This window comes from Tropicibacter naphthalenivorans, from assembly GCF_900176475.1.
GTDB lineage: Bacteria > Pseudomonadota > Alphaproteobacteria > Rhodobacterales > Rhodobacteraceae > Tropicibacter > Tropicibacter naphthalenivorans.
On sequence record NZ_FWXX01000014.1, the window covers coordinates 1 to 56,146 of the forward strand.

Consider the following 56,146-nt stretch of genomic DNA (forward strand, 5'->3'; position numbering starts at 1 on the left):
CGCCTGAGCAAAATAAGCAGAAGCTTTCTTCAGGATTTCGTTGGCCTGTCGAAGCTCCCGCACCTCGCGTTCCAGCTCGTTCGCCATTGGGCTCGAACCAATGGCGCCATCAATGGCTCACTCCTGGACCGCTCCCCCGACGTCACACCATCCCTCTGGCCCGTGTCGGCCTCTTCGTGCTGAACCCAACGCCGCAACGTGCCCCGGCCACAGCCAATCTTAGGCGCAATCGCTTTGATCGCCGCCGCCTGACTCGCGTAGTTGCCCTGATTTTCGAACACCATCCGCACGGCCCTTGCTCGTGTCTCAGGTGAATAGCGGTTCGCTCTGTCGTCTCTTTCCATGGCTCCAATCCTTCCTTGATTTGGAACCTCCGGAAAACCAGGAGCGGTTCAGAGCGGTTCACCAGATCATCCGGACCGCAGTCCCTGCGATATCGTCGCCGAAGCTGCGCTCGACGACAACATTCTCGGCGGATCCGTCGAACTCCTCGTCTTTCGGCTGCAGGCGCGCCGCATCGAACTGCTGAAGGATCGCAGTGCCGGTCATCCTGCCTTCGATCAGGGAAACGCCTGGTGTAAGGATTGGCTGTGCAGCAGGCGGTGCCTTCGGCGACGCAATGCTCGCCGCCTGAGGGGCGACCGAAACCGTGGTCGTTACCGGATCGACATGAGCTGTCGCAATCGCCGCGCCGCCTACGGCTTCCTGCATCAGCCCGCGAAGCATGGAAACGGCGGCATCACGGGCGCCTTCGGCGTTGTGGAGCGGGACGGTTTCCGCAGCTTCATGTGCCGCCATACGCGCCTCGATCGCCGCCCAGCGCAACTGGAGAACATCCAGCTGGGTAAGGGTGCGTCCGACCTGTGCTCGCGCCTGAATCTCGGCGTTGAAGCCGGGAGAGATGAACTCTCGGAACATCCCGGCCTGGATCTCTTGCGCCAGCGCCCCTTCCCCCTCTTCCAGCAGATTGAGCCGCTCTGGGGCCATCTCCTCCCGGAGACCGTCCTCGACCAACCCGCGCAGTACAAAGGTCTCAAGACGATTCCGCTGTGCCTTCTCCGACGTCATACTGCCATCCATGCGCTCGACCATGCGCGCACGACGCACCGACGACACGCAACGCGCAAGCTCGGCCTTGAAAAAGGCAGCCACATCCGCTGCGGGCAGGTCGATATGAAGTTCGTCGTCGAGCATTCGGTCCATGTGTGCAATGAGTTGCACGCATAACCTAATCGCTACTGCGCGATCCGTCGTCCCCAAGGAGACCATCACGAGCATCTGAGGTGTGGATAACCTGGGGATGCGACGCCGGAAATAGTATCGTCCGCGTCTGGCGCAGAGGTACGGGGTGGTGACCATGACGACCGCCTTTCAAGTCGGTCATCGCCTCGGAAGTCTCCGCGCACACATTTAAGGTCTGTGTGACCTCATGTGTAAACGCGTGTGTAACCTGCGCCTCAGCCCTACCGAGCCGGCGGGGCCAATCGACTGAAACCACTGTGATTTTCGGAAGTATTGGCTGGGGTGGTAGGATTCGAACCTACGGTGCGCGGTACCAAAAACCGGTGCCTTACCACTTGGCTACACCCCAACCGTGCGGCGGTATTTACGGCTTCGGTTTTCGATCCGCAACCCCCAAATGCGATTTTTTTTACTCATTTCCCACAGCGACTTTACCGAGGGTTTCATCTGGCCCGTCCGACCCATCGTAAAAGCGAAATTGGGCACGCCCAGCGCGTTTGGACGCGTAAAGAGCCTGGTCCGCGCGCTCGATCAATTCGAACGGATCTTGACCGTGCACCTGAGAAATCGCGATTCCAACGCTGGCCGAGACGCGGCATTCTCGGCCTTCGTACATCACTGGCTTTTCGATGCGTTCAATGATCCGCCCGGCCAGCTCTGCCAGCCTGCGGCGGCTGGTCAAATTGCCGAAAATGATCACGAATTCATCACCACCAACCCGGGCAACCGTGTCTTCGGCGCGGGTCTCGTCGTTCATCACACGCGCGACATGCTTCAACACGTGGTCCCCGGCGGCGTGGCCCATGGTGTCGTTGACCTGTTTAAAGAAATCGAGGTCGATGTGCATGATCGAGAAGGCGTGCCCGCTGCGCACCAGACGCTCCATCACCGAATCCATGGCGCGGCGGTTGCGCAGGCCGGTCAGCGTATCAGTAAAGGCACGCTCTTCGGCGGCGACCATTGCGCCCTGAAGGCGGGTGTTGAGGCTGCGTGACGCATCCATGGCGGCGGACTTTGCCTCGACGAGATAGAGCATCTCTATCGCCAGATCGGTCGGCGCGAAATCGGTGCTGGTCAGGGCATAGTCCCGCACCGCATCCATCACCGCGATGCCAAAGGACAGGTTCACCACGGCCCCGCCCTGCCCGTCCGAGACCAAGACGCCCTTGAGCGGCGTGCGCACCCCGCCGCGCAGCCTGATGTGCAGCTTGCGGCCCTCGGTCTGCAACAGCTGGGGCATACTGTCCACGGCGCGGGGGCGATACACCTCGAACACTTCGAGAAAGCGCGCCCCTTCGAGACGGTCCAACGACAGCTTGTGCAGGGTCGGCCCAGCCTGCCGGATATGACCGGTCTCATCCAGCACCGCGTGCATCGGACACAGATTGTGCAACATCTCTTCGGGCAGGCGCGTCATGCGGCGCCCCCCGGGGTCGCGTTGGCCGCCAGTTCAAAATCGCGCCCCGCCGCATAGGCGGTTTCGACCACCGAAATCTCGATCAGGTTCATGCTGCGCAATGTGCCATCGTAGTCCAGCAGGACCAACGCCCCGTAGTCATCGGCCATCGCCCGGAGCAATCCCACCATGACGTAGCCGAACCCCGGCAGCCCCTTGGAAATCTTGAGCTGAAACTGCGCAGAGGCATGATCGCGCAGTTCAAGGTCCGGCAAGGCCAGATCGGCGACCGCCAACCGCGCGCGGTCGGGCAGATCGTCGAGCGAGTGCAGAAACTCGATGAAATCGACACCGCCAAATCGCAAGAGCCGCCTCAGCCCTTCTGAATTGGGGTGCGAGACCAGATAGGTGCCGCAATCCTCCAGCAATGCCTCTGGCGGCTTGGCCAAAACATGCTGCGCCGCGGACAGCAGCTCAAAGTAGATCTGCTCATCATAGTTGAGCATCGCTTCGAAGTCAGGCTCCATCAAGTCGGCCTGATCCGCGATTTTGCCCCAAATTTCCGACCCGTAGGTGTCCTGAACGAAGACCTGAAGGGTCCTCAAAATCAGTCCGTGCATATCGACTCACCATTATTGCTGCTCTCAAGATGGCGTAGGTGAGTTTAAATTTGAGGTAATAGCTTTAATTGTGCGCAAATATAGATCGCCCGCCCACGTCCAGCGCCTGAATTTCGCGGCTGACCAGTTTGGCCTCGCCCCGGTGCAGGGCGTCCAGCGTGCGATCATCCAGACGCATCGGCCCGTCCAAGCTAAATGTCGCGCCAGCGGTGCCCAGCTTGCCCGCGCGCCGTTCCAGATGGATGGCCTCGACGATGTTGGTGCCGCTGCGGGTGAATAGGATGGCACGGCGCGGGCCGGTCGCGCCGTCTTGGGTGACAAACAGGGCACAGCCCGGCCCCGCGGCGATTGTCCGCTCGCAGGCGGCCAGCCACTTGGTGATCAGATACGGCCTGATCTCGGACAAATCCGCAGGATCAAGGCGGCCAGAGGGGTAGATCGGCAAAACCTCTACAAAGCGTTGCGCGCGGGTGGCCGGGTCTACCGCCGGTTTGCTGCGGCCTTGGCGGGCAAGGTCAATGGCCTCGGCCAGATCGGGGCGGGCGGCTTGGATGTCGCTCAAGGCCTGCGCGCCGGGGTTGCCCCAGGACTTGGTCAATTCGCGCAGGTCAATCTGGTCCGCCGCCCCGCCGTTCTGCGCGATGCTCAGCTGCCCCTGCGCGGAAATCCGTTCGGGTTGGAACAGCGGCGTGAACCACGCCAGCGAAACCGCCAAGACTAGCAGCGCCATCCAGATGTTGGCCTGCCGGATACGCGCCATCCACGCGCGCTGGATCATCACAGAGGCCAGATAGGACAGCCCATAGACCAGCAGCACGCAGGCCATTGTCACCGCCAGCAGGCGCTGCGGCGTCCAGCTGTATTGCCACACCCGCAGCATCACCGCCCACAGCGCCAACGCCGACAGCCCCGGGATCGTCAGGGCAAGCGCTTGGGTCACGCTGCGCATCCACGGGGTTTTGACCTCGTCGAACTCGGATCGCTCGACCGCAACGGTGACCAGCGTCACCCCAGCCGCGGCAAAGGCCATCAGGGTCGCCGCCGGGGAAAAGCCCTGCATCAGGCCATCCCAGCCGCGCACCGGCAGCATCACCAGAAAGACCGCGATCACCGCCAGCACGATGGGCGACAGCATCCGCAGCAGGCGCAGCACCAGATACGGAGAGATATACTCGGCCGAGGCATGGACCCGCGCCATGGCCAGCCCCAGAACCGTGCCGCTGAGCACCCAAGGGAGCACCTCGAAATACGTCAGCAAGCGCATCAGGTCCAAGCCGACGATGTCCAGCAACAGGTGCGACAGGCCCAGCAGCCCCCAGAACAGGCCCACGAACACCAGCGAGACAACGAAATTCACCACCACGCGCCAGCTTTGTGAGAACAGCGCGGGGTAATCGCGCCAACCGCCCTGCCCGGTCAGATGCGCGGCGGCAAAGCCCGTGGCGATCAACCACGCCAGCGCGCCGAACAGCAGCGGGTAGACCATGGCCATATAGGCCTCTGCGTTTTGGAACCTCAGCGCGCCCCACAGCTCTGCCCCACCCAGCACCAGCCCAGCCCCCACGGCCAAAGGCATTACGCGGCCCGCAGGCGCCGGTCCCGTCAGCGCAAGGAACATGGCCATCCCGGCCAGACAGGCCGTCGAGGCAAACACCAACAGGTGATCGGGCAGCCAGGCGTTCTGCCACGCCTCGATCAGCACATAGCAGGCCAGCCCCGCGACCCATCCAGCCAAGCCCAAAACCAGCGACAGGCGGGTGTGTTCGTCAGACTGCATGGCGACTCTCCTGTTGCGGGCAAATCCACGCACACAAGACCGCGAAGCGCGCCAAGGCGCAACCCTCTGTCTGCCTTGGGAAAAGCCGCCTAGAAGTCCGTCGGCGCGCCGCCCTCTCTTTTGCGGCGGGCGACGAAATCGCTAAGCTCCTCGCGGATGGCGACGTCCATGGGGGGCGGTTCAAAATCGGCGAGGATCGCCTTGAACCGGGCATGGGCGCGCTCTGCGGTCCACACGCCGCCTGCGGCCTCCCACCCTTCGTAGTTTTTCCAGTCCGACAGGAAGGGCTGGTAAAAGGCCGTCTCATAACGGTCCTGCGTGTGCTGACAGCCAAAGAAATGCCCGTTGGGGCCGACCTCTGCGATGATGTCCAGCGCCAGCGCATCGTCCGAGGTGTCCCAGATCTCGGGCTCCATGTAGCGTTGCAGCTGTTGCAGCACCTCGCAATCCATCACGAACTTTTCCGGCGAGGCGATCAGCCCCCCTTCGAGCCAGCCCGCCGCGTGATAGACCACGTTGCTGCCCGACTGGATCGCGGCCCAAAGGCTGTGCTCTGTCTCCCACATGGCTTGACCATCGGGGACATTCGCGGCGCAGACCCCGCTGGCGCGCATGGGCAGCCCGTAAAACCGCGCCATCTGCCCGGTCATCTGGGTGGCGCGCATGTATTCGGGCGTGCCAAAGGCGGGCGCGCCGGTTTTCATATCCACGTTGCTGGTAAAGGTGCCGATCACGCAAGGTACGCCGGGCTTGATGATCTGCGCCAGCACCACCGCCGCCAAGGCTTCGGCCAGCGATTGGGCCACTGCGCCCGCCATGGTCACCGGCGCCATCGCCCCGGCCAGCGTAAACGGCGAGACGATCAAGCCCTGCCCCCGCCGCGCCAGCCGCATCCAGCCGTCCAGCATGGGCCAGTCGTGTTTCAGCGGCGAGGTGGAGTTGATGTTGGTGTACATGCGCGGGGTGGCGTCGAACTCTTCGTGGGTCAGACCGCCCGCAATGCGCACCATCTCGATCACGTCTTCGACCCGCTCGGGGCCCAGCGAATAGGCATGGGCCACCTTGTCACACAGCGTCAGCTTGTCGAACAGCACGTCAAGGTGGCGGACACTGGCGTGCACGTCGACTGGTTCGACCGGATAACCCCCGGCAAAGTGGATACAGTTAAAGTATTGCGTCAGCCGCAGCAGGTCCTGGCACTGGGCGCGGGTGCCGCTGACCTTGCGGCCGATTTCCATGTCCCAGTAGTTGGGCGGCGAAGAGACATTCCCGAACAAGATCGCATTGCCGCCGATGGTGATCTGCCGATCGGGGTTGCGCGGGGTGATGGTGAACTGGCTTGGCGCTTTGGCGATGTGCTCCAGCACCATGTCCCGCCCCATGCGCACGTTTTCCCCATCGACGGTACAGCCCGCCTTGCGCAGGATCCGGGCCGCCTCGGGGTGCAGGAATTCGATCCCGATCTCTTCGAGGATGCGCATGGCCGCGTCGTGCATCCGGGCGACGCCTTCGGGGGGCATCGGCTCTGTCGGGCGATCCATGTTGATGGGAATGCGCCACGGCATCTGCTCAATCGCCGGTCCCGTGCGGCGGGTGTTGCCTGCGCGGCCCCCGTGACGGCGGCGGCGGGCCGGGGGGGGGCTTGCGTCCTCGGGCATGGGGCGTCTCCTGATGGCCTGACCCCGATGACACAGCCTGTTTGACCGACTCTCCTGTCGGTTTGCGACGCAAATGGTCGTTTTTGATGCCTGCCGCGCCCTAGCGGTCGATCCACCCCGGCAAATGGCCAATGTCGGGCAAGACCGCATCGGCAAAGGGGGCCAGTTCGGATTCGGGGGCCAGCCCGGTCAGAACACCGACGCACTGCATCCCCGCCGCACGGCCCGCCCGCAGATCATGCGTGCTGTCCCCCACCATGACGATCCGCGCAGGGTCATGCCCGGTGATATCGGCAAAGGCCAGCAGCGGCGCTGGATCGGGTTTCGCCCCATAACCGCTGTCCGCCCCGGCGACAAAGTCGAACATCCCCAAAACGCCCACCGCGGCAAGATGCTCACGCGCAACTGTTTCCGAGTCGTTCGTCATCACCCCTAGCGCATAGTCCCGCGCCGCCAACCCCGCCAAAAAGGGCACAAGCGCGACAGTTTCGGCCAAGGGCGCGCTGGCCGCCTCGGCCAGAAGGAACAATTCCAGCTCCGACGCCGTGCGCCCCGGCAACACAGCCGCCAGACACTCTGCCGCCTCGCGGTTGGTGCCGGCGATCACCGGGCTATCGGGCTGAAAGCGGCTTTCGAGCAGGTCGTAGCGGATCGAGCCCGCCAGGCGCAGCGCAAGCACCCCGTCGCCGCCGGACAGCTTTTGGATCACGCGCTCGGCCCAGGCGTCCCAGGTGGCGGAAAAGGAAAACAGGGTGCCATCCTTATCGAACAGGACCGCTTCGACCGGGGTGGGGGTGGGGGCGCTCATGTCCAGTGCACCTGTCCGCCACCGGGCAAAGCTGCGCGCGCCTGCATCAAGATGTCGTACTTTAAATTCATCGCATCGCAGAAAGAGACCACCCAAGCGTCGTCCATCATCAGGAAATCCAACACGGATCCTTGAAAATCGGGATCTTCCAGATTTGCGCGAAAATCCGCCTCGGAGGCGCCCGTAGACCCCATAAACACCGGAAATAACTCATCATTCCCCGCGAGCCAAGCCACCGCTTGGAGCCCGATCATTTCCGCTTGATCACGTGAAATTGCCATCCTGCCCACTTCCCGAAAGGGTTTTTTAACCAATGTTCACCAAAGCTAAGTGCAGGACGAAGTGCAAGCACCCTTATGGGCAGCTTGCCAACTGGGTGAATGAACATGACAGGTCGGATTCTTGTGGTGGATGCGGTGCCCACGAACCGCATCATCCTGCGCGTAAAGTTGTCAGCCGCTTTCTACGAGGTGGTGCAGGCTGCTTCGGGACACGCCGCGATTGCGATGATGCGCAAGACACGACCGGATCTGGTGATCACCTCTTCTGAATTGCCCGACATGACAGGGCGCGCCCTGTGCAAGGCGCTGAAACGCGATCAGGCCCATGCCCGCACCCCCATCGTGATTGTCCACGGCGAAGAGGACGCGGACGAACGGCTCGCATCGCTGTCCACCGGGGCGGATGACGTGTTGGTGCGGCCCATCGACGATCTGGTGATGCTGGCGCGGCTGAGGTCCCTGCTGCGCGCCCGCGACGCCGAGGCAGAGCTGCAACTGCGTGATGACACCCGCCGCGCCCTTGGGCTGGGCGAGGAAGCGGCGCAGTTCAGCAACCCCGCGCTGGTGCGGCTGATCCCCACCGGGAACCTACCCGATGCGCAGGTATTGGCCATGGGGCTGCGGGAGCGGCTGGATGACCAGATCGAGGTGGTGGACGCCGACGATGCCCTGCGCGAACGCGGCACCGCGCCTGACGTTATTGTCATCGCCGAAGGGCCGGACAGCCGCGGCGAAGGCTTGGTGCTGTTGCCGCAGCTGCGCGCCTCGACCCATACGCGGCACTCGGCGTTGATTTACATCGCACAGCCCGACCAACGGCGAGAGGCCGCAAGCGCCTTGGATATGGGGGCGAACGATCTGCTTGGTTCTGGGCCTGACCTGACAGAGTTGACGATCCGTCTGCGCAAACAGATCGACCGCAAGCGCACCAATGACCGGCTGCGCGCCAACATGCAGGACGGGCTGCGCGCCGCCGTGTCCGACCCGCTGACCGGGCTGTACAACCGCCGCTACGCCTTGCCGCATATCTCGCGGCTGGCGGATCGCGCGGCAGAGCAGCGCCGGCCTTACGCGCTGCTGGTGTCGGATCTGGACCATTTCAAGCAGGTGAATGACCTCTATGGCCATGCCGCAGGGGACGCGGTGCTGGTCACCCTCTCGGAACGGCTCAAGGATAACCTGCGCGCGCCGGACCTGATTTCGCGCTGGGGCGGCGAGGAATTCCTCGTGGCCATGCCCGACACCGATCTGCCCGCCGCTCGCGCCACCGCCGAACGGCTGTGCAAGGTGATGGCCGAACAGCCGGTGATCCTGCCCGATGGGACACAGCTGACGGTCACCTTGTCGATTGGCGTCGCCATTGGGCGGCCCGGCGATCTGACCCAGCCTTTGGCGTTGATCGAACAGGCGGACAAGGCGCTGTATGCGGCCAAGAACAAGGGGCGCAACACGGTGGTGATCGCGGATCGCATCGCCGCCCTGCCCGGCCTGAACGAGCGCCCAAGACCGCCGATCCAGACGCACACCGGCGACGACACCCCCCGCGCAACGCGCACAGGGGGATAGAAACATGGGGATAGCAAAACGGGGGGATAGCAAAAACGGCGCCCCTCGCAGGCGCCGCTTTTGGTTAACGTTTCTTCCAGCGGTCGCGCTTGGCCATGATCTCTTCGAGTTCGGCCTGCAAGCGGTCGGCATAGGCCGCGCGTTCCGAGGGCGTCAAAGACCCAAGATAGGTTGCCAGCACATCCTGCCCGCGTTTGCGGCGCGCATCGGCCACCCGGCCCTGATCGTCCAGCAAGTCGCGCAGGCGGTCTGCGTCAAAGGGATCAGCGCGCAGCACGCTAAGCGCCTCTTGGTAACCGGCCATAAAGCCCGGCCCCTGCCCGCGCGTCGCATCGAAATCGGCACGCAAACGGTCGCGCAACTCTCCGCGCTGGTGGTCGTCAAAAGCCCGCGTAAAGGGCAGCGCAGGATCGCGGTCCCGCTTGCCACGGTCGGGCGGGCCATGCAGGACCGCCCCCACGGCGAGGCCAATCACCAGCACATTGAGCGCCAGCGAGGCAAAGAGCACAACCCGCAGCCAAGGCTTTGTTTTCTTGATGGTTTCTCTCATGCCCTATCCCTCGAACAGTGCCAGGTCATAGCCGCTGACCGGGTCCAGCCCCAGCGCGCCAAGCCCCGCCTCCGCGCCTTGCCAATAGTCGCTCAGCCCCTCGGGCGGGCTGATGCCGATCCAAACGCCGCAGGCGCAAGCCGCGGCCAGACCCGCCGCACCTTTCCAGCCGCCAAGCGCGTCGCGCAGCTGCGCCCAGAAACCGGGGGCCGCCCTTGCGCCCGCCACCGGCATCTCGGCCAAAGCTTCGGCCTGAATGCGCGCCATCAGATCGCCGGACGGCAGAGGCACGTCGTCACGCGCCGCCGCAAAGAAGGCATCCAGCCCGATATCATCCTTGCGTTCAGTCATCGTCTTCATACCCCAGTTCGTCGCGGCGGCCCGACAGGATCGCCTCGAGTGCACGTTTGCCGCGCGCGGTCAGACTTTCGACCGCACGCACGTTAATATCCATGATCTGCGCGATCTCGGGGTTCGAAAGCCCCTCGATGTGGCGCAGGATCACCGCTTGGCGCTGCCGTTCCGGCAGATCCATCAAGGCCGCTTGCAACGCCTCGGCGCGGGCGGCCTCTTGCATCGTTTGCGCCGCAGAGGGCGCGTCATCCACCGGCTCGGGCACCTGGTCGATGTCGGTGCTGCCGCGCCGCTTGCGCATCCGGTCAATGCACAGGTTCGCCGTGACCCGATACAGCCACGTGGTCACCTTGGCCTCGCCGCTGCGCCAGTCGGGCGCGGCCCGCCACAGCCGCAGCAAAGCGTCCTGCGTGACATCCTCGGCCTCGGCCCGGTCGCCGCCAAGCATCCGGTACGCGTGCCCAAAGACACGCGGCGTCAACCGCGTGGTCAGCGCCCGCGCCGCCGCTGCATCGCCGCGCGCATAGGCCGCCAGCAACTCTTCGTCATCGCACTCGCTCATGGCGTCATAGGGCATTGCGTCCATTTCCCAGCGCTACCGCTTAAAGGCGGCTCGCGCAACTCTGCCCTTGGTCGGCAGAGGCTCCGGGCCACCTCATGCGGCCCGGCGCCGTGTCTGTCTTAGTTGTCGCTCTGGCCGTTCTGGCCGCGCCAAGGCATCCAGCCGCCGCGCTCGTGACCGCGCATCTTGCCGTCATGACCGCCTTTGCGGCGCTCGCCCATCTGGGCGCGGGCGGTTTCCAGCTCTTCCTTGCTGATCGCGCCATCGTTGTCGGCGTCAAAGCGCGACACCATCCGGTCGAACATATTCGCACCCGGGCCGGCGGCAGCCATTTCCTCGGCGCTGATCTGGCCATCCTCGTCGGTGTCCAGACGCGCCATCATCCGCGCCTGCCGGGCCTCTTGGCGCGCGGCATCCGCCTGGGCGCGCATGGCCGTCGCGGCGGCGCTCAGCTCTTCGGGGGACAAAAAGCCGTTCCCATCGGTGTCCGCATCGGTAAAGCGCTGCGCCTTGGCCTGCTCGACCTCATCGGCGGTCACCTTGCCGTCGGCGTCCAGATCGAACTGCTGGAACAGCATGTCGAAACCCGCGCCGCGCTGGCCGCCGCGATCACCGTGGGCCGAAGCCGCACCCGCCACGCCCATCGCCAGAACCAGAACGCCGGTGGTCATCAAAGCCGTCTTTTTCATCTGCAAGGTCCTTCCTGCTTGCGTTTCCTTCCCAAGGCCGCCCCTTCCGGGCGTCTTGTGCATACTAATACGAAGGGTCGCGGAACTTCCGTCGCAGCAGACACATAAATTTTTCAGAATATTTCTGGCACGCAGGATCAAGCACTTACGACCTTGGTATGTGACATGCAGACGCAAGGACACTTTGAACCCTTCCGTGAGCGCCACCAATGGCCCATCTTCACCCGATCCGACCAACGAGGAACGTATGTGTAGCGAACAGACCACCCCCGAAGAGCGCGAGACCTGGCCTGCCGTCTGGAAAGGCTTTCGTCGGCGCTGCCCCAATTGCGGCTCTGGCCCGATGCTGTCGGGGTATTTGACCGTGCGCGATCATTGCCCGGTGTGCCGCGAGGAATTGCACCACCACCGCGCCGATGATGGCCCGGCCTACCTGACGATTTTGATCGTCGGGCACTTGATGGCGCCGCTGCTGGGCTTTGTCTTTATGGAATTCCGTCCCGAACCGCTGATCCTGTTCACGATCTTTGCGGTTGGCTGCGTTGCTTTGTCGCTCTATCTTCTGCCTCGGCTGAAGGGCGGCATTGTCGCGTTTCAATGGGCGCGCAGAATGCACGGATTCTCTGCTCCTTCGGCCTAAGGGACTGAAGGAACTCGCATGACCGCACCCGTCGACAAGACCGCCATCCGCCACGCCTCGACCGTTATTGTTCTGCGCGACCGCCACACGCGGCCGCGTGTCTTGATGGGGCAGCGCGGGGCGAAGGCGGCGTTCATGCCGAACAAGTTCGTCTTTCCCGGCGGCGCGGTGGATGCCGCCGACGCGCATGTGCCGCTGGCCCGGCCCCTGCCGCCGCTTTGCGCCGCCCGCCTGAACGAGGACGCCCCCGCCGGGATTGGCCGCGCTTTGGCCGCCGCCGCCGTGCGCGAGCTGTGGGAGGAGACGGGCCAGATCCTTGGGGTGCCTGCGCCCTGGCCCGGCGCCGTGCCCGACGACTGGCTGTCCTTTGCGGGCACAGGTCACCGTCCGGCGGCGGATGCTTTGCAATTCGTGTTTCGCGCCATCACCCCGCCGGGCCGGCCGCGCCGCTTTGATGCGCGTTTTTTCCTGTTGGACGCCGAAGAGTTACAATCCGATCCCGACGATTTCACCCACGCCACCGATGAGCTGTCGCATTTGCAGTGGATCGCCGTGGACGAAATCCGCAACTACGACCTCCCCTTCATCACCGAAACCGTGCTTGCCGAAGTGGCCGCGCGCGCGCAGGATGACACGCCGCCGGATTCGGTGCCGTTCTTTCGCAACAACGACGAAGAGAGCCTTTTCCTGCGGCTCCACGGCGAAAAGCTGACCGAGTGATCCGATGCTGAATACCATTGAAACCGGAACGCCGGGCGGCACGCCCTTGCTGATCGTTCACGGGCTGTTCGGCTCTGGGCGCAACTGGGGCGTGATCGCTAAACGTCTGTCAGATAAGTACTTTTTGGTGACGCCCGACATGCGCAACCACGGCGACAGTCCGCAGACACAGACCCACAGCTATCTCGATCTGGCCGCGGATCTGGCCGAGGTAATCGACGCATACGGTGGCCGCGCGGATGTGGTCGGGCATTCGATGGGGGGCAAGGCGGCGATGGCCTTGGCCCTGACCCGCCCCGAAATGGTCGGACGTTTGATCGTCGCCGACATCGCCCCGGTCAGCTATGGCCACAGCCAGATGCAATTCATCGACGCCATGCGCAAAGTCGACCTGACCCGCGTGACCCGCCGCTCTGAAGCGGTCGAGCAACTGGCGCAATGGGTTGACGACAAAACCTTGCAGAGCTTTTTCACCCAATCCTTGGACGTGCCGGGCCAGCGGTGGAAGTACAATCTGGATACGCTCGCGGCGGAAATGCCAAAGATTTTGTCTTTCCCCGAGATTGAAGGGGCGTTCGACGGGCCGACCCTGTTCCTGTCCGGCGGTCAAAGCGAATATGTTCGCCCCGAACATCGCGCGCAGATCCGCGCGTTTTTCCCCAAGGCGCGATTTGCCAAGATTCCCGGCGCGGGGCATTGGCTGCACGCCGAGAAGCCGCGCGAATTCGAAGCGTCGGTGCGTGGTTTTCTGGATATGACCGCCTGAGATTTTAGCTTTTGAAAGCTGCTACTCACACAAAGTCATCTGATCGGCCAACCAAGGCAGCGCTTCGAGGGCCGGGTTCAAGACCATATCGGCCAGCAAACCGCGCACCGTCCGCGCCACGTCGCCAGGCACCGTATCGCCCCAATCACTGCTGGCGAACAGGGAAATCCGCCGCGCAAAGGGGGTAAACGGCACGGGGTGCGCTTCGAGATGATCGTGCTGGCGCGCCGCCCGCATGTACCCCGTCGGCGTCGTCAAGGCCCAGCCAATGCCGCGTGCGGCCAAGGTCATCAGCGACAGGTGCGCGCCAATCTCGAAGCGGTGCGGAAAATTCAGCCCTTGCTGCGCAAGATGCGCCTCGACCTGCCGCCCAATCAACTGCGCGCGGTCATAACGCAACAGCGGAAGCGCGTGCATCACCGCCTCCAGACTGCCCAACTCTGCGGCTTTTCCCTTTTGACAGACAAAGATGTAGGGGTCGGTCAACAGCGGATATTCTGAAATACTTTCAAAGGGTTCACCAGTTGCACCCGCAATTGCCAGATCCAGTTTTCGGGCGCTGACCGCCGCGCCGATCTCGTGGCTGGGGGCGGTCACCAGCTTGAACCGGCTGCGCGCCATGTTCTGCGCAAGCAAGGCCACAAGACGCGGGGTGAGATCGTTGTCAAAATCGTCGATAACCCCCAGCTTGAGCTCTTCGACATGGGTCAGGTCCATCACCGTCAGCTCATTCTGAGCCAATCGGAGCTGCGCCAAAGAAACCCGAGCGCGGGCCAAAAAGCTTCGCCCCACTTGGGTCAGTTGCATCGGCCTGCGCCCATGATCGACCAAGGCGACGCCAAGGGCCGTCTCCAGGTTGCGCATCTGTTGGCTGACGGCGGGCTGGCTTAGACCCGTGGCTTCGGACGCCCCGGCGACCGATCCACTGACCGCCAGAGCCTCGAACACTTCGAGCCCTTTGAGGCTAATGCCCTTCATCAACATGATGGCCCCCTGATGCCGCCAGATTTCAGTATTTGAAACCTAAAGCGCCGCGTCAAGATGTGATCACAAGCCGCGACAGGTCCGCTCTGCCCGGGCGGCGTAGGACTTGTAGCGCGTCCAGAACGCCTCATTTCGGGAATTGTCCGACTGCCGAACCACCTGCGCCTTATGCGGATCCCCGTAGAAGGATACCGCAAGCCTTTGATCCGACATGTTAAGTTCACGGTTGGCAACGCCCTGCACGCAACCACACAAGGTTCGGTTCGCGGCCTTGCGCCCTGATCTCATACATGCGGAATAAATCGGCCCCGACGCTGTCGCCACCCGGGCATTCGAGCCGCTATAGTTGCGCGCATTTCGGTCGCCGCCACATGCCGCCAGCACCAAAAGCGCGGCAATCATCATGCCTGCTGTCTTCATAACACCTGTCTTTCGCTCGCGCCGCGCGGGTTTTCCTGTCTTTGGCGCACTGCCCTCGGGCGACATCTCGGGCGACATAATGCGCGATCCGGCGCGCAGGATCAAGGAAGCGAAAGCGGCGCAAAGGCGTCTTTGATAAATGGCGCGTATTGTTTCCAGCGATCCGAGCTGCCGCCGTAGATCCCGCGCCGGACTTGCCGCAGCGACGCGGTCATAACACTGCGGGCGTTCTCTTGGGGGCGGGTGCAGTCCGGTTCGAAGTCCAACCCAAGCCCGGCCAAAATCCGCTGCACTTCGACCTCTGGCATTGCGACGAGCTGCTCATAGCGCAACTGATGAACGCCCTCGCTGCCCCAATAGCCCATCAAATCACGGTACCGGCGGTAGTAGGCGACACAGTCACCAAGATCGAAACTGTACCCAAGCCGTTGATCAGAAAAGAGTTTTCGAAAGTTGGACCAGCACACAGCCCCTGGGTCGCGCTGAACGTGGAGTATTCCCGCCTCAGGGAAGAGCGCGCGGATCACCCCAACAAACAGGAAATTCTGGGGCGTTTTATCCGTCACCAACGACCGGTCCGCCGCGTGCCGCCGCAATTGGCCAAGATAAGTCGTCCGAATTCCAGCCAGCGCCGCTTGGGTCAGGTCCGCGCCTTGCAAGAAGGGGGCAAGCAATTCTCCCAGGTAGGGCACTTCGCCGGCTGCTGCGATCGCGGAGTGGTTCGACAGCATTTGTTCGATCAAAGTTGTCCCGGATCGCGGCATTCCAACGATGAATATCGGCCGCACCTCGGCTCCGGCCGGCAAGGGCGCGATCCCCTGCGCCACCTCTCGCACGCGCTCGAACAAGGCCGCATCCTGCGATGGTTCATAGCCGATCAAGGCGCGTTGCACCGTGTTTCCTTCGCTTAGAAATCGGAAAGCAGCCTCAAACTCTTGGCGCTGTTCATGCGCTTCGGCCAAGGCAAAACAATAGATTGCGCGGTCTTGCGAGGCCGCATCGGACTGCTCGTATTGCTGCGCGAGCTGATCGAAATGCTCATTTTCCTGCGTGTAATCAAGAATTTCCGAAAGCCTTCTGTGCGGCTCTGCGTAGCTGGGCACAACGGCAATCGCTTGCTCAAAACGCGCCTTTGCCTGCGCGGTATCGCCCTGCATCAAATGGATCGCCCCCAGCAGGTTCAGCGCGACGGCGGCCTCTGGCTCTAGGTCCAAGGCGGCTTCCATTGCCCGGCGTGCCTCTGCGATTTGCCCCAAGTGCAAGCACGTGCGCCCCACGCCAACCCACGCTTCGGCCCGCCGATCCTGCGCCAAGGCCGCGCGAAAATGCGCCTGAGCCGCGCTCATATGACCCAAGCTTTCCATGGCGGCGCCCAGATGAAACTGCAAACCATAGCTGTTTGGCACGACTTTCAGCCCGCGAGTCAACGCTTTGGCCGCCTGTTCGGGCTGACCCACCGTCAGATAGGCCACGCCAAGGTTTTGCCAGGCTTCTGCTTGATCCGGGCGCAGGCTCGACGCCCGCTCAAATACGCGCGTGGCGTCCTGCCCGGTGGCAAACAAAGCGGCCCCAAGCAGTTGCCACGTATCGTAACTATCGGGAAACCCTTCCAAAAGCCGCATCGTCTGCTCAATGACGACATCATGCGCGCCCTGATCGTACAGCCCCCTGAGCTGTTGAATGATCTCCTGCGGGGGCACCTGAGGCGACACAAAGGTCTGGGCAAAATCGTTTGTTTTTTGCTGGGCGCGCGGCTGTCGTGTCACGGAAAATCCTCTTGCGTCGACCACCACGTCCTCTTTGTCCCAAGAGGGGTCTAACAAGCGAATCTTAAGGCGACCTTTCCCGCGACGTGGATCGCGTCCCGCCGCAATCGAAATTGCCGAAAAATCCCGCGATAATCCGTCATACAAAGGGCCAAGGCGCGCTATACACGCTTGACCAAACACCGTATCCGCATCATATCCGGGCCATCATGACCCCATTGAATCGCATCCGCAACTTCTCCATCGTCGCCCATATCGACCACGGGAAATCCACCCTGGCCGACCGGCTGATCCAGTCCACGAACACCGTCTCTGATCGCGATATGAAAGAGCAGCTGCTCGACGCGATGGATATCGAACGGGAACGCGGGATCACGATCAAGGCGAACACCGTCCGCATTGAATACAAGGCGAACGACGGTGAGGATTATGTCCTCAATTTGATCGACACGCCCGGACACGTGGACTTTGCCTACGAAGTGTCGCGGTCGATGCGCGCGGTCGAAGGGTCGCTGCTCGTGGTCGACGCCTCTCAAGGGGTCGAGGCGCAGACGCTGGCGAACGTTTACACCGCCATCGAGGCCGATCACGAGATCGTCCCGGTGTTGAACAAGGTTGACCTGCCCGCCGCAGAGCCCGAGCGCGTGGCAGAGCAGATCGAGGATGTGATTGGCATCGACGCCTCGGACGCCTGCCTGATTTCCGCCAAGACCGGCATCGGCATTCCCGATGTGCTCGAAGCGATCGTCAACCGTCTGCCCCCGCCCCACGGCGGTGACCCGGACGCGCCGCTCAAGGCGATGCTGGTGGATTCGTGGTACGATCCCTACCTGGGCGTTGTGGTCCTGGTGCGGATCATGGACGGCACCCTGAAGAAGGGTGACCAAATCAAGATGATGCAGACCGGCGCCCGCTATGGCGTTGATCGCCTTGGTGTTTTCCGCCCCGCGATGGAAAACGTCCCGGCGCTTGGTCCGGGCGAGATCGGCTTCCTGACCGCCTCGATCAAGCAGGTCCGCGACACCAAGGTGGGCGACACGATCACCCACGAGAAAAAGGGCGCGACCGAGCCTTTGCCGGGCTTTAAGCCGTCGCAACCTGTGGTGTTCTGTGGCCTCTTCCCGGTCGATTCCGCCGAATTCGAAGACCTGCGCGACGCCATCGAAAAGCTGGCGCTGAACGACGCGTCCTTCTCTTATGAGATGGAAACATCGGCGGCGCTTGGCTTTGGTTTCCGCTGCGGCTTCCTTGGGCTGTTGCACCTCGAAGTGATCCGCGACCGGATCGAGCGCGAGTACAACATCGAGCTGATCACGACGGCGCCGTCGGTGATTTACCACATCTTCATGAAAGATGGCTCTAAGTTGGATCTGCACAACCCGGCCGACATGCCTGACCCGTCGACCATCGACCACATCGAAGAGCCGCGGATCAAGGCGACGATCCTTGTGCCCGACGACTACTTGGGCGATGTGCTGAAACTGTGTCAGGACCGCCGTGGCATCCAGCTGGATCTGACTTACGCGGGCTCGCGCGCCATGGTCGTCTATGATCTGCCGCTGAACGAGGTGGTGTTCGACTTTTACGACCGACTGAAGTCGGTGACCAAGGGCTACGCGTCCTTTGACTACCAGATGGAAGGCTACCGCGAGGACAGCCTTGTTAAGATGTCGATCCTTGTGAACGATGAGCCAGTCGACGCGCTGTCCACCATGGTTCACCGTGACCGGGCCGAGATGCGTGGGCGCGCCATGTGCGAAAAGCTCAAGGATCTGATCCCGCGTCACATGTTCAAAATCCCGATCCAAGCGGCCATCGGCGGCAAGGTGATCGCGCGCGAAACCCTGTCGGCGCTGCGCAAGGACGTGACCGCGAAATGCTATGGCGGCGACGCGACGCGTAAGAAAAAACTGCTGGAAAAGCAGAAGGCTGGTAAGAAAAAGATGCGCCAGTTCGGCAAGGTGGACATCCCGCAAGAGGCGTTCATCTCGGCGCTCAAGATGGACAACTGACCACGACACCCCGGCCAAGCGCCGGGGTGTTTGCTTTTGGGCTACAGGACGAAATCGTCGGCGGTCAGGGTCAACAGACCATTGGCGAAAATCTCGAACTCGCCATAGCCGTCCCCGTCGCCATCGACGCGGATCACGGTATTCGCCCCGGCGTTAAAGTAACGCAGCTCTCCTGCGGTGCCGGAAAACCGGGCCGTCCCGATGAAATTCAAGGTGCCAGGCAGCGCGGACAGGTCGATCAGGTCCAAACCGACTTCGAAATCGCGGATGATATCTCGGGTACCGCCACCACGGGCCGAGTCGCTTAGCGCATTGAAGACAAAGACATCTGCGGCGCTATCGCCGGGGAACCCGCCTTGGAAATCGCCGCCGATCAAGACGTCGCGGCCCGCCCCGCCCTCTAGCGTGTCAGAGCCCGCCCCGCCGCGCAGATGGTCGTTGTACGCACCGCCAAACAGCTGATCCTCGCCCAAATCGCCTAGCAAAACGTCGATCCCGTCCTCTCCGGTCATCGTGTCGTTGCCTGCGCCGCCCAGCAGCTTGTCGTTGCCCGCGCCGCCCTCAAGGCTGTCATTCCCGCCCAGGCCGAAGAGCCAATCCGACCCTGCGCCGCCAAACAGTACGCTATCGCCGCCAAGCCCGGTAAAGCGGTCGTTGTAATCACCGCCTCTGAGGTCTTCGATGCCGATCAGGGTGTCAATGCCCGCCGCGCCGGTGTTTTGCGCGCCCGTCAGGTTCAGGTTGATCGTGATCCCCCCGCCAAAGCCGGTGTAAATCGCGCAATCCCAACCAGTGCCCCCCTCAAGGCGATCGTCGCCGAACCCGCCTTCAAGCGTGTCGTCCCCGTCGCCGCCAAGCAGCGTGTCCGCAGACGCGCCCCCCGACAGGCTGTCGTTGCCGCCAAGCCCGGTCAGGCTGTCGGCACCCGCACCGCCGCGCAGGTGATTGGCAGCATCATTTCCTCGTAAAAAGTCCGAGAACCCAGAGCCGACAACGTTTTCGAAATTGGCGATCTGGTCGTTCTGGGCATGGCCGCCCGACGCACTGTTGCCGCCAAGATCGACCCGGACAAAGGCATCAGACACGCTGTAATCCAACGTGTCGCCCGTCCCGTCGCCCCCGTCGAGCGTATCCGCCCCCGCGCCGCCACCGATCCAGTCATCGCCCGCGCCGCCCATAACACTGTCGGCGCCGTCGCCTGACATAATGTGATTGTTTGAGTCATTGCCCACCACCGTGTCGTCGCCCGACCCGCTTTGCGCGTTTTCGATCACCACGCCGTTTGCAATGCTGTAGCCACCCGCGATGCCATCCGCTGCGGACAAGAACCCTCCACCGCCCACATCGCCCGACAAACTCGCGGCACGCAGGTCAATCATCACGTTTCGCGCACCGGAATAGCGCATCATGTCGGTCCCGCCGGTGTCCCAAACGGCGCTCCAATAGGTGCCAGAGACATTTGCATCCGGCAAATCATACACATCGTCGCCCGCCGCCGTGGTGGTATTTGCCCCGTATTTCTCTTGCAAAACCCCGATGTCCAAGGCCATTGGCCCCGCCTCAAAGCCCCAGTCTTGCCCCGGATCACCGGCTGTCCCGGTGGTGCCCACACTAAAGCCCGTGTTGTAGCTCATGGTGGTGAACACGCCTTGGTTCAGATCATTGGTGCCATAGCTGTTGAAGGCGTCGGTGACGCCATCCATGACGGTTGATCCGCCGCCGCTGTCATGTGGATGCGCCAGCCCCATCCCATGCAGCAACTCATGCGTGACGGTCACAAAATCGTATCCGCCCATCTCTAACGATCCACCTGCCGTGCGATCCCAGGCGCTGCCGTTAAAGGCCCCCAGCCCCGAATAGGACATGCCCGGCGGATAGAAATAGCCAAGGGCAGACATTTCATTGGTATCCAGCACCAGCACAAATTCCGCGCCCACATCCGTGCTTTGGACGTTGAAGGACACATTGGCCACTTGCTCGATCAGGTCAAAGGCCGCCGAGACTTGTGCAATCTCGTAGGCGTTCCAGCCCTCGGACACGATGCCATCCGCGCCGACATATCCCGGTGGGGCAAAGTATACGTCGATGGACGAACTCGCCAGCTTGGCCCCCCAAGTGATCGCAGCGACCGGGTCGGCCGGGTCGAACGGGGCCACCTCGACCTGATAGCTACCCGTCAGGGAGTCGCCCCATGCTCCGGCAGAGACATATACGCGTTCGTAGCTCGTCGCGGTGTAAACCAGCGCCGAGTCGTACCCCGCAGCGTCGTCATTTTCATCAAGCAACTGACCCGAGGCACTGTAGAGCCGCAGATACGGGTCCGCCAAGGACTGACCCGTCAAAGAGATCTGTACGGTCTGCCCCGCAACCAAATCCAAGGCAAACCAATCACGGTCGCCTCTTGTTTCCAAGTTCCCCGTGACGGTGCCGCCAACGACAACGCTGCCCACGGTCAGCGCGCTGTTTGCGAAATCGTCTCCGGCAAGTTCGACCTGCGTGCCAGAAATGTTCTGGGTCAGGGCCGCGAAACTGCTACCAAGTTCGGCCATATCTCACCTAGGGTGGTCTGAGTAAACCAACCGCGTCTGTGCGAAACCCACCCTTTCGACACTTTGCGGATGCCCGCCAATATGTGAGGGGATGCCAAACCCAACAAGTTTGGAATGTTTAGAATTGTATAGGGAAGTCAGTATATTGCCGCTATTCGGCCAATATCTGCGGGCGTTCTGTCACCATAGAAAAACGCGCCAGACGGGCCGCGCCAAAGGCCGCATCGCCTTGGTGGGCGCTGTGATGGTCAAAGGGCAAGTACTTGTGCCGTAACGCATTCCAGCCCTTGATCTTCAGGCCACCGCCAACCGCGAAAAGGCGGCGCAAAGGGGGAGCGCCCAAGCTGCGCAGCGCTTGGAAACCGGCCGCCTCGACCTGCACCAGCGCTTCGAGCATTCCTTGCAGAAAAATTGAATCACAGTCGGGACGTGGGGTGAAACAGGGCATCAGATAGGGGTCCGCCGTGGGAAACCGCTCGCCCGAGGTGAGCAGCGGCGTGTAGCGCAGGCCGGTCGGTGCCTCTGGGTCGATCTGGGCCCCCAAATCGGCCAAGCGCGCATCGTCAAAGAACTGCCGCAGCACCGCGCCCCCGGCATTTGACGCCCCGCCCACCAGCCAGTGCCCCAGCAAAAGATGCGAATATATGCCATGTTGGGCCGAGGTGATCGGCGTGTCCGACAGCATCTTGATGGTCAGGGTCGACCCCAGCGAGGTCACCGCATCACCGACCCGTTCCAAACCGGCAGCCAAAGCCGAAGCACAGCCATCGGTTGTCCCCGCGCAAATCAGTGGAGCACTGTGAAAGCCAAAACTCTTGGCCAAGCGGCTGCGCATGTCCGCCACCGGCTGCCCCGGTGGCACCAGCTCTGGCATCCGCAGGGGGTCCAGAGGCGCGGTTGTGCGCGGCCAGTGCCCGGTTTGCGGATCTACCCCGCATTTCAGGGCGTTGTTCATGTCCGCTGGCAGCCGCGCGCCTGCAAGCCGCCCGGCGATATAGTCCGTCTCGAACACGACATACGCCCCGGTACGCTGTAGGGCGATGGCCCGCGCGAGGGTAGAACAGGGTCCAAGGGCCGGGCCCGGTGCAGATTCCAGTAGCGCCAGAATCGCGACGTCAGCTTTGGCATTGTACAGGCTAATTTCACCGCAGGGTTGTCCCGTCGCGCTGACCGGCACCAAGGAACCAGAGGTGCCGGCAATGGCCAGCGCCTCGGGGGCAAGGTCGCGCTGTGCGCCCAGATCGGACAGACAGGTCCGGACCGTCGCAAAAAGCGCCAAAGGGTCGCGGCGCGCGTCGCCGGTGATTGCACAGTCCGCCCGGGCCAGCTCGGTCTGGCCGCGCACGGCCACCGCCCGCACGCCGGACGTGCCCAAGTCTATACCGATGGTACAGACTTCAGACATGCACCAGATCCGCGACGAAACCGCCAAGATCGGGCCGAATTTCATCCGCAAGATCAAAGTCTTCGTGCGCGGTATACAGCGAAGGCGTCACAATCGTCCGCAGGCCCGCCGCCTTGGCCGCGCGCAAGCCGTTGCGGCTGTCTTCGAAGGCGAGGCAATCCTTGACCGGCAAAGCCAGCCGCCGCAGAGCCAGCTCAAACACATCCGGCGCCGGCTTTTTCGCGGCAACCTCGTCGCCGGCTGCGATCACATCGAATATTTCTGCCGCATCACGGCCCCAACAGGCCAAAGCCAGTGCTTGGACATTGGGCAGGCTGGTGGTCGTGGCGATGGCCAAACGCAGCCCTTCCTTGCGGCCCCAAGCAATCAACTCGGCCACGCCGGGGCGCAAATGCAGCCCGCCTTGGGCGATCAACTGCATATACCGCTCGGTCTTGCGCAGATGCAGCGCCGCGATCTGTGCATCGTCCGGGCCACGCCCGATCCCATCCCGAAAAGCGCGCATCCGCTCCTTTCCGCCGGTGACGCGCAGCAGCCGCGTGTAATCCTGAACCGTCCAATGCCAGTCTAGCCCCGCATCCCTAAAGGTGTCGTTAAACGCGCGCCGATGCGCCTCTTCGGTTTCGGCCAAGGTCCCGTCGACGTCAAAGATCAGCGCGCGCAGGGTCATGCGGTGTCCGCCATCATCTGCGCCACCAGATCGGGCAGTTCGGCAAAGCTGTCGAAGGTGGCGCTATGCGGCAGCTCCGCCACCGGCGATTTCCGATACCCTTGGGTGAACAGCAAAAACGGCACATGCGCGCGCCGGGCGGTTTCGGCATCGACTTCGCTGTCGCCCACGTAGATCTCTGGCCCCTCTCCCAGCTCGGCAAAGGCGGCGTTGAGCGGGTCGGGATCAGGCTTGCGCGTGGGCAGGCTATCGCCGCCGACGACCGCTTGGAAATGGATCAAGCCCATCTCGTCCAGAATGGCCCGCGTCGGCGCGCTGGGTTTGTTCGTGCACAACCCCAGTTGGTGCCCCTGCCCCTGCAACACATTCAACGTCTCGCGGACACCGGGATACAGCCGCGTCAGCTGGCCATTGACCGCATCGTAGTGCTCCATCACACGCTTGGTGTGGCGCGCGTGGTGCTCAATCCGAAGGGGCGTTGCGTTGATCACAAGCCGGACAAGATGCGGTAACCCATTGCCAATAAAAGAAGTTATCGTCGGCAAATCCAGCGTCGCCACCCCCTCTTCTTCAAGGAAGCGCGTCACCGCAAGATGGATGTCCGGCGCGCTGTCGATCAGCGTCCCATCGAGGTCAAAAACGATCCGTGCCATCACGCTGCCTTCCATTTGATTGAACATCCCATCGAAGGGATTTGATCGCGCGGCCCCTGGCCGGTTTCGGCCACGTGCTTCATGGCTTCGAACAGGTCGCGGCGCACGCTCGGGTCGGCGGCTTGACGCCCAGAGGCATCCAGCCGCCCGCGATACTGCAAGCCGCCCTGCGCATCAAAGCCAAAGAAATCCGGCGTGCAGGCGGCGTCATAGGCGCGCGCGACCTCTTGGGTTTTGTCATGCAGATAGGCAAAGGGAAACCCACGGTCTGCCGCCATTTCCTGCATGTTTTCAAAGCTATCCGCCGGATAACTCTCCGCGTCGTTCGAACAGATTGCCACCACACCGATCCCAAGCTTTTGCAGGTCTTCGGCGTCGCGCTGGATGCGGTCCATCACCGCCAGCACATACGGGCAATGGTTGCAGATGAACATGACAAGTGTGCCCTTTGGTCCGGCGACATCGGCAAAGGTCAGGGTCCGACCATCGGTCGCGGGCAAGGCAAACTCCGGGGCTTTCCAGCCAAAATCGCAAACAGGGGGGGATACGGCCATGGGGGTTCTCCTTTAGGCGGCGTTTCGGGCGCCCTCCGCCGCGGCGCGGATGGCCTGAATATTGTCACCGTAGACGCCGGGATTGTCGACCGATCCACCCCGAAAGACCGCCGAGCCTGCCACCAGCACGTCAGCGCCCGCCGCCGCCAACAAAGGCGCAGTGGTTGGATCGACACCGCCGTCGATTTCGATGTGCACCGGGCGGTCGCCGATCATGGTCCGCAAGGCGCGCACCTTTCCGGTCATATCGATGAATTTCTGCCCGCCGAAACCGGGGTTTACGGTCATCACACAGACCACGTCGGTCAGGTCCAGCAAATGCGCCACGGCCTCGGATGGCGTGCCGGGATTCAGCGCAACACCGGCCTTCATTCCCGCCGCGCGGATCGCTTGAAGGGTGCGATGGATATGCGGCCCCGCCTCTATATGCGCGGTCAGAACGTCGGCACCGGCATCGGCATAAGCATCGATGTAGGCATCCACCGCAGAGATCATCAAATGCACGTCCATGACGGTTTTGACGTGCGGGCGAAAGGCTTTGACCGCCGGCGGCCCAAAGGTCAGGTTCGGCACGAAGTGCCCATCCATGACGTCCACATGCACCCAGTCGGCGCCCTGCGCCTCGATCGCCCGGATTTCCTGACCAAAATTGGCAAAATCCGCCGAAAGGATCGACGGCGCGATCTTGATAGCCCGATCAAAGCTCATTCTGCCGCCTCCTGCATAGGGGCTTTGTCCACGTCGAGCCCGCCCGAGAACACGCGGCTGGCGCGGATGTCATCCTCGGTGATGGTCGACAAAGCGGTGGAATCCAAAGGCCCATTGGCCTCGGTAAACAAACGGTTCGCCTGCCGCAAACGCGCGCGGTCCAAGGCGTTGCGGATCGAACGTGCATTGGCGAAATGCGGCTGCGCCCGGCGCTTGGCGATATACTCCTGCATCGCCGCCTCCGCGCCGTCATCCAAAGCATAATTCTGCCCATCCAGCATGGTCTGCGAAATCCGCAACAGCTCGCCATCGGTGTAATCGGGGAAATCGATGTGATGGGCAATCCGGCTGCGGAAACCGGGGTTCGCGGAAAAGAATTTGTCCATCCGGTCGGCATAGCCCGCCATGATGACCACCAGATCATCGCGGTTATTCTCCATGACCTGAAGCAGGATCTCGATCGCCTCCTGCCCGTAATCGCGTTCATTATCAGGCTTATAAAGGTAATAGGCCTCATCAATGAACAAGACCCCGCCCATGGCCTTCTTCAACACTTCCTTGGTCTTGGGTGCCGTATGGCCGATATACTGCCCCACCAGATCGTCGCGCGTCACGGACACCAGATGGCCCTTGCGCACATACCCCAGCCGATGCAACAGCCCCGCCATCATCCGCGCCACGGTCGTCTTGCCGGTCCCGGGATTGCCCGTGAACGACATGTGCAAGGTCGGCGTCTCCTGGCTCAAGCCCATCTCGCGCCGCGCCTTATCCACCAACAACAGCGCGGCCGTCTCGCGGATGCGCAGCTTCACGGGGCTCAAACCGATCAACTCGCGGTCCAGATCCTCCAGAACCTCCCGCACACCCGAGGCTTCATACTCTTCCGCCAGATTGACAGTGGTCGGACGCTCTACAACCGCTTCTTCGCTCATGGGGACGCTCCTTGGCTTCTTCTCTTTTCAAATATCCCGGGGGTCCGGGGGCAGCGCCCCCGGAAGCTTGACCAAACGCTCAGCGCGCGTCCCAAGCGTATTTCTGCGACCGGCCCTCGAAATCGGTCCGCGCCATGTGCACTTTCGGCTCATCCGCCGGACGGTTGACAATAAAGCTCATCATCACCGTCTCGAAACCACGTGTGCTGTCAAAGGCTTGCACACGAATATAAGCGTCCGGATGCGCCTTGCGACACTCGTTCAGCTCCATCATCGCGCCTTTTGCGTCGCGCAGATCGAACATCGGATGGCCCCACATCTCCCAATAGGTGTTCCGCGGATGTGGATCATAAGAAAATTCCAGGCTCACCGCCCATTCCCTTTGCAGGATATACTCAATCTGAGCGGTGATCTGAACGTCGTCGAGATCGGGAAGAAAGCTGAAGCAACCTTGGGTAATACGCATTGTCTGTCTCCTGTTGTCGAAGTCATCCGCCCCGCGCCGCCCAAATTCCTTCCAAGGAATTTGCAAATCTTTTGAAAAAGATTTGGGCCGCGCGAGGGGAGAGGGCAGTTACATCGCCGGGGTTTCTTGCGGGACAAAGTCCGACGTGTCGGTGGACGTATAGTTGAAGGTGATGTTCCCCCAAGTGTCCAAAGCGGCTTCCAGCGGCTTGCACCACTTGGCGGCTTCACGCAGAACTTCGGGACCTTCGTTCTTGATGTCGCGGCCTTCGTTGCGCGCCAGGATCATAGCTTCCAGCGCCACGCGGTTCGCGGTTGCGCCCGCCTGGATACCCATCGGGTGACCGATGGTGCCGCCGCCGAACTGAAGCACCACGTCGTCGCCGAACAGGTCGATCAGCTGGTGCATTTGCCCGGCGTGGATACCACCCGACGCCACCGGCATGACTTTTTTAATGTCGCCCCAGTCCTGATCAAAGAAGATCCCACGCGGCAGGTCCACCGTGTTATGCGTCTCGCGGCACACGTTGTAGAAGCCCTGAACCGTCAGCGGATCGCCTTCCAGCTTGCCCACGGCGGTGCCGCAGTGCAGGTGGTCAACCCCAGCCAGACGCAGCCACTTGGCGATCACGCGGAACGAAATGCCGTGATTTTTCTGGCGGGTATAGGTGCCGTGCCCAGCGCGGTGCATGTGCAGGATCATGTCGTTGTCGCGGCACCACTTGGAGATCGACTGGATCGCGGTCCAACCGATGATCAGGTCGACCATGACGATCACCGACCCCAGCTGCTTGGCGAACTCGGCGCGGGCGTACATCTCTTCCATGGTCCCGGCGGTGATGTTCAGATAGTGGCCCTTGACCTCGCCGGTCTCTGCGGTCGCCTTGTTCACCGCTTCCATGCAGTACAGGAAACGGTCACGCCAGTGCATGAAGGGCTGCGAGTTGATGTTCTCGTCGTCCTTCATAAAGTCCAGACCGCCCTTGAGGCCTTCATACACCACGCGGCCATAGTTCTTGCCGGACAGGCCCAGCTTGGGCTTGGTCGTAGCCCCAAGCAGCGGGCGGCCAAACTTGTCCAGACGCTCGCGCTCGACCACCAGACCCGTGGGCGGGCCGGCGTAGGTTTTCACATAAGCGACCGGAAAGCGCATATCTTCGAGACGCGCGGCCTTGAGCGGCTTGAACGAGAAAACGTTGCCGATGATCGACGCGGTCAGGTTGGCGATCGAGCCCTCTTCGAACAGGATCAGATCGTAGGCCACGTAGCAGAAGTACTGGCCTTCCTGCCCCGGCACCGGCTCGACCTTGTAGGCCTTGGCGCGGTACTGGTCGGCGGCGGTCAGACGGTCGGTCCAGACCACGGTCCATGTCGCGGTCGAGGATTCACCGGCCACGGCGGCCGCCGCTTCGATGGGGTCCACGCCTTCTTGCGGGGTGATGCGGAACAGCGCGAGGACATCCGTGTCCTTGGGCTGATAGTCGCCATCCCAATAACCCATCTGGGCGTATTTCAGAACACCAGCGGCGTAGCGCTTTTTCTGGTCCTTGATCTCGGTCGGATTGCTCATGTCGTTCATGTCCATCTCCTCCTTGGACTTAAGCGGCGCGGGCGGCTGCGATCTGCGGATCGAGCAAGCCTGCGGCGTAGCGGTTGGCCATCTCGTCAATCGAAACGGGCTTGATCTTGTGGGCCTGGCCTGCGGTGCCGAACCGCTCAAAGCGGTCGCGCACCAGCTTTTCCAGCTCATCCATCGCGGGGATGTTGAACTTGCGCGGGTCGAACTCCTGCGGCTTTTCCATCGCGATCTTGCGGAACATGCCGGTCATTGCCATGCGGCAGTCGGTGTCGATATTGACCTTGCGCACGCCCATCTTGATGCCCTTTTCGATCTCTTCGACGGGGACACCGTAGGTTTGCGGCATGTGGCCGCCGTACTGGTTAATCAAATCCTGAAGCTCCTGCGGCACCGAGCTGGAGCCGTGCATCACCAGATGCGTGTTCGGCAGCTTTTCGTGGATGCCTTGAATGGTCTTCATCGAGAGGATGTCGCCATCGGGCTTGCGGGTGAACTTATACGCCCCGTGCGAGGTGCCGCAGGCAATGGCCAGCGCGTCGCACTTGGTCTGCATCACGAAATCGACCGCCTGATCGGGATCGGTCAGCAGCTGGTCCTCGGTCAGCTTGCCCACCGCGCCAGAGCCGTCCTCTTCGCCCGCCTCGCCAGTTTCCAGCGAGCCCAGAACGCCCAGCTCGCCCTCGACCGAGGCACCGACCGCATGGGCCGCCTTGGTCACGCGCTTGGTGATCTCGACGTTGTAGTCATAAGACGCGGGCGTCTTCATGTCTTCTTCAAGAGAGCCGTCCATCATCACGCTGGTAAAGCCGTGGCGGATCGCGGACAGGCAGGTGGCGTCGTTGTTGCCGTGGTCCTGATGCAGCACGACGTGGTTGTCGGGGTACATCTCGGACAGCGCGGTCACCATGTGGCGCAGCATGATGTCACCCGCGTAGGAGCGGGCCCCGCGCGAGGCTTGCAGGATCACCGGCGCGTCACAGGCGGCGGCGGCCTTCATGATCGCCAGACCCTGTTCCATGTTGTTGATGTTGAACGCAGGCACGCCGTAGTCATTCTCGGCGGCATGGTCGAGCAATTGTCGAAGCGTTATCAAAGCCATGGTTTTCCTCCCTCAGGCTGCTACAGCGGGCTGCATGAGCGCCGCGATACCGGGGAGCGTCTTGCCCTCCAGCCATTCCAGAAACGCACACCCGGCAGAGGACACGTAGGTAAAGTCTTCGGCGGCCCCGGCGGCATTCAGCGCGGCGACCGTGTCACCCCCACCCGCGACGCTGACGGCCAGGCCCTGACGGGTCAGGTCGGCGGCGGTCTGCGCCAGCAGCTTGGTCGACTGGTCAAAGGGCTGGATTTCAAACGCCCCCAGCGGGCCGTTCCACAGGATCGTGTTGCAGGTCGCCAGCACCGACTGGAACCGCGCGAGCGCTTTGGGCCCCGCATCAAGGATCAGCGCATCGTCCGGGCAAGCGTTGCCGGGGCAGATGTTATAGGGCGCGTGGGCGGCGAAATGCTTGGCGGCGGCGACGTCTTCGGGCAGGTGCAGCTTGCACCCCGCCTTGTCCGCCAGCGCACGGATTTCCGCGACGGTGTCCACCTGATCGGCCTCGTGCAGCGACTGGCCCATGGGCGCGCCGTCCGCATAGAGAAAGGTGTTGGCCATCCCCCCGCCGATGATCACGTGATCGACCTTTTCCACGAGGTTCTTGAGCACCGCGATCTTGGTCGAGACCTTGGCCCCGCCGACAATCGCCACGCTCGGACGCTTGGGCGCTTCGAGGGCCGCGCCCAGCGCGGTCAGCTCTTCCATCATCAGCGGGCCAGCGTAGGCGGGCAGCAGACGGGCAATGGCTTCGGTCGAGGCATGGGCGCGGTGGGCGCAGGAGAACGCGTCGTTGACGTAGATGTCGCCCAGCTTGGCCAGCGAAGCCGCAAAGCCCGCGTCATTCGCGGTCTCGCCGGGGTTGTAGCGCAAGTTCTCGCACAGCAGAACCTGCCCATCCGCCAGCTTTTCCGACAGCAGAACCGCCGAGTCCGTTTCCACGTTGTCCGAGAATTTGACGTCAGTGCCAAGCGCTTTGGACAGCGCCGGGCGCAGCTTGTCGACGGAGAACGCCGGGTCAAAGACGTTGGCCTTGGGGCGGCCAAAGTGGGTGATGATGACCAGGCGCGCGCCTTGATCCAGCAGCGGCTTCATGCCAGCGGCAAAGCGGGTGATGCGCGTGTCGTCGGTGATCATCCCGTCGTCCATGGGCACGTTCAGGTCAGCGCGGACCAGCAGGCGCTTGCCGCGCACGTCCGCCTGAGTGATCGCAGGGATCTGCATCAGATGAGCCTCCCCATGGCGCAGGCGGTGTCCGCCATACGGTTCGAGAAGCCCCATTCGTTGTCGTACCACGACAGGATGCGGACCATGCGGCCGTCCATCACCTTGGTCTGGTCCATGTGGAAGATCGACGAATGCGGATCGTGGTTGAAGTCCATGGAAACGTTGGCTTTGTCGGTGTAGCCCAGCACGCCGTTCAGCGGGCCGTCAGCGGCGGCGCGGATCGCTTCGTTGACCTCTTCCACGGTGGTGTCGCGGCTGGCCTCAAAGACCAGATCGACCACCGAAACATTGGGCGTCGGCACGCGGATCGCCACGCCGTCGAGCTTGCCGTTGAGTTCCGGCAGCACCAGCCCCACGGCCTTGGCCGCCCCGGTCGAGGTGGGGATCATGCTCATGGCGGCGGCGCGGGCGCGGTAAAGGTCGCTGTGCATCGTATCCAGCGTCGGCTGATCGCCGGTGTAGCTGTGGATCGTGGTCATAAAGCCCTTGTCGATGCCAATCGCATCGTTCAGCGCCTTGGCGACCGGCGACAGGCAGTTGGTGGTGCACGATGCGTTGGACACGATCACGTCCGAGGGCTTGAGCTCTTTGTGGTTCACGCCAAAGACGACGGTCTTGTCCGCGCCGGTGGCCGGGGCGGAAACCAGCACCCGTTTAGAGCCATTCTCCAGATGCAGCGCGGCCTTTTCGCGGGCGGTGAAGAAGCCGGTGCACTCCAGCGCCACGTCGACGCCGTCCCACGGCAGCTTGGCGGGGTCACGCTCGGCGGTGACTTCGATGGGGCCGCGGCCAATGTCGATGGCCTTGCCGGTGACTTTGACCTCTTGCGGAAAGCGCCCATGGATGCTGTCGAATTGCAGCAGGTGGGCGTTGGTTTCCACCGGGCCAAGGTCGTTGATGGCGACCACTTCGATGTCGTTGCGGCCGGATTCTGCGATGGCGCGCAAGACGTTGCGGCCGATGCGGCCAAACCCGTTGATGGCGACTTTGGTTGTCATGTCACTGGTCCTTCTTGATGCGGTTGCGGGCCTCGTCTGCGACGGCCTCTGCGGTGATGTTGAAATGGGCGTAAAGCTCGTCCGCCGGGGCCGAAGCGCCAAAGCCGGTCATGCCGACGAAGCCGTCGGTCCGGCCCAGCAGCGCGTCCCAGCCCTGACGGATCGCCGCTTCGCACCCCACACGCGGCGCGGTGCCCAGAACGTGATTGCGGTAGACGTGGTCCTGGGCCGCGAACAGTTCGAACGAGGGGGCCGAGACGACCACAGCCTTGATGCCCTCGGCGGCGAGGAGGTCGGCGGCCTTCATGGCGATCTCGACCTCGGAGCCGGTAGCGATCAGCGTCACGTCCCGCGGCCCGTCCACGTCGCGCAGGATATAGGCGCCGCGCGCGGTCTTGTTCGCGTCGCAATGGCTGGTGCGCAGGGTCGGCAGGTTCTGGCGCGACAGGCAGAGCAGCGTCGGTGTGCTCTTGGACGTGGCCGCGATCTGCCAGGCCTCGGCGGTTTCCACCGCGTCGGCGGGACGCAGAACCGTCAGGTTCGGGATGGCGCGCAGCGAGGCGATGGTTTCAACCGGCTGGTGGGTCGGGCCATCTTCGCCAAGGCCGATGCTGTCGTGGGTCATCACGTAGGCGACCGGCAAGCCCATCAAGGCCGACAGGCGGATCGACGGGCGGCAATAGTCCGCAAAGGCCAGGAACGTGCCGCCGTAGGTAAAGAAGCCCCCGTGCAGCGCGATGCCGTTCATCGCGGCGGCCATGCCGTGCTCGCGGATGCCGTAGTGGATGTAGCTGCCCGAGAAGTCATCGCGGTTGATCGGCCCCTGCCCCTTGGTCTGGGTCAGGTTCGAGCCGGTCAGGTCCGCCGAGCCGCCCACCGAGTTCGGCAGGGTTTCGTTCACCACTTCCAACGCCATTTCGCTGGCCTTGCGGGTGGCAACCTTTGGCAAGTCCTTGGACAGCTGGGCCTTGTAGGCGCAGATCGCGGCGTCCAGCGCCTTGGCATCCGGCGCGGCCAGCGACACCTCGAACGCGTCGCGGTTGTCAGAGATGTTCTTGCGCTTGATCCAGGCGGCGCGGGCCTCGGCGCCGCGGGTGGCGATGGCCTCCCAGGCGGATTTCACCTCGGCGGGGACCTCGAAAGGGCCGTAGGGCCAGTTCAGCGCCTCCCGGGTGGCGGCGATTTCCTCGGCCCCCAGCGGCGCGCCGTGCACCTTGTGAGAGCCGCCCTTGTTGGGCGCGCCCTTGCCGATCACAGTGCGGCAGGCGATCATCGAAGGGCGGCCATCGGCGCGGGCCTCGGTGATGGCATCGGCGATCTGGTCGGCGTCGTGGCCGTCCACCGCCAGCACATGCCAGCCCGCCGCCTCGAAGCGCGCGTGTTGGTTGGTCGAGGTCGACAGGTCCGTCGCGCCGTCGATGGTGATCTTGTTGTCGTCCCAAAAGACGATCAGACGGCCAAGGCCAAGGTGACCGGCCAGGTCGATGGCCTCGTGGCTGATGCCTTCCATCAGGCAGCCGTCGCCGGCCAGCACATAGGTATAGTGGTCGACCAGCTCATCGCCGAAACGCGCATTGTGCATCCGCTCGGCCAAGGCCATGCCCACGGCGGTGGAAATCCCCTGCCCCAGCGGGCCGGTGGTCGTCTCGATCCCCTTGGCGTGGCCGTATTCGGGGTGACCGGCGGTGCGATAGCCCATCTGGCGGAACTTGCGCAGCTGCTCGGCGTCCATGTCATCATAGCCCAGCAGGTGGTTGATGGCATAAACCAGCATGGAGCCGTGCCCCGCGCTCATGACAAAGCGGTCGCGGTCGGGCCACTTGTGGTCCTTGGGGTCGATGGTGACAAAGCGGTTGAACAGCACCGTCGCCACATCCGCGAGGCCCATGGGCGCGCCGGGATGCCCGGAATTGGCCGCCTGCACCGCATCCATGGTCAGGACGCGAATGGCATTGGCCATCATGGTTTCGGTCGTCATCTGGGTCTGAACGTTCATGTCAGCCTCCTTCAGGCGCGCTTGGATTCGGAAACGAGGCGGTGGACCATCGGCGTAAAGATCAGCTGCATCGCCAGATCCATCTTGCCGCCCGGCACCACGATCGAGTTGGCGCGGGTCATCCAGCTGCCTTCGATCATCGAGGTGAGATAGGGAAAATCGATGCCGCGTGGACTTTTGAAGCGGATCACCACGAGGCTTTCATCGGGGGTGGGAATCCACCGCGCGATGAAGGGGTTCGAGGTGTCGACCACCGGCACACGCTGAAAGTTGATGTCGGTTTCCGAAAACTGCGGGCAGATGCAGTGCACATAGGCGTGCATCCGGCGCAGAATGGTGTCGGTGACCGCCTCGGTGGTGTAGCCGCGCTTGGCGCTGTCGCGGTGGATCTTTTGCGTCCATTCCAGGTTGATGACCGGAACCACGCCGATCTTGAGGTCGGCATGGGCGGCAAGGTTCACCTCGTCGTTGACCACTGCGCCGTGCAGACCCTCGTAGAACAGCAGGTCAGAGTCCGGCTCGAACGGCGACCAGTCGGTAAAGGTGCCGGGGGCCGCGCCGTAACGCTCGGCCTCGTCCTCGTCGTGGATATAATGACGGGTCTCCCCCTTGCCGGTCTCACCATAGGTGCGGAACACGTCTTCGAGCTTGGCCAGCTCGTTGGCGTCATAGGAAAAGTGGCTAAAGGTCTCGTCGCCCTCGGCCTTGCGCTTGTCCAGCTCGGCCTTCATGGCGGCGCGGTCAAAGCGGTGAAAGGCGTCGCCTTCGATGGAAACGGTGGAAATGCCTTCGCGCCGGAAAATCTGGTCAAAGGTGGATTTCACTGTCGTGGTGCCAGCCCCGGACGAGCCGGTCACGGAGATGATCGGGTGCTTCTTGGACATGTTGTGCTTTCTGGATCAGGCGCGGAACAGGCCGCGATTGGCGAACAAGGCCGAGGCTTCGCGCTCGGGCAGGTCGTGATAACTGGTGACGCGGTCGACTTTTTCGATGGTGCCAAAGACAAATGGCGTGCGGGCGTGCAAGCTGTCGGGGACACGGTCCAGTACCGGCGCGGTGCCGGTGGTGGCCCGCCCGCCCGCCTGTTCCACAAGGAAGCCGATGGGCGCGCATTCATAGACCAGGCGCAGGCGGCCCTGCTCATAACCTTTGCGCGCATCGCCGGGGTACAAAAAGATGCCGCCGCGGCACATGATCCGGTGGGTTTCAGCCACCAGAGAGGCCACCCAACGCATGTTGAAGTTCTTGGCGCGCGGTCCGTCGACCCCGGCGAGGCAGTCGTCGATATAGGCGCGCACCGGGGCGGACCAGTGACGGTAGTTGGACGCATTGATCGCGAACTCTGATGCAGAGGCGGGCACGGTCGGCACCGTTTCGGTTTCGGTAAAGGTCGCGGTGGCGCGGTCAAAGATGAACTGGCGCACGCCATCACCAAAGGTCACGACCAGCGCGGTCTGCGGCCCGTAGATAAAGTAGCCAGAGGCGCGCAGGTGACGACCAGAGCGCAGGAACGTCGCCTCGCCGCTGTCCAGCGCCGGCTGGATGCCAAAGATCGTGCCGATGGACACGTTGACGTCGATGTTGGACGACCCGTCCAGCGGATCAATGGCCAGCGCCAGCGTGCCGTCGGCGTCGATTTCATTGACGGTCTCTTGCTCTTCGGAGGCGTACCAGCGGATGCCGGTGCCTTTCAAAGCCGCCGCAAAGACGTCATCGGCCATCACGTCTAACGCTTTTTGGTCGTCGCCATCGGTGTTGTTGCCAACGCTCGCCCCAAGGCGTCCGCCCAGAGGACCGCGGGCGATCAAGTCCGACAGATCGGCGGCCACGCGGCACAGGGCGTTCATAACCGGCGCCAGATCATCGGGGATCGGTGTGTTTGCTTTCATAGGCAGCATTAGAGGCCTCCCTTCCTCGTCTGGTGCTGCGCTTGTTATTGGTTAAGACTTTCGATAATAAAATTTCAAAATTCTGAGCGGAGTGTCAGAAAAATTTAATGAAGCGGCTGGATCAACTCACCCTAAAGCAAATGCGTGCTCTGTCTGCGGTTGTGGATGAGGGCACGATTTCGGCGGCTGCGGATCGTCTGGGGCTGACCGGGCCGGCCATTCATAGCCAGTTGAAGTCATTGGAGGATATCATCGGTGCGCCGCTGCTGATCCGTGAGGGCCGAGAGCGCAACACCCCAACCGCTCAGGGGCAAGCGATCCTTGATGCCTATTCGGAACTGCGGGCCGCCATGGCCCGCGCCTTGCATCGAATCAACGCGCTGAATTCCGGGCTAGAGGGCAGCGTCGTCCTGGGCGTGGTCAGCACCGGCAAGTATTTCGCCCCTCGAATCGTGGCGCAACTGCACAAGGAACTGCCCGGCATCGAGGTGATTCTGAAGGTCGGCAACCGACAAGAGATCTTGGCCGCCTTGGAAAAACGCGAGCTGGACATCTGTATCATGGGCCGCCCCCCGCGTGCGCCGCAGGTTGACGCGCGGCCTTTGGCGCAACATCCGCACATTCTGATCGCCTCTGCCGACCACCCCCTGGCGCAAAAAGACTTGATCCTGCGCGAAGATTTGTTCGAGCAAAAGTTCGTTGTCCGCGAGCCGGGATCGGGGACTCGGATCCTTGCGACGCGGTTTCTGGACGAAACGGGCACCGCCCAAAAGGTCAGCGTCGTCGAGATGTCGTCGAATGAGACGATCAAGCAAGCGGTGATATATGGTCTTGGAATCGCGTTGATTTCCGCGCACACCGTCGCGGATGAGCTGCGCAGCGGGCGCTTGATCGCCCTGCCCTGTCACGGGCTGCCGATCTATCGGACGTGGTACATCCTGTCGCGCGCCGACCAACGTCTTAGCGCCACCGCAGAGAAGGTGCGCGACTGGGCGATTTCCCATGCCGCCGAGCTGTTGCCCGATCTCAAAGACCTCAAGAACACCGGGCATACCGGCTAGAGATCGGCGCAGACGCAGGTATTCCTACAATTTTCAGCGAGTTCTCTCGTCATTCCACCGGTTGTCCGATCACGGGCAAACAGCCCGCCACTCTTATCTAAGCGCCTATTTATAAGAGAGAATTTGGCGCTGACACCAAGCGTAAAAGAACAGCTAACGCCAAAATTGGCGCGATGATGCAGCTGGGCCGGCAGTCTGGAACGCTTTGTTAAGATAGCGGGCTTATTCCTGCTTGTCGATGACGTGCCGTGCATCGGCGCGAACGGTGCCAATTGGGGATGCAGTTTGACGATGCCAGATATTAATTTTCATGCGCTTGGGGCGACCCGAGCTCGATCAGGAGAAGACCCGCTTGTGGCCTTTCTCCTTAACGCGCGACGCTCGCCGGTGACGGTCTCTGCCAGGGACGTCAGCCGCCTCGATTCTCATAGGTTACAGCTGCTTTTGGTCGCCCAAAAGCAATGGGCCATCGATGCTGCTCCGTTCAAAGTCACCGACATGTCGCCAACTTTCCGCGAGGGCCTGAACAGACTCGGGCTTTCACCTGACCATTTCGACGAGGAGACCGCGCAATGACAACGAAAGTGCTGGCAATCGACGATTCACGCACAATCCGGAACCTTTTGCGGGTCTCTCTTGAGGGGGCTGGTTTCGAGTTTCACTCTGCCTGCGACGGCCAAGAGGGTGTCGAAGTCTTTCCGGATGTTGATCCCGACGTGGTGATCACAGACATCAACATGCCCAAGATGGACGGGTTCGGTGTGATCGACACGCTGCGCAGCGGCCCGAACCGGACGACAGTGCCAATCCTGGTGCTGACGACTGAAAGCTCGGACCAACTGAAGGCCCGCGCACGTCAAGCCGGGGCAACCGGCTGGATTGTGAAGCCGTTCGACGATGCCTCGCTGGTGTCGGTTTTGAAGCGTTTAACGGGGCATATGGGCTGACATGTCGGGCAATTCTATCAGAGATACATTTTTCGAAGAGTGCGAAGAGCTCCTCGAAGCATTGGTCGAGGGTCTCTCCCAAATGGAGGAATCCACCGACGATATGGAAGTGATCAACGCGGTTTTCCGGGCGGTTCACTCTATCAAAGGCGGCGCAGGCGCATTTGGCCTGAACAGGCTCGTCAACTTTGCACATACCTTTGAAACGGTCATGGACAAAGTCCGCGACCGAGAGTTGCCCGTTGACGAAAAGCTGATGTCGCTGTTCCATCGGTCCGGAGACAAGCTTTCCGATCTCGTCGCCGCAGAACGGGATGAGACCGATCTGGATCCAACCGCCGAAGAAGGCGTCATAAAGGAACTCGAAGGCTACCTTGGGGGCTCGTCTCAAGAAGAAGAATTCAGCTTTGACGCCGTCACCCTTGATTTCGGCTCGGAGCCTGTCGACCTCGCTGACGTTCTGCCGGAGACCGCGCACCGCTGTTTTACAATCAAGTTCAAGCCGACGAAGTCGCTTTACGAAAACGGCCATGAGCCTTTGTTGATCTTCGACGCCCTCGCCGAAATCGGCGACCTGAGCGTAGAACTCGATGCAAGTGCGTTGCCAGAGTTCGACGCATTTGATCCCTCTGACGCCGTCTTGAAGTGGACGATGACCCTAAACACCGCCGAACCGGAAACGACGCTCCACGAAGTGTTCGAGTTTGTGGAAGGACTGTGTGACCTCGATATCAGCGTCGACGAGACTGCTGTTCCGGCGCCCGTCCAAGTGGTGTCCCCGGAGGAGACGCAAGACACGCCCGGTACGTCCGATGGGACGCTTCCGACCGGCGAAGATTTGGAAAGAGCGACCTCGTCCCCAAAAGCACCGGCCGCAGCTGCGGCGGCCAAAGAATCCCGCGGCCCTAAGCCAACCCTTCGAGTCGACTTGGATCGTGTCGACCGGCTGATCAACACCGTCGGCGAATTGATCATCAACCAAGCGATGATCTCGCAGCGCATTGAAGAACTCGATCTGCCGACGGTCGCCCACCTAACGAACGAACTTGAGGCCTACAAACTTCTTGCACGGGACATCCAAGAAGGGGTGATGGCCATCCGGGCACAACCCGTAAAGCCTCTCTTTCAGCGAATGTCGCGCATTGTTCGTGAAGCATCCGATGCAACGAACAAGAAGTCGAAACTCGTGACGGTTGGCGATTCGACGGAAGTTGACAAAACAGTCATTGAACGGCTTGCCGATCCTTTGACTCATATGATCCGAAACGCCGTCGACCACGGTTTGGAAAAGCCCGAAGCGCGTGAGGCCGCGGGCAAGGACCCAGTGGGTACCATCCGGCTTTCTGCGGCGCATCGTTCCGGAAGCGTTTTCATCGAAATCTCGGACGACGGCGCAGGACTAAATCGTCCAAAGATATTGGAAAAAGCCATTGAGAAAAATCTGGTTGCGCCTGATGTCGAACTGTCCGACCCAGAAATCGACAACCTGCTGTTTCTTCCGGGTTTCTCGACCGCTGGACAGGTGTCAAACCTTTCCGGTCGCGGGGTTGGCATGGATGTTGTCAAGAATGCTGTGCAAGCCTTGGGCGGGCGTGTTTCGATAAGTTCGACGCAAGGAAAAGGAACAACGTTTACCATCGTTCTGCCACTGACCTTGGCCGTTATGGATGGCTTTGTTATTTCGGTTGCAGATCAAACAATGGTCATTCCGATTGCATCAATTCTGGAAACGATCCGACCGAATCCCAAGGACATCCATCTGATCGGCACTGACAGCGAGGTCGTGAGTGTAAGAGGCGCGTATGTCCCTATCGTCGATGTGGCTGAAAGCCTGAACCTAGCGAACAATTCGCCATGCGATGGACCCGGAATACTTTTGCTTGTCTCGACCGAAATGCAAGGTCTCACCGCCCTCCGCGTATCCGCGATACATGATCAACGACAGGTCGTCATCAAGAGCCTTGAGAGCAACTATGCGGCTATTCCTGGCGTCAGTGCCGCCACCATTTTAGGCGACGGCAAGATTGCGCTTATCCTGGACCCGGAAGAGCTAATCAAACTCGGGCATGGATCCAGTATGGAAATGTTTGGACATCAACCAAGAATGGAACTTCGTCATGGCTGAAGCAGCTGAAGCACGCATCGACTCCCAATTCGAGTTCATCACCTTCTCCGCTGGCGGACAGGACTATTGTCTCGAAATCACACAGATTCGCGAGATCCGCAGGTGGACTCCTGTCACAGCCCTGCCCCATACGCCGACAGATGTACTGGGTGTGATGAACCTCCGTGGCGCAGTTATTCCAATCTTTGACCTGTCTGCGCGCTTCAATTTGGGAAAAACGCCAGCGAACGAACGCAATGTTGTAATTGTCGCTTCAGTGGAAGGCACGACAATTGGCCTTCTCGTAGAGTCGGTATCCGAGATCCTTTCTGTGGAAAAGACAGCAATTCAGGAAACTCCAGACATTAAATCAGATGCAACCCGTCATTCTATCCTCGGCATGATTTCGGTAGACGAAGCGATGGTCCGCGTCGTCAATTTGGAAGCTGTCTTGGAAAACACTGGAGGCTCCGTCCTGTAATGGCAATGCCGGATTCAGAGAGTCGTTTCGACATACCGTTCTCTGACAAGGATTTTCAGAGCTTGGCCGCGCTTGCAAAAGAAAACTATGGGCTTAGCCTGTCGGAAAGCAAAAAACCGTTGGTGTACTCAAGACTATCGAAGCGCTTAAAAGCACGTAAAGTTTCCAGCTTTCAGCAGTACATAGATCTAGTCCGCAGCGACCCAAAAACTGAGGCACAGGAGCTCGTTTCCGCGCTCACAACCAATGTTACGAGCTTCTTTCGCGAGCCCCACCACTTCAAGACTCTGGCAGAGGTGTGCTTGCCTCAGTTTCAGGAAAACGCAAAACACGGCGACCGTTCTAGGGTTTGGTCAGCTGGCTGCTCTTCGGGAGAGGAACCATATTCCATCGCAGCAACCATTCTAGAAAAAATGCCACAGGCCGCCGAATGCGATGTAAAGATCCTGGCAACCGATATTGACCCGAAGGTGTTGGAAGTAGCGAAACGCGGTCAGTATAGCCAATCTGAGACAGAGACCTTGGATGCGCACCAAGTCAAAGCTTTGTTTGCCTCATCAAAACTCAACAAAGACCGAAACGAAATATGCGCTAAAACGAAGTCCCTGATATCCTTCGCAGAGCTTAATCTAATATCTGAATGGCCCATTCGAGGCCGTTTCGACGCAATATTTTGCAGAAATGTGGCAATTTACTTTGACCAGCAAACCCAGCAAAATCTGTGGATGAAATTGACTGAGAAACTCAAACCCGGAGGGCACCTTTTTATAGGTCACTCCGAAAGAATTACCGGACCGGCTGGAGAGTATCTCATTAACGCCGGTGTCACTAGCTACAAAAAACGCCAAGATGCATAGCCCGATTGGCAAAGTAGGAGAAAGAAATGAGTCTCAAATCCTCCCTTCGCGTGATGGTTGTCGACGACATGGCTACGAGTCGCGGGCTCATAACCCAGGCACTCGACGACATCGGCATCAAGAATTATTTAACTGAGAATGACGGTCGGCGCGCGCTCGAACGAATGGCGGGAAATCCTGTCCACCTGGTTCTGTCGGACTACAACATGCCCGGCCTTGATGGCCTTGGTCTGCTTAAGGCCGTTAGATCCCATCCGTCTACGCAGAAAGTCGGCTTTATCCTCGTAACCGGTCGCCCCACACCAGAAATCGTCAACGAGGCCAAGAAACTGGGCCTTAACAATATGATCAAAAAGCCATTCACATCGGCATCCATGAAGCAGTGCATCGAAAGTGTTGTGGGGCGGCTTTAATGACGCATGGATCCGCAAAAGTGCCATTAAGGTTGGCAACCGAAAAGGTTGCCGCCGAAATGCTGACGTTGGAGCATAGTCTTGAGAGAATTGAGCATACTGTCGATAAAATCCTCTGTGGCAGCGCACAAAAATTGGATCAAGAAGCACTAACAGCGTTGCAAGAAATAGATCTGATCCGGCAGACAATAAACGCCCTGTCCAAGTTCTTGGACAAACTGTCCAATGATGCTGACACCGCAGGCCTGGTTCACACAAGCGAAGCTCTTGAAACTGTGCCGTTGCGCGACTTGGCGGCGCGACTGGCCGGTACGTCCTCTCCTACGTCGGACCGCAGTAGCCCCGAGTTATTCTAGTGTCTCGCGTGTACAAAATTACTCACGCCGCCGTCAGCGAACAATAAATCGAATCTTCAAAACTGCCGCCTTCAGGAAATCCAAGAAGGGCCGACTCCATGCATAACCTTCGTCAAAGCCTTGGGAAAATGGTTCAGTTGAAGAATGCGCCAAACCAAAGGTCCGACGACCCTATCATTTTGATCGGTGCGAGCACCGGCGGAATCGATGCGTTGCTCAAGGTCTTGGCTGACTTTGGCGAGGACTGCCCGCCGACTTTAGTTGTTCAACATACGGGACGCGGCTTTGGAGAAAGCTTGGCCAATCTTCTGGACAAAAAATGCAAAGCCAAAGTGACGCTCGCCCAAGAAGAGGGGCCCATACAAATTGGGAAGGTGATAATCGGGGCAGGAAGCCAAGCACACTTGGTCATCAAAAACGCACCCTCCCTTATGTACAAATTGACTGATTTTGGCAACGTGTCTGGGCACATGCCTTCAGTCGACGCGCTTTTCGACTCGGCCACACACCTTGGACCCCGCATTCGCGCCGCGTTATTGACCGGCATGGGCCGAGATGGCGCGGAAGGGCTGCGCAAATTAAGGCTCGCTGGCGCAAAAACCATCGCACAAGACGAAGAAAGCTCGGTTGTTTACGGAATGCCAAGAGCTGCCATGGAAAATGGCGGCGTGGAGCTCTGCCTTCCGCTTGATAAGATCGGCGCGGCCCTCTTGGCCGATGCTTCCAGTAGAAACCCGAAGGTTGGGGGATCGTTTAAATGACCGGAGATCGGGAAAAGTTAACAAACGTCATCCAAGGCGACTACTTTATTTCCGAGGACCCGAGCGAGGTTCTGACAACGGTTCTTGGCTCCTGCATCGCTGTTTGCCTGTATGATACACAAAGGAAAATCGGTGGGATGAACCACTTTCTCTTGCCTAGCCGGGACGGGCAAGACGGCGAAAACGTGCGCTACGGCGCCTACGCCATGGAGCTTTTGATCAACGGTCTTTTGAAGAAGGGGGCGATGCGCAACCGCCTTGAGGCCAAGGTTTTCGGCGGTGCAAGCATGATGGGGAACCTCAGGGATATTGGTGCCTCGAACGCGAAGTTTGCTCACAAATTTCTTTCGGATGAAGGAATCCCATGCGCGGCAGAAAGCGTTGGAGGAACGTCCGCACGACGCATTCGGTTCTGGCCAACAAGTGGCCGCGTCAGACAGCTTTTGGTCACTGACAAAGTGGATGTCACACCGGCTGTCGTTGCTCCGCCGCCGCCGAAGCCCGCAAACGATATCACCTTGTTCTAATGGGAAACGCGCCGCATAGGCGCGGCCGACAAGACGTGTTAAGTCTCCGCCAAACAGGAGGCCGTCATGCGATCAACCACTTTGCCAGACACGCGCGACTTGGTTTTGATCGGGGGCGGGCACACACACGCCTTGGTCCTTCGGATGTGGGGCATGAAACCTCTGCCGGGCGTGCGCGTCACGGTCATAAACCCCGGCCCGACTGCGCCCTACTCTGGGATGCTTCCCGGACATCTGGCAGGGCACTACACGCGGGACGCGCTGGACATCGATCTGGTCAAGCTGGCTCGATTTGCCGGTGCGCGTATCATCGACGGTGCGGCCTCTGACATCGATACGACCGCCAAGACCGTCACGGTGCCCGGCCGCCCGGCCATCGCTTTTGATATTGCTTCCATCGACGTGGGCATCAACAGCGAGCTTCCCAGCTTGCCCGGTTTTTCTGAATACGGAGTGGCAGCTAAACCTCTGGGAAAATTTGCAAAAAGCTGGAATGACTACTTGATGGGTGCAAATGCAGACAGCGCGGCAGTCATCGGTGGGGGCGTTGCAGGGGTCGAGATCGCATTGGCCTTTGCCCACGCGCTCCCCTCGTCCGCCAACGTCACCCTCATTGAACGTGGAACGCTTCTTGCCGGCCTTCCGAGCCGAACCGCGGATCGTCTGCGGGCGACCTTGGCACGTGAAAACGTCACGATCCACGAAAACACCTCTGTGACACAGATCCGCGCGGGGCAAGTGATCACCGACAAGGGAGTGATCGACGCAGGTTTCATCTGTGGAGCGACCGGCGCGCGCCCCCACGACTGGATCGCCGCGCTTGATCTCGCCCAAACCGATGGGTTTATTGACATCGGCCCAGATTTACGCAGCTCTCATCCCGATATTTTTGCCGTCGGTGATTGTGCCCACATGACCGCGACGCCGCGGCCCAAGGCCGGCGTCTACGCCGTCCGGCAAGCGCCGACGTTGCTGCATAATCTCAAGGTCGCCCTGTCGGAACAAGGCCGCGCCAAAAGCTACCGACCGCAGCGGGATTACCTCAAGCTTATCTCGTTGGGCCGGAAATCTGCGATGGCGGATAAATTTGGCCTGACGCTGTCTGGTCCGCTTCTTTGGCGATGGAAAAATCACATCGACCAGAAGTTCATGAACATGTTCAGAGACTTGCCCCAGATGGCGCCGTCCCCCCTGCCCGCTTTTCATGCCGCGGGCATGGCCGACGCGATCGGCCCCAAGCCAATGTGCGGCGGGTGCGGGTCCAAGCTTGGCCAAGGCGCGTTGGATCAAACCTTGACCTGTCTCGCCCCCGCGCATCGCGACGACATCCTCCAGTTGCCCGGCGACGACGCCGCCTACCTGCGGGTCGGGGGCGCGCGTCAGGTCATCAGCACCGATCACCTGCGCAGCATGATCGAAGACCCCGTCGTCATGACCCGCATCGCGGCCATTCATGCCCTGGGCGACGTCTGGGCCATGGGCGCCAAGCCGCAGGCGGTCACGACCAATATCATCCTACCGCGCCTGTCAAAACAACTCGCCGCCCGCAGCTTTTCCGAAATTATGGCGACTGCTCAAGAGGTTATCACCGAAGCCGGGGCGCAAATCGTAGGCGGGCACACGACCTTGGGGGCCGAATTGACCCTGGGCTTTACCATCACCGGCCTGTGCGACGCCGAACCGATCACCTTGGCCGGCGCCCAGCCCGGCGACACCATCATCCTGACCAAGCCCATAGGCTCGGGCGTTGTCATGGCGGCAGAGATGGCGGGCAGCGCCAAGGGCGATTGGGTCATGGACACGCTTGATCTGATGATGCAGCCGCAGGGCCGCGCCTCGGAAATCTTGAGCAAAGCCAATGCGATGACCGATGTGACCGGCTTTGGCCTTGTGGGGCACGTCAACAACATCTGCAAAGCATCCGGCGTCGGCGCGCGCCTTGATCTGGACGCGATCCCCGTGATGCCCGGCGCTTTGGAGCTGTCGCAAGACGGCGTGCGCTCGACGCTTTACCCCGATAACCGCCAGGTTCTGCCCGCTCTCGCAGAGGACGCCCGCATCGCTTTGCTGTTTGATCCACAAACCGCAGGCGGGCTTTTGGCCTGCGTCTCTGGCAATCCCCAAGACCTGCTCCGCCAGTTGGCCTCGGCGGGCTACACCGCTGCGATCATTGGGGAAATTACCGATAAGGCAGGTCAGATCGACGTCGCGTGAAGCCTTTCCGCAAGCTGATCCGCTACCCCGTTCAACGCCGCGGGATCAAGGGCGGGGGCCTCGATGCGGTACAACACATTCGGCGACATGGCGCGCATCGACTTGTTATACGCCGGATCGTAGTGGTCGACGGCCAGCGATTCACACAGAGCCAACCGGTCATCTGCGGCGATCAACGTCTCCCAGTGATCGACGAGCGCATGACCGCGATGAAACCGCAAATGCGCGAGTTTCGCGCGCAACCCGTCGTGATCGGCCAGGATATCCTCGTAGGCGCGGGCCAGATACTGCGCGCGGGCCGCAATAGGGGCCGCGATTTCGACCCACGGCGCGATCTTCATCGCCTCCCACAGGGACGGCGGCAGGGTCAAAGTGCCGATTTTGCTGCTCTCTGCCTCGACCACCACGGGCCGCGTCGGATCAAGCCTGTGCAAAACCTGGGCCAAAGCCGTTTCAAAGCCCTTTTGGCTAGGTTGCCCACCGGGCATCTCGCCGAGCAAAGAGCCTCGGTGCCGGGCCAAGCCTTCGAGGTCGACCACCTGCACCCCACGCGCGGCCAGCAGCGGCAACAGCTCGGTCTTGGCGGTCCCGGTATAGCCGCCCAGCTGCACCAAACGGTGCGGCAGCGGTACGTCATACAACGCCTGCGAGACCAAGCGGCGATAGGTGCGATAGCCTCCGTCGATCAGCTCGGACCGCCAACCGATTTCCTTGAGCATCCAAGCAAACGACCCCGATCGCTGCCCCCCGCGCCAGCAATAGACCAAGGGCCGCCAGCCACCTTCGCGATCCGCAAGCGGGCCCGCGATGTGATCAGCCGCATTGCGAAACACCAGCGCCGCCCCGATTTTCCGAGCCAGAAAAGGGCTTTGCTGTTTATACATTGTGCCGACGCGGGCGCGCTCTTCGTTGTCGAGAACGGGCAGGTTGATCGCTCCGGGCAGATGATCCTCGGCGAATTCAGCGGGGCTGCGCACGTCAATCACGGTGTCGAACCCATGATCCAAAAGCTGCGCCAGAGCGGTCGGTTTGATGGCCATGGGCAAGGATTTACCCAGAATTCTGGGCCTTGGAAAGGGCCGCTCGGCGGCGGCGCAAAGAAAGATGAAAAAGGTTGAAAAAAGCACTTGTCACCGCTGTGGGGCTCCTATAGACCGCCCTCACCCGAGAGGCAGCGCCTCTCACCCAGTGCCCGGGTAGCTCAGGGGTAGAGCAGTGGATTGAAAATCCTCGTGTCGGTGGTTCGATTCCGCCCCCGGGCACCATAAAAATCAAAGACTTAGACCCCGTTAAGCTTGATGCACTAAAGTGTACGTGTAATTCGTGTGTAATCAGGCCGAACTTTTCGGCTTTAGCTTACGGATATTGTCTTCTTGAGTGCCGCTGACCCGCCCTTCCAGCCGATCCATTGCGGCTTCGATGTGAGAGCCGCTTTGATGCGCATAGCGTGCAACCATAGACAACGTCTTGTGACCGGAAATACGCTGGACTGTGGGCAGGTCAACGCCCGCCTGAACCAGATGCGTCACCGCCGTGTGGCGAAGCGTGTGAGGGGTGATCTGATCGGGATCAAGACCAGCACGTTCGGCAGAGCGGCGAAAGGCTTTGCGGATCGTGTGGGCATGACCGGTAGCACTTCCCGGCGAAGGGAACATCCATTCGCAGCCGGGCGGCAACATATCCATGCGTTTCCCCAGATACTCAGCCAATTCGCGCGTGATAGGTTGCTCACGAGACCCCGCCTTCGCCTGCGGAACCCAGATCACTCGCTTTCCAACATCGACATCTTCTCGACGGATCGCGAGAATTTCCGCATGACGCATCCCCGTGTGCAGTCCGACCATGACGAAGGCGTGGATGTTTTCGTTGTGGTCCGATGCTGCCGCGTCCAGCAAGGCAACGCATTGATTATCTGTCAGGTAAACAATCCGCTGGTTGTCTTCCTTAAAGCGATTGATCCTGACCGACTTGCTCTTAATCCACTTCCACTCAACCGCTTGGTTCAGGAGATGGGAGAGTGTGGCCAGCTCTCGATTGATGGTCGCCTTTGCTGCGCCCTCAGTGCGGCGGGCCTTCTTGTAGCGTTCAACGTCGAAGGACTCGATGGCACTCAATGGCTTAGCCGCAAGAAACGGGACCAAGTGTTGCCTTAGCTGACGCTCTTTGATGTCGATGTTTTTTCCGTCACTGTCACGAAGCCTCTGAACGTAGCGGTCGGCGGTTTCTTCAAAGCTCAGTGGCGTCTTGCGCCCCTCGGGCAACTCCAACCGCTGACGCCTTGCATCGGTTCTGGCTTGGGCGATGAAATCTTCCGCCTGCTGTCTCGTCACACCCTCGGACTCTCGTCCGATCACACGATGAATTCGCCGACGGTCGACCATAATATTGACGGAGTACACACCATCACCATTGGCGTCGCGCCGGAACGTTATGCCATGTTCGGTAAGGCTGTCACCGATCTTCAGGGTCCGGATTGCAGGACGTGTCAGTTTGGAAAAACGAATTGCCATGAATACGTGCCCTCAAAACGGAATTTCATCGTCAATGTCGCGCTTGTGTTCTGGCTTGCCTGACTTTTCCGTCACCTTGGGGAGCACGTCTGCACTCTTCTCGCCCACAGCTACGGCGAGAAGGTCGTCCCAACATTCATCAACGCGATCCCTTACAATCGACCCAAGGTCGGTACTGAACTTCCAGCGCTCTTTTTCCCAGCGCCCCAGCCAAAAATACCCATTCTCCTCGATAAGCGCCCAGACGTGCTGCTCTTCGAACGTCATCAGTTCCGGCGCGATCAGGGCCAACGACACAAGACGCTGGCTTTCGCGTACATGCCAGAGCGTTTCGGCGGCATCCCCAAAGGTACTTGGGTCACCATATCCCGGCTCACGCCACTTGTTGATGACGAGTGTTTGAATCTGCTCGGCCAACATCGACTCGATGAAGGAAGATTTGGTCCGGCGCTGCGATCTGGCCGCTAGTTCACATAAGTAATTTAGACGCGGATCAAGCCGAATCGAAACCGTCTCTGTCCTGCCCAACTTCGATCCAGCGCCCTTTGGAACCTTAATTGCCATGATGTCCTCGTGTCGAAACGTTCCGTCATGATCCATTTTGCACGTTGCGTATTGAGTTTCAATACATGTCTTGCTCTTCCTGTCGTGTACTGACCGACGAAGCCTGTTGAGCAAGGAAACAAACCATGAAAATCGACACTGATACCCAACGCGTCTTCATTCATCCGGACGGGCGTATGGACCGCAAGAACGCGGCCCGCTACCTTGGCTGCTCGCCGAAGACGCTCGCCGACTGGGCGATGAAGGGCCAAGGACCGCAGTACGTGCTGTTGGGCGGCCGCGCTTTCTACTTCCTCGAAGACCTGCAGTCTTGGATTGCCGCCGCCCCTCGCCTCGCCGGAACCGGCGGTCGAGAAATTCGGGCGGGCGACTAGGACCTCCAAGATGCCGGGAGCCAAGAACCCGGACCGCAGGCGCATCCGCATCAGGCGCACCTACTCTGTGCCAGAAGTTGCGGCCCTTCTCGAAGTCCACGTTCACACTGTGCGCCGATGGCTCAAGAACGGGTTGGGGGCGATTGATGGCCAGAGCCCAACCCTTGTCCACGGTGCAGAACTTCGCAGATACTTGGACGCCCGCGTCAAAGACAGCAAGCAGAAGTGCGGCCCGGACGAGATGTACTGCCTTTCATGCCGCGCGCCTCGCTTGCCAATTCTAGGCTCAGTCCACATTGCTGATCTGAACGACAAAACGGTTCGGTTAATTGGGACTTGTTGTTCATGTGGCGGGAAAATCTGCCGCGCAGGCAGCGCTTCCAGACTGCCAGATTACACCACTTCATTCGGGCCACTCCAGAGGCGGACCCCAAGCCTAAAGGGGAGCAGCATTTCCCTCTTGGATGGTGACTCAAAGGAGCAAGAAGAAAATGGACAAATTCAACGCGGAAAATGAACGGATCAAGCGTGACTACGCTGAGTTCCTGCGCGAAGCGGACCAAAAGTCCGAAGCCACCGTGCGCGGGGTCGAAAAGGCGATCCTGCGCTTCGAGGAGTACACTGGTTTCTGCGACTTTGGACGCTTTAATCGCAATCAGGCTAAAGGCTTCAGGGCGGAACTGTCCTCACCCGCCGACGAAAGCAAACGCCTCGGAAACTCCACCGTTCTTTCGACCTTGAAAGCGGTGCAACGGTTCTTCCGGTGGCTGTCAGTGCAGCCGGGTTTCAAGTCCAAGATAGACACCAATGCCATCGCGTATTTCAACCTCTCTGAGAAGGACATTCGCGCGGCAACATCTTCACCTTCGAAGCCTTCACCGACCATGGATCAATTGAAGCGCGCATTGGCTTCGATGCCTTCTGAGACCATTCTGGATAAGCGTGATCGTGCTGTCTTTGCCCTTCTAATGATGACCGGCATCCGAGACAATGCAGCCGCCTCCTTGCTGCTAGGCCACGTCGACATCGACAGGCAGATGATCGTTCAAGACCCGAAAACAGTCCGTACCAAGAACAGCAAGCTGATCGAATCAGTACTGCTGCCACTTGGGCTTGAAATTGAAGGCGTTCTGTTCTCATGGGTTGGCTACCTGCGTGACGAACTCCGGTGGCAGCCTGACGACCCCCTTTTTCCGCAATCGCGGCATCGGATCGACCCCCAAAGGGGGCCTGTCGTCGACGGGATCAGACGGCAAGTGTGGTCCAACTCTCAGCCCATTCGAGAGATTTTCAAGCGGGCGTTCGCCGATGCTGGGCTCCCCTACTTTACTCCGCACCGCGTAAGAAACACCGTCGTCGAGTACGCGTACCTAACGTGCAGGACACCCGAAGAGTTCAAAGCGTTCAGCCAGAACCTTGGCCACGAAAGCGTCGTGACGACACTCTCCAGCTATGGTCAAATCCCTCTCGCTCGACAGCGCGAACTGATCCGCAACGCTGGCAAGAGCCGTGACCTGGACGCGAAGCTGGAACGGCTCCTTGAAGTTCTTGATCGGAGCGAAGACTAGCAGTTATTTTGGCCGTTCAACTACTTGCGGCTGGAAAGGTCTGAGTGATCTAATGGCTGAAGACATCACAGCGGTTATGGATATGCGTATGGGTCACGAGCAGATTAATAGAATTCTTTCGCAATTTCGGGAACTATCCAGCGATGAGCGCGGCAAAGGCAGGCTGTTTGAACGGCTGATCGCAAACTACCTGGTCCGCGACCCTCAATATTCCGATCTGTTGGAGCATGTGTGGCTCTGGGAAGAATGGCCCGACCGCTGGGGCGCTGACGTGGGCATTGACCTCGTGGCCCGTGAAAAGGCGACGGGCGATTACTGGGCGATCCAGTGCAAATTCTTTGACCCCAATCACACGATCCAAAAACCCGACATTGATTCCTTCCTTTCAGCATCGGGCAAACAGTTCGCAACGAATGACGGCAGCCGCCAATTCGCGCGCCGTATTCTCGTGTCGACCACGGATAAATGGAACAGAAACGCGGAAAGCGCCATCGAAGGGCAGACAATTCCGGTTTCCCGCATCAGCCTTGCCGATCTAGCAGAAAGCCCGATTGACTGGACCGAATTCAGCCTGTCGCGCCCAGACCTGATCCGTCTGCGCCCCAAGAAAACGCCGCGCCCGCATCAGGAAGAGGCAATCGCAGCCGTTATCGAGGGCTACGAAACCGAAGATCGCGGCAAGATGATCATGGCTTGCGGCACCGGCAAGACCTTCACATCGCTGCGCCTTGCCGAACAGGTGGTTCCCGAGGGCGGGCGCATCCTGTTTCTGGCCCCTTCGATTTCGCTAGTGTCGCAGACCCTTCGGGAATGGACCGCACAAGCGCTTGATCCTATCCATGCCTTTGTCGTGTGTTCCGACAGCAAGGTGGGCCGCGACGAAGAGGACCTGCGCACGCACGATCTGGCCTACCCCGCGACCACGGACTCGCGGAAACTGGCAAATGCAGCGCAAGCCCTGACGCACGGGCGGCGCATCGTCGTGTTCTCCACCTATCAGTCGATTCAGGTCGTGTCTGACGCCCAGCGCGCTGGGCTTGGTGAATTCGACCTGATTATCTGCGACGAAGCGCACCGGACAACCGGCCTGACCCTACCGGGCGAAGACCCGTCTGATTTCGTGAAGGTGCATAACGACAGCATCGTGAAGGGCAAGAAACGCCTCTACATGACCGCCACGCCGCGCATCTATGCCGATGCGTCCAAGGCAAAGGCAGATCAGAACGATGCGGTCCTGTATTCGATGGATGAACTCGATACCTTCGGCCCTGAATTTTATCGGCTAGGCTTCGGCAAGGCCGTCGAACGCGAACTTCTATCCGAATACAAGGTGCTGATCGTCGCCGTCGAACAGGACAAGATGAGCGCCGTGGCGAACAGCTATAACCGCGCCTACAAACTCGACGAAAAGAAAGCTATCGACATCAACTTCGCCACCAAGATCGTGGGAAGCTGGAAGGGCCTGTCCAAGAAAGGGCTGGTCCTGGTGGATGAGGACGGCGAACAGGAAGACCTGACCGAAGACACCGAACCGATGCGCCGCGCCGTCGCCTTTTCGCGTTCCATCAAATCGTCCAAGGCGATGACGGAGACCTTCGGGCGCTTGGCCGAACTTTATGCCGAGACCTATCAGCCCGATGACGCCCCCGGCATGATCGACTGCAAACTTGATCACGTCGACGGCACGATGAACGCCCTGCAACGGTCGTCTGCGCTCGAATGGCTGAAGGATAACCCCGGTTCGGGCAACTGCCGTATCCTGTCCAACGCGCGCTGCCTGTCCGAAGGGATCGACGTTCCCGCGCTCGACTCTGTCGTGTTCTTCGATACCCGCGAATCCATCGTCGACATCGTGCAATCGGTCGGGCGTGTCATGCGCAAGGCGGAAGGCAAGAAATACGGCTACATCATCCTGCCGGTCTGTATGCCGTCCAAGAACGTGGCCGATTACAACAGCTACATCGAAAGCGATCCGCAGTTCCGCAGCATCTGGAAGGTGATCAAGGCCCTGCGCGCCCATGACGAGTCCCTCGTCGACGAAGCCGAATTCCGCCGCAAGGTCAAAGTCGTCTCGGGTGACGAAAAATCCGGCGACGGTGAGGGCGGCGGCGAAGGGGGCGGCGATACCCTGCCGCTCGATTTCCCTGCCCTGCCAATCGACGCCATCAGCGAAGCGGTCTATGCCGCGATCCCCAAGAAACTGGGCGACCGCGAATATTGGAGCGAATGGGCCAAATCTATCGGTCCCGTGGCCGAACGGCTGATCGCCCGCATCAAGGCGATGATCGACGGCAACCCGGACGTGGCCGAAGAATTCGCCCGCTTCCTGAAGGGGCTGCAAGACACCCTCAATCCCGCCGTTTCGCAGGATGAAGCCATCGAAATGCTGGCCCAGCACATCCTGACGATGCCGGTCTTTCAGGCGCTGTTCGAGGGCACGGATTTCCCGGAACACAACGCCGTGGGCAAGGCGCTGGACGCCATCGTTCACAAACTGGACGCAGGGTCCGTCGACAGCGAAACCGAAAGCCTCGAACGCTTCTACGACAACGTGCGCGAACGCATCAGCCTGGCCAAAAGCGACAAGTCGAAACAGGACATCATTCGCAACCTCTACGACACGTTCTTCAACAACGCATTCCCGCGCATGGCCGAACGGCTGGGCATCGTCTATACGCCCGTTCCCGTGGTCGACTTCATCCTGCGCAGCGCCGATGCCGCCCTGCGCCGTCACTTCGGGCAATCGCTATCGAGCGAGGGCGTGCAAATCCTTGACCCCTTCACCGGCACCGGCACCTTCCTTGTGCGGCTGATCCAGTCGGGGCTGATCCCGCCCGAGGCTTTGGAGCGCAAATACGCGGGCGAGTTGCACGCGAACGAACTGGTCCTGCTCGCCTATTACATCGCCACGGTGAATATCGAGACGGCGTATCACGGCATCACCGGCACCTATCGTCCCTTTGACGGGATGATCCTGATCGACACCTTCCAGATGACCGAAGACGGCGACATGGTCGACAAGGTCGTGCTGCCGGAAAACAACGAACGCGCCGAACGGCAGTTGGCCCAGCCCATTCAGGTGATCGTGGGCAACCCGCCCTATTCCGCGCAACAGGACAGCGAGAACGACAATAACAAGAACCTCGCCTACCCGACGCTGGACGACAAGATCAGGACAACCTACGCGGCCAAATCGAACGCAAAGCTGCTCAAGAACCTCTATGACAGCTATATCCGCGCGATCCGCTGGGCCTCTGACCGTATCGAGGATCGCGGCATCGTCGCCTATGTGACGAACGGATCGTTCCTTGAGGCGAACAATATGGACGGTCTGCGCCTGAGCCTGGCTGATGAATTCAGCCACCTTTACATTTTCAACCTTCGCGGCAACGCGCGTACCCAAGGCGAACAGCGGCGGATGGAAGGGGGCGGCATCTTCGATGCGGGATCACGGACGCCGGTTGCTATCACGATCATGGTGAAGGACCCCGCCCACACCGGCGACTGCCAACTTCACTACCATGATATTGGCGACTACCTGAGCCGCGAAGAAAAGCTGGCGATCATAGACGACTTCGCAAGCCTTGAGTCCGTTCCTTGGCGACGGCTGCGCCCGAATGCCGAAGGCGACTGGATCAACATGCGCGATCCCGCTTTCGACGCTTTCATTCCCTTGGGCGATAAGGACAAGGCCGAAGCCAACGCGATCTTCGATATGTATTCGCAGGGCGTTCTGACCTCGCGCGATGCCTGGGCTTACAACTCGGGCCACGATGCACTGGCGGGCAACATGCGCCGGATGATCGAAACCTACGAGACCGAGCGCGAACGCTACGCCCGCGCCTGCGCTGGGTTGCAAAAAGGCGATTGGCCTGATCTGGAAGAAATCGTCGAAACCGACGCCAAGAAAATCAGTTGGTCTCGTGCGCTCAAAGCCGACGCATCAAGGAACAAAGCCTATAGCTTCAATGCCGAAGCAATCGTCCAAGGGTCGTATCGCCCTTTCCATCGGCAATGGCTCTATTTCGACCGCCGTTTCAACGAAATGGTCTATCAACAGTATCGCCTGTTCCCGACACCACGGCACGAAAACCTTGTGATCTGCGCCGCAGGCAGTGGGGCGAACAAAGCATTCTCAGCTTTCGTCACGGCGAATGTGCCCGACTATGAACTCGTGTCGAAAGGCCAAGGCTTCCCGCTCTACTGGTACGAAAAGGTCGACGAAAACGAGGATCGGCCACAGGGCGAAATGTTCGAGGATCGCCCCACGCCTGACGCAGACGGCTACATCCGCCGCGATGCGATTTCCGATTGGGCGCTGGGCGAATACCGCCGTCGCTATGAGGACGACAGCATCACCAAGCAAGACATCTTCTGGTACGTCTACGGCATCCTGCATTCCCCCGAATACAAGGATCGCTTTGCCGCCGACCTGAAAAAGATGGTCCCCCGCATCCCCTTCGCCGCCGATTTCCGGGCGTATCGTGACGCGGGCCGCGAATTGGGCCAGTGGCACCTGAACTACGAAACCGTGGAACCTTACCCGCTGGAAGAGGAAACCAGTCGTCTGGTGATGGAAGATGCCGACTACCGCGTTCACAAGATGGTCTTTGGCAAGGGCAGCGGCGGCAAGGACAAATCCGTGATCGTCTATAACCCGCACCTGACCCTGAAGGGCATCCCGCTGGACGCCTACGACTATGTGGTGAACGGCAAATCCGCGCTGGAATGGATCATGGAACGGTATGCCGTCAGCATCCACAAAGCCAGCCAGATCAAGAATGACCCGAACGACTGGTCCGACGATCCCCACTACATCGTCAACCTGATCAAGCGCGTCACCCGCGTTAGCGTGGAAACCGTCCGCATCGTCTCGGGCCTGCCGCCGCTGAACGAACAAGAATGAGTTGTTTGGGTAGGAAACCGAAATGAAGATCGCTAACCCTCTGAATCCGGTACAGGTCGAATTCAACGAACTCTGCGCCAAAGGCGGCGGCGCGGGTGGTGGCCCAGCGCGCACCAAGGTTCAGGAATTGCTGCACAACGGAAGCAAGACACTGAACACGATGGCTTTCGACGAAATCTCGCAGCATCTTAAGACGTTTTCATCCGCAAACCCGTGGCACGTCTGCTTTGCCGTGGGCTTGGGCTGGGGGCATCTGGCGAAGATCGACGAAGACTTCACCGCCGCCGCTATCGAGGTGCTGACCGATCTGGACCCCGCCGCCCTGAGCGTTGCAAGGACCTTCCACCTGGAACGTGGCCCGACCCCCATCGAACAATCGCTTCGGGGAGGCTACTTGATGTTCCAGAGGGTGAAACTACCCGCGACCTTGCCAGACGACTTGCGGATGATTGGGCGTGCGCAGGAACGATGGCTTTCGCCGCTCGTGTCGCCGTCAATGGACCGTCCCAAGTATATCGGCAGTTGGAACGCGACCGCGATGTTCATGGTGGCCCTGTTCTCCAAGCCCGCGCTTGCAGCGACCCTGACCAATCGTGAAGTCATGCTGCCGCCGGGTGGCCCGATCTTCAACGGTCTAAAAATCCTGCACAAAGCCAAGATTCTAAAGACGCCGCCCTCTGGGAACGAATTGGACGACGAAGCCTTTGAACCCGGCTCGATTTACGAGAACAACGCCCTGATGGCCGAACTTCTAAAAGGCAGATCGGGGTGGAGCATGATCGACGTTCACTCAGGCCTTTACATGTTGGGCACGAGATACCCCGCGTCTAAAGGCTGGGCATAACGTGACAATTGAGGCAGCCGAAGACCTGTTTTCCCGCGCTTTGGAAGAGGTAATCGGTCAGGTAAATCGTGGGGATTTGGGCGAAGCAAACGAGGCGACTGTACAGCACCACTTGGCTCTATCCCTG

Annotated in this window: 54 protein-coding genes, 2 tRNA genes and 2 pseudogenes (1 of these 58 cut by a window edge); 23 read left to right on the forward strand and 35 right to left on the reverse strand. The window is 60.7% G+C overall.

Going from position 1 to position 56,146, the window contains the following annotated elements; genetic code table 11:
* From B9A11_RS21235 to B9A11_RS18970, 10 genes and pseudogenes are all read right to left on the reverse strand, one after another.
* A pseudogene (locus tag B9A11_RS21235) lies at positions 1-344 on the reverse strand (transposase); the annotation flags it as partial.
* Positions 345-402: 58 nt separating this feature from the next.
* The gene (locus B9A11_RS18935) at positions 403-1,194 is read right to left on the reverse strand and encodes a hypothetical protein (protein WP_143595942.1); all 792 of its coding nucleotides are present in this window, start codon (positions 1,192-1,194) and stop codon (positions 403-405) included.
* Between the two features lie 3 nt (positions 1,195-1,197).
* Positions 1,198-1,359 (reverse strand): annotated as a pseudogene (locus B9A11_RS22645) (DUF6538 domain-containing protein); the annotation flags it as partial.
* Between the two features lie 157 nt (positions 1,360-1,516).
* Positions 1,517-1,591 (reverse strand) — tRNA-Gln (locus tag B9A11_RS18940).
* A 60-nt stretch (positions 1,592-1,651) separates the two neighbouring features.
* A complete protein-coding gene (locus B9A11_RS18945) occupies positions 1,652-2,659 on the reverse strand; it encodes a GGDEF domain-containing protein (protein WP_058249353.1) in 1,008 nt (335 codons plus the stop codon).
* A complete protein-coding gene (locus B9A11_RS18950) occupies positions 2,656-3,258 on the reverse strand; it encodes a heme NO-binding domain-containing protein (protein WP_058249352.1) in 603 nt (200 codons plus the stop codon). The genes B9A11_RS18945 and B9A11_RS18950 overlap by 4 nt, the downstream gene beginning before the upstream one ends.
* Positions 3,259-3,322: 64 nt before the next feature.
* Positions 3,323-5,035: a DUF4153 domain-containing protein gene (locus B9A11_RS18955; RefSeq protein WP_058249351.1), complete on the reverse strand. Its 1,713-nt coding sequence runs from the start codon at positions 5,033-5,035 to the stop codon at positions 3,323-3,325.
* Between the two features lie 89 nt (positions 5,036-5,124).
* Positions 5,125-6,693, reverse strand: coding sequence for a trimethylamine methyltransferase family protein (locus B9A11_RS18960; protein WP_058249350.1), 1,569 nt, complete (start codon positions 6,691-6,693; stop codon positions 5,125-5,127).
* A gap of 100 nt (positions 6,694-6,793) precedes the next feature.
* Entirely contained in the window at positions 6,794-7,501 is a 708-nt protein-coding gene (locus tag B9A11_RS18965; protein ID WP_058249349.1) for an HAD family hydrolase, read from the reverse strand.
* Positions 7,498-7,782 (reverse strand): DUF3572 domain-containing protein, encoded by a 285-nt coding sequence (locus B9A11_RS18970; RefSeq protein WP_058249348.1) that lies wholly within the window; start codon positions 7,780-7,782, stop codon positions 7,498-7,500. The genes B9A11_RS18965 and B9A11_RS18970 overlap by 4 nt, the downstream gene beginning before the upstream one ends.
* A gap of 105 nt (positions 7,783-7,887) precedes the next feature.
* Between B9A11_RS18970 and B9A11_RS18975 the strand changes: the two genes are divergently transcribed.
* Positions 7,888-9,348 carry a diguanylate cyclase gene (locus B9A11_RS18975; protein ID WP_083499966.1) on the forward strand — a complete coding sequence of 487 codons (1,461 nt, stop codon included), beginning with the start codon at positions 7,888-7,890 and terminating at the stop codon, positions 9,346-9,348.
* 64 nt (positions 9,349-9,412) lie between these two features.
* Here the strand turns inward: B9A11_RS18975 and B9A11_RS18980 are convergent, their stop codons facing one another.
* The 4 genes from B9A11_RS18980 to B9A11_RS18995 all read right to left on the reverse strand — a co-directional run bounded on the left by B9A11_RS18980 (position 9,413) and on the right by B9A11_RS18995 (position 11,503).
* Complete coding sequence (locus tag B9A11_RS18980) at positions 9,413-9,898, reverse strand: periplasmic heavy metal sensor (protein ID WP_058249347.1); 486 nt, start codon at positions 9,896-9,898, stop codon at positions 9,413-9,415.
* 3 nt (positions 9,899-9,901) lie between these two features.
* Positions 9,902-10,258, reverse strand: coding sequence for a hypothetical protein (locus tag B9A11_RS18985; protein ID WP_058249346.1), 357 nt, complete (start codon positions 10,256-10,258; stop codon positions 9,902-9,904).
* Positions 10,242-10,829 (reverse strand): RNA polymerase sigma factor, encoded by a 588-nt coding sequence (locus B9A11_RS18990; protein WP_058249345.1) that lies wholly within the window; start codon positions 10,827-10,829, stop codon positions 10,242-10,244. The genes B9A11_RS18985 and B9A11_RS18990 overlap by 17 nt, the downstream gene beginning before the upstream one ends.
* A gap of 104 nt (positions 10,830-10,933) precedes the next feature.
* On the reverse strand, positions 10,934-11,503 hold the full coding sequence (locus tag B9A11_RS18995) for an EF-hand domain-containing protein (RefSeq protein ID WP_058249344.1): 570 nt from the start codon (positions 11,501-11,503) through the stop codon (positions 10,934-10,936).
* Between the two features lie 247 nt (positions 11,504-11,750).
* Here B9A11_RS18995 and B9A11_RS19000 point away from each other — a divergent pair, with 247 nt between their 5' ends.
* From B9A11_RS19000 to B9A11_RS19010, 3 genes are read left to right on the forward strand one after another with little or no spacing between them, the layout of a single operon-like run.
* Positions 11,751-12,143, forward strand: coding sequence for a DUF983 domain-containing protein (locus tag B9A11_RS19000; RefSeq protein ID WP_058249343.1), 393 nt, complete (start codon positions 11,751-11,753; stop codon positions 12,141-12,143).
* Positions 12,144-12,161: 18 nt separating this feature from the next.
* A complete protein-coding gene (locus tag B9A11_RS19005; protein ID WP_058249342.1) occupies positions 12,162-12,863 on the forward strand; it encodes an NUDIX hydrolase in 702 nt (233 codons plus the stop codon).
* A 4-nt stretch (positions 12,864-12,867) separates the two neighbouring features.
* Positions 12,868-13,629, forward strand: coding sequence for an alpha/beta fold hydrolase (locus B9A11_RS19010; protein ID WP_058249341.1), 762 nt, complete (start codon positions 12,868-12,870; stop codon positions 13,627-13,629).
* A 21-nt stretch (positions 13,630-13,650) separates the two neighbouring features.
* On the opposite strand, the gene B9A11_RS19015 is transcribed toward B9A11_RS19010, so the two are convergent.
* From B9A11_RS19015 to B9A11_RS19025, 3 genes are all read right to left on the reverse strand, one after another.
* Positions 13,651-14,613, reverse strand: a complete 963-nt coding sequence (locus B9A11_RS19015; RefSeq protein WP_058249340.1) for a LysR family transcriptional regulator — start codon at positions 14,611-14,613, stop codon at positions 13,651-13,653.
* A gap of 63 nt (positions 14,614-14,676) precedes the next feature.
* Complete coding sequence (locus B9A11_RS19020) at positions 14,677-15,033, reverse strand: hypothetical protein (RefSeq protein WP_058249339.1); 357 nt, start codon at positions 15,031-15,033, stop codon at positions 14,677-14,679.
* Positions 15,034-15,134: 101 nt separating this feature from the next.
* On the reverse strand, positions 15,135-16,655 hold the full coding sequence (locus B9A11_RS19025; protein ID WP_370736549.1) for a tetratricopeptide repeat-containing sulfotransferase family protein: 1,521 nt from the start codon (positions 16,653-16,655) through the stop codon (positions 15,135-15,137).
* Between the two features lie 353 nt (positions 16,656-17,008).
* Here B9A11_RS19025 and lepA point away from each other — a divergent pair, with 353 nt between their 5' ends.
* Positions 17,009-18,811, forward strand: coding sequence for a translation elongation factor 4 (gene lepA, locus B9A11_RS19030; RefSeq protein WP_058249337.1), 1,803 nt, complete (start codon positions 17,009-17,011; stop codon positions 18,809-18,811).
* Between the two features lie 41 nt (positions 18,812-18,852).
* Here the strand turns inward: lepA and B9A11_RS19035 are convergent, their stop codons facing one another.
* The 15 genes from B9A11_RS19035 to B9A11_RS19105 all read right to left on the reverse strand — a co-directional run bounded on the left by B9A11_RS19035 (position 18,853) and on the right by B9A11_RS19105 (position 35,541).
* The gene (locus B9A11_RS19035) at positions 18,853-21,360 is read right to left on the reverse strand and encodes a M10 family metallopeptidase C-terminal domain-containing protein (protein ID WP_058249336.1); all 2,508 of its coding nucleotides are present in this window, start codon (positions 21,358-21,360) and stop codon (positions 18,853-18,855) included.
* Between the two features lie 151 nt (positions 21,361-21,511).
* Positions 21,512-22,765 (reverse strand): FGGY-family carbohydrate kinase, encoded by a 1,254-nt coding sequence (locus B9A11_RS19040; RefSeq protein ID WP_058249335.1) that lies wholly within the window; start codon positions 22,763-22,765, stop codon positions 21,512-21,514.
* Complete coding sequence (locus B9A11_RS19045; RefSeq protein ID WP_058249334.1) at positions 22,758-23,435, reverse strand: HAD family hydrolase; 678 nt, start codon at positions 23,433-23,435, stop codon at positions 22,758-22,760. The genes B9A11_RS19040 and B9A11_RS19045 overlap by 8 nt, the downstream gene beginning before the upstream one ends.
* Positions 23,432-24,088 carry a phosphoglycolate phosphatase gene (gph, locus tag B9A11_RS19050; protein WP_083499964.1) on the reverse strand — a complete coding sequence of 219 codons (657 nt, stop codon included), beginning with the start codon at positions 24,086-24,088 and terminating at the stop codon, positions 23,432-23,434. The genes B9A11_RS19045 and gph overlap by 4 nt, the downstream gene beginning before the upstream one ends.
* Positions 24,088-24,642, reverse strand: coding sequence for a thioredoxin family protein (locus B9A11_RS19055; protein WP_058249332.1), 555 nt, complete (start codon positions 24,640-24,642; stop codon positions 24,088-24,090). The genes gph and B9A11_RS19055 overlap by 1 nt, the downstream gene beginning before the upstream one ends.
* A 12-nt stretch (positions 24,643-24,654) precedes the next feature.
* On the reverse strand, positions 24,655-25,350 hold the full coding sequence (gene rpe / locus B9A11_RS19060) for a ribulose-phosphate 3-epimerase (RefSeq protein ID WP_058249331.1): 696 nt from the start codon (positions 25,348-25,350) through the stop codon (positions 24,655-24,657).
* Positions 25,347-26,282, reverse strand: coding sequence for a CbbX protein (cbbX, locus tag B9A11_RS19065; RefSeq protein WP_058249330.1), 936 nt, complete (start codon positions 26,280-26,282; stop codon positions 25,347-25,349). Before cbbX ends, rpe begins: the two co-directional genes overlap by 4 nt.
* A gap of 79 nt (positions 26,283-26,361) precedes the next feature.
* The gene (locus tag B9A11_RS19070; protein WP_058249329.1) at positions 26,362-26,748 is read right to left on the reverse strand and encodes a ribulose bisphosphate carboxylase small subunit; all 387 of its coding nucleotides are present in this window, start codon (positions 26,746-26,748) and stop codon (positions 26,362-26,364) included.
* A 108-nt stretch (positions 26,749-26,856) separates the two neighbouring features.
* Complete coding sequence (locus tag B9A11_RS19075) at positions 26,857-28,326, reverse strand: form I ribulose bisphosphate carboxylase large subunit (protein ID WP_083499963.1); 1,470 nt, start codon at positions 28,324-28,326, stop codon at positions 26,857-26,859.
* 19 nt (positions 28,327-28,345) lie between these two features.
* Positions 28,346-29,425 carry a class II fructose-bisphosphate aldolase gene (fba, locus tag B9A11_RS19080; RefSeq protein ID WP_058249327.1) on the reverse strand — a complete coding sequence of 360 codons (1,080 nt, stop codon included), beginning with the start codon at positions 29,423-29,425 and terminating at the stop codon, positions 28,346-28,348.
* 12 nt (positions 29,426-29,437) lie between these two features.
* The gene (locus B9A11_RS19085) at positions 29,438-30,646 is read right to left on the reverse strand and encodes a phosphoglycerate kinase (protein WP_058249326.1); all 1,209 of its coding nucleotides are present in this window, start codon (positions 30,644-30,646) and stop codon (positions 29,438-29,440) included.
* Complete coding sequence (gene gap, locus B9A11_RS19090; protein ID WP_058249325.1) at positions 30,646-31,647, reverse strand: type I glyceraldehyde-3-phosphate dehydrogenase; 1,002 nt, start codon at positions 31,645-31,647, stop codon at positions 30,646-30,648. Before gap ends, B9A11_RS19085 begins: the two co-directional genes overlap by 1 nt.
* A gap of 1 nt (position 31,648) precedes the next feature.
* The gene (gene tkt / locus B9A11_RS19095) at positions 31,649-33,643 is read right to left on the reverse strand and encodes a transketolase (RefSeq protein WP_058249324.1); all 1,995 of its coding nucleotides are present in this window, start codon (positions 33,641-33,643) and stop codon (positions 31,649-31,651) included.
* Positions 33,644-33,654: 11 nt separating this feature from the next.
* A complete protein-coding gene (locus B9A11_RS19100; RefSeq protein ID WP_058249323.1) occupies positions 33,655-34,527 on the reverse strand; it encodes a phosphoribulokinase in 873 nt (290 codons plus the stop codon).
* Between the two features lie 15 nt (positions 34,528-34,542).
* Positions 34,543-35,541: a class 1 fructose-bisphosphatase gene (locus tag B9A11_RS19105; protein ID WP_058249322.1), complete on the reverse strand. Its 999-nt coding sequence runs from the start codon at positions 35,539-35,541 to the stop codon at positions 34,543-34,545.
* Between the two features lie 98 nt (positions 35,542-35,639).
* Between B9A11_RS19105 and B9A11_RS19110 the strand changes: the two genes are divergently transcribed.
* From B9A11_RS19110 to selD, 11 genes are all read left to right on the forward strand, one after another.
* Positions 35,640-36,593, forward strand: a complete 954-nt coding sequence (locus B9A11_RS19110) for a LysR family transcriptional regulator (protein ID WP_058249321.1) — start codon at positions 35,640-35,642, stop codon at positions 36,591-36,593.
* 291 nt (positions 36,594-36,884) lie between these two features.
* A complete protein-coding gene (locus B9A11_RS19115) occupies positions 36,885-37,169 on the forward strand; it encodes an STAS domain-containing protein (protein ID WP_058249320.1) in 285 nt (94 codons plus the stop codon).
* Positions 37,166-37,540, forward strand: a complete 375-nt coding sequence (locus B9A11_RS19120) for a response regulator (RefSeq protein WP_058249319.1) — start codon at positions 37,166-37,168, stop codon at positions 37,538-37,540. Before B9A11_RS19115 ends, B9A11_RS19120 begins: the two co-directional genes overlap by 4 nt.
* A gap of 1 nt (position 37,541) precedes the next feature.
* Complete coding sequence (locus tag B9A11_RS19125; protein WP_058249318.1) at positions 37,542-39,665, forward strand: chemotaxis protein CheA; 2,124 nt, start codon at positions 37,542-37,544, stop codon at positions 39,663-39,665.
* Positions 39,658-40,125, forward strand: a complete 468-nt coding sequence (locus B9A11_RS19130) for a chemotaxis protein CheW (protein WP_058249317.1) — start codon at positions 39,658-39,660, stop codon at positions 40,123-40,125. The genes B9A11_RS19125 and B9A11_RS19130 overlap by 8 nt, the downstream gene beginning before the upstream one ends.
* Complete coding sequence (locus tag B9A11_RS19135; protein WP_058249316.1) at positions 40,125-40,982, forward strand: CheR family methyltransferase; 858 nt, start codon at positions 40,125-40,127, stop codon at positions 40,980-40,982. The genes B9A11_RS19130 and B9A11_RS19135 overlap by 1 nt, the downstream gene beginning before the upstream one ends.
* 26 nt (positions 40,983-41,008) lie before the next feature.
* Entirely contained in the window at positions 41,009-41,395 is a 387-nt protein-coding gene (locus B9A11_RS19140) for a response regulator (protein WP_058249315.1), read from the forward strand.
* A complete protein-coding gene (locus B9A11_RS19145; RefSeq protein WP_143595944.1) occupies positions 41,395-41,751 on the forward strand; it encodes a hypothetical protein in 357 nt (118 codons plus the stop codon). The genes B9A11_RS19140 and B9A11_RS19145 overlap by 1 nt, the downstream gene beginning before the upstream one ends.
* 98 nt (positions 41,752-41,849) lie before the next feature.
* Entirely contained in the window at positions 41,850-42,512 is a 663-nt protein-coding gene (locus B9A11_RS19150; RefSeq protein ID WP_058249313.1) for a CheB methylesterase domain-containing protein, read from the forward strand.
* On the forward strand, positions 42,509-43,039 hold the full coding sequence (locus tag B9A11_RS19155; RefSeq protein ID WP_058249312.1) for a chemotaxis protein CheD: 531 nt from the start codon (positions 42,509-42,511) through the stop codon (positions 43,037-43,039). Before B9A11_RS19150 ends, B9A11_RS19155 begins: the two co-directional genes overlap by 4 nt.
* Positions 43,040-43,105: 66 nt before the next feature.
* Complete coding sequence (gene selD / locus B9A11_RS19160) at positions 43,106-45,253, forward strand: selenide, water dikinase SelD (protein ID WP_058249311.1); 2,148 nt, start codon at positions 43,106-43,108, stop codon at positions 45,251-45,253.
* Here selD and mnmH read toward each other — a convergent pair.
* Complete coding sequence (gene mnmH / locus B9A11_RS19165) at positions 45,235-46,293, reverse strand: tRNA 2-selenouridine(34) synthase MnmH (protein WP_058249310.1); 1,059 nt, start codon at positions 46,291-46,293, stop codon at positions 45,235-45,237. The two genes, selD and mnmH, sit on opposite strands and share 19 nt — an antisense overlap.
* A gap of 150 nt (positions 46,294-46,443) precedes the next feature.
* Between mnmH and B9A11_RS19170 the strand changes: the two genes are divergently transcribed.
* Positions 46,444-46,518: transfer RNA gene (locus B9A11_RS19170), tRNA-Phe, on the forward strand.
* Positions 46,519-46,584: 66 nt separating this feature from the next.
* On the opposite strand, the gene B9A11_RS19175 is transcribed toward B9A11_RS19170, so the two are convergent.
* Positions 46,585-47,763 carry a tyrosine-type recombinase/integrase gene (locus B9A11_RS19175; RefSeq protein ID WP_058249309.1) on the reverse strand — a complete coding sequence of 393 codons (1,179 nt, stop codon included), beginning with the start codon at positions 47,761-47,763 and terminating at the stop codon, positions 46,585-46,587.
* A 12-nt stretch (positions 47,764-47,775) separates the two neighbouring features.
* Positions 47,776-48,327: a hypothetical protein gene (locus B9A11_RS19180; protein WP_143595945.1), complete on the reverse strand. Its 552-nt coding sequence runs from the start codon at positions 48,325-48,327 to the stop codon at positions 47,776-47,778.
* 125 nt (positions 48,328-48,452) lie between these two features.
* Between B9A11_RS19180 and B9A11_RS19185 the strand changes: the two genes are divergently transcribed.
* The 6 genes in view from B9A11_RS19185 to B9A11_RS19205 are tightly spaced (at most 52 nt apart) and all read left to right on the forward strand, a layout consistent with a single transcriptional unit that may run on beyond the window.
* Positions 48,453-48,701, forward strand: coding sequence for a helix-turn-helix transcriptional regulator (locus tag B9A11_RS19185; RefSeq protein ID WP_058249307.1), 249 nt, complete (start codon positions 48,453-48,455; stop codon positions 48,699-48,701).
* 10 nt (positions 48,702-48,711) lie between these two features.
* Positions 48,712-49,218, forward strand: a complete 507-nt coding sequence (locus B9A11_RS22650) for a helix-turn-helix domain-containing protein (RefSeq protein ID WP_143595946.1) — start codon at positions 48,712-48,714, stop codon at positions 49,216-49,218.
* On the forward strand, positions 49,193-50,269 hold the full coding sequence (locus B9A11_RS19190; RefSeq protein WP_058249306.1) for a tyrosine-type recombinase/integrase: 1,077 nt from the start codon (positions 49,193-49,195) through the stop codon (positions 50,267-50,269). Before B9A11_RS22650 ends, B9A11_RS19190 begins: the two co-directional genes overlap by 26 nt.
* 52 nt (positions 50,270-50,321) lie before the next feature.
* Entirely contained in the window at positions 50,322-55,175 is a 4,854-nt protein-coding gene (locus B9A11_RS19195) for a DEAD/DEAH box helicase (protein ID WP_222103140.1), read from the forward strand.
* A 22-nt stretch (positions 55,176-55,197) separates the two neighbouring features.
* The gene (locus B9A11_RS19200) at positions 55,198-56,019 is read left to right on the forward strand and encodes a hypothetical protein (protein WP_058249305.1); all 822 of its coding nucleotides are present in this window, start codon (positions 55,198-55,200) and stop codon (positions 56,017-56,019) included.
* A 1-nt stretch (position 56,020) separates the two neighbouring features.
* Positions 56,021-56,146: the start of a hypothetical protein gene (locus B9A11_RS19205; protein WP_058249304.1), read on the forward strand. Its footprint extends 504 nt past the window's final position; only the first 126 of its 630 coding nucleotides appear in the window; it begins with the start codon at positions 56,021-56,023; its stop codon lies beyond the right edge, outside the window.

Bases quoted from the DNA above. Each gene is read 5' to 3' on its own strand.
- B9A11_RS19125 (WP_058249318.1), top strand. From the start codon at position 37,542: ATGTCGGGCAATTCTATCAGAGATACATTTTTCGAAGAGTGCGAAGAG.
- B9A11_RS19075 (WP_083499963.1), bottom strand. From the start codon at position 28,326: ATGAACGACATGAGCAATCCGACCGAGATCAAGGACCAGAAAAAGCGC.
- fba (WP_058249327.1), bottom strand. From the start codon at position 29,425: ATGGCTTTGATAACGCTTCGACAATTGCTCGACCATGCCGCCGAGAAT.
- B9A11_RS19035 (WP_058249336.1), bottom strand. From the start codon at position 21,360: ATGGCCGAACTTGGTAGCAGTTTCGCGGCCCTGACCCAGAACATTTCT.
- B9A11_RS18985 (WP_058249346.1), bottom strand. From the start codon at position 10,258: ATGAAGACGATGACTGAACGCAAGGATGATATCGGGCTGGATGCCTTC.
- B9A11_RS18975 (WP_083499966.1), top strand. From the start codon at position 7,888: ATGACAGGTCGGATTCTTGTGGTGGATGCGGTGCCCACGAACCGCATC.
- B9A11_RS19020 (WP_058249339.1), bottom strand. From the start codon at position 15,033: ATGAAGACAGCAGGCATGATGATTGCCGCGCTTTTGGTGCTGGCGGCA.
- B9A11_RS18955 (WP_058249351.1), bottom strand. From the start codon at position 5,035: ATGCAGTCTGACGAACACACCCGCCTGTCGCTGGTTTTGGGCTTGGCT.
- B9A11_RS19155 (WP_058249312.1), top strand. From the start codon at position 42,509: ATGACCGGAGATCGGGAAAAGTTAACAAACGTCATCCAAGGCGACTAC.
- B9A11_RS18970 (WP_058249348.1), bottom strand. From the start codon at position 7,782: ATGGCAATTTCACGTGATCAAGCGGAAATGATCGGGCTCCAAGCGGTG.
- gph (WP_083499964.1), bottom strand. From the start codon at position 24,088: ATGGCACGGATCGTTTTTGACCTCGATGGGACGCTGATCGACAGCGCG.
- B9A11_RS19100 (WP_058249323.1), bottom strand. From the start codon at position 34,527: ATGTCCAAGAAGCACCCGATCATCTCCGTGACCGGCTCGTCCGGGGCT.
- B9A11_RS19110 (WP_058249321.1), top strand. From the start codon at position 35,640: ATGAAGCGGCTGGATCAACTCACCCTAAAGCAAATGCGTGCTCTGTCT.
- B9A11_RS18980 (WP_058249347.1), bottom strand. From the start codon at position 9,898: ATGAGAGAAACCATCAAGAAAACAAAGCCTTGGCTGCGGGTTGTGCTC.
- B9A11_RS19135 (WP_058249316.1), top strand. From the start codon at position 40,125: ATGGCAATGCCGGATTCAGAGAGTCGTTTCGACATACCGTTCTCTGAC.
- B9A11_RS19175 (WP_058249309.1), bottom strand. From the start codon at position 47,763: ATGGCAATTCGTTTTTCCAAACTGACACGTCCTGCAATCCGGACCCTG.
- B9A11_RS19130 (WP_058249317.1), top strand. From the start codon at position 39,658: ATGGCTGAAGCAGCTGAAGCACGCATCGACTCCCAATTCGAGTTCATC.
- B9A11_RS19200 (WP_058249305.1), top strand. From the start codon at position 55,198: ATGAAGATCGCTAACCCTCTGAATCCGGTACAGGTCGAATTCAACGAA.
- B9A11_RS18965 (WP_058249349.1), bottom strand. From the start codon at position 7,501: ATGAGCGCCCCCACCCCCACCCCGGTCGAAGCGGTCCTGTTCGATAAG.
- B9A11_RS19105 (WP_058249322.1), bottom strand. From the start codon at position 35,541: ATGCTGCCTATGAAAGCAAACACACCGATCCCCGATGATCTGGCGCCG.
- rpe (WP_058249331.1), bottom strand. From the start codon at position 25,350: ATGAGCTTTGATCGGGCTATCAAGATCGCGCCGTCGATCCTTTCGGCG.
- B9A11_RS19120 (WP_058249319.1), top strand. From the start codon at position 37,166: ATGACAACGAAAGTGCTGGCAATCGACGATTCACGCACAATCCGGAAC.
- B9A11_RS18950 (WP_058249352.1), bottom strand. From the start codon at position 3,258: ATGCACGGACTGATTTTGAGGACCCTTCAGGTCTTCGTTCAGGACACC.
- B9A11_RS19045 (WP_058249334.1), bottom strand. From the start codon at position 23,435: ATGACCCTGCGCGCGCTGATCTTTGACGTCGACGGGACCTTGGCCGAA.
- B9A11_RS19070 (WP_058249329.1), bottom strand. From the start codon at position 26,748: ATGCGTATTACCCAAGGTTGCTTCAGCTTTCTTCCCGATCTCGACGAC.
- B9A11_RS19015 (WP_058249340.1), bottom strand. From the start codon at position 14,613: ATGTTGATGAAGGGCATTAGCCTCAAAGGGCTCGAAGTGTTCGAGGCT.
- B9A11_RS19055 (WP_058249332.1), bottom strand. From the start codon at position 24,642: ATGGCCGTATCCCCCCCTGTTTGCGATTTTGGCTGGAAAGCCCCGGAG.
- tkt (WP_058249324.1), bottom strand. From the start codon at position 33,643: ATGAACGTTCAGACCCAGATGACGACCGAAACCATGATGGCCAATGCC.
- B9A11_RS19025 (WP_370736549.1), bottom strand. From the start codon at position 16,655: ATGCGGCTTTTGGAAGGGTTTCCCGATAGTTACGATACGTGGCAACTG.
- B9A11_RS19150 (WP_058249313.1), top strand. From the start codon at position 41,850: ATGCATAACCTTCGTCAAAGCCTTGGGAAAATGGTTCAGTTGAAGAAT.
- gap (WP_058249325.1), bottom strand. From the start codon at position 31,647: ATGACAACCAAAGTCGCCATCAACGGGTTTGGCCGCATCGGCCGCAAC.
- B9A11_RS18960 (WP_058249350.1), bottom strand. From the start codon at position 6,693: ATGCCCGAGGACGCAAGCCCCCCCCCGGCCCGCCGCCGCCGTCACGGG.
- lepA (WP_058249337.1), top strand. From the start codon at position 17,009: ATGACCCCATTGAATCGCATCCGCAACTTCTCCATCGTCGCCCATATC.
- B9A11_RS19195 (WP_222103140.1), top strand. From the start codon at position 50,322: ATGGCTGAAGACATCACAGCGGTTATGGATATGCGTATGGGTCACGAG.
- B9A11_RS18990 (WP_058249345.1), bottom strand. From the start codon at position 10,829: ATGCCCTATGACGCCATGAGCGAGTGCGATGACGAAGAGTTGCTGGCG.
- selD (WP_058249311.1), top strand. From the start codon at position 43,106: ATGCGATCAACCACTTTGCCAGACACGCGCGACTTGGTTTTGATCGGG.
- B9A11_RS19145 (WP_143595944.1), top strand. From the start codon at position 41,395: ATGACGCATGGATCCGCAAAAGTGCCATTAAGGTTGGCAACCGAAAAG.
- B9A11_RS19040 (WP_058249335.1), bottom strand. From the start codon at position 22,765: ATGTCTGAAGTCTGTACCATCGGTATAGACTTGGGCACGTCCGGCGTG.
- B9A11_RS19005 (WP_058249342.1), top strand. From the start codon at position 12,162: ATGACCGCACCCGTCGACAAGACCGCCATCCGCCACGCCTCGACCGTT.
- B9A11_RS18935 (WP_143595942.1), bottom strand. From the start codon at position 1,194: ATGCTCGACGACGAACTTCATATCGACCTGCCCGCAGCGGATGTGGCT.
- B9A11_RS19000 (WP_058249343.1), top strand. From the start codon at position 11,751: ATGTGTAGCGAACAGACCACCCCCGAAGAGCGCGAGACCTGGCCTGCC.
- B9A11_RS19115 (WP_058249320.1), top strand. From the start codon at position 36,885: ATGCCAGATATTAATTTTCATGCGCTTGGGGCGACCCGAGCTCGATCA.
- B9A11_RS22650 (WP_143595946.1), top strand. From the start codon at position 48,712: ATGCCGGGAGCCAAGAACCCGGACCGCAGGCGCATCCGCATCAGGCGC.
- B9A11_RS19190 (WP_058249306.1), top strand. From the start codon at position 49,193: ATGGACAAATTCAACGCGGAAAATGAACGGATCAAGCGTGACTACGCT.
- B9A11_RS18995 (WP_058249344.1), bottom strand. From the start codon at position 11,503: ATGAAAAAGACGGCTTTGATGACCACCGGCGTTCTGGTTCTGGCGATG.
- cbbX (WP_058249330.1), bottom strand. From the start codon at position 26,282: ATGAGCGAAGAAGCGGTTGTAGAGCGTCCGACCACTGTCAATCTGGCG.
- B9A11_RS19140 (WP_058249315.1), top strand. From the start codon at position 41,009: ATGAGTCTCAAATCCTCCCTTCGCGTGATGGTTGTCGACGACATGGCT.
- B9A11_RS19085 (WP_058249326.1), bottom strand. From the start codon at position 30,646: ATGCAGATCCCTGCGATCACTCAGGCGGACGTGCGCGGCAAGCGCCTG.
- B9A11_RS19010 (WP_058249341.1), top strand. From the start codon at position 12,868: ATGCTGAATACCATTGAAACCGGAACGCCGGGCGGCACGCCCTTGCTG.
- B9A11_RS19180 (WP_143595945.1), bottom strand. From the start codon at position 48,327: ATGGCAATTAAGGTTCCAAAGGGCGCTGGATCGAAGTTGGGCAGGACA.
- B9A11_RS19185 (WP_058249307.1), top strand. From the start codon at position 48,453: ATGAAAATCGACACTGATACCCAACGCGTCTTCATTCATCCGGACGGG.
- B9A11_RS18945 (WP_058249353.1), bottom strand. From the start codon at position 2,659: ATGACGCGCCTGCCCGAAGAGATGTTGCACAATCTGTGTCCGATGCAC.
- mnmH (WP_058249310.1), bottom strand. From the start codon at position 46,293: ATGGCCATCAAACCGACCGCTCTGGCGCAGCTTTTGGATCATGGGTTC.